Source organism: Rhodococcus cerastii (genome assembly GCF_033042195.1).
Taxonomy (GTDB): Bacteria; Actinomycetota; Actinomycetes; order Mycobacteriales; family Mycobacteriaceae; genus Rhodococcoides.
The window spans coordinates 1-57671 of sequence record NZ_JAWLKF010000018.1 but is presented as its reverse complement, the minus strand read 5'-3'; the positions used below and the strand labels follow the sequence as shown (position 1 = coordinate 57671).

Genomic DNA, 57671 nt, shown 5'->3' with positions numbered 1-57671 from the left:
CGTTACTCTCGCCCACCGACAGTTGTGCCATCCTCGGCTTTCGTGGCAATTCGAAGGATGTCCCGAAGGGCGTCACCCGGGTTGGCGCTGAGGTGCACGAATTGAGGGCGGATGCGAGGCCAGCCGTGCCCAGACAGTGCCTCCGATTGACGCGTGCGACTGCTCACGGGCCCGAGGGCTGACGTATCTGATGGTTCTGCGGCATTATTCGTTTACGTGGTGCCATGACACCAAAATCGAGGTGGGGCGATGGAAACTCTCGCGGATCAGGACCGCAGGCTGATGGAGCTCCTAACCGATCGGGTGCGCGCGACGTTCGTTGAGGCACGGGCCGCGGGCGTCCCCGCCGAGGTGTTCGGGGACGTCGAGGCGATCGCTACCGCGATGGTCGCCGCGCTGCCCACCAGCCACCCCTACGACCGGTTGGTGGGACCGTTCTACGACACCGCCGGCCTCACAAAATGGCTGGGAGTGAGCCATCAACAAGAGTATCGGCGTGAGCACCACGATCGCATGCAAGCTCGATGACGGACAGTGGGTGTACCCCACCTGGCATTTCACCTCCGCCCGCACCGTGCACCCGCACCTGACCACATTGTGGAAGACACTCCGCGCCGCCGCGGACCCATGGACCTGCGCGGTTTGGCTTCGCACCGCACAATCCACACTCGGAGACCGCAACGCCGTCGACTGGGTCACGGGCGGCCGGTCCGTCGAGGAGCCCCTCGCACTCGCGCGTCCCGACGTCGAACGGTGGTCGATGTGACCCGCGATGCGGTCGCAATCCTCCGCGCAGCCACGGTCGCTGGCCCAGTCCGACCTCCTGGTTGACTGTCCACGAACGTGATTCGGACCATCGACGGTTCTCCATCCCACGTCGTCGGTCCAGTCCACCTACCGATCGTTGGTCACATTCCGCTTCGCAGGAGATTGAGGATGTTGTCGACCGCGATCGCTGTGAGGGTGCCATCGGTCAGCTCATCGAGCGGCGAGCGGCCGTCGAGGAGGTCGGTAGTGGTGAGCCACCAACTGGCCACACCGTAGGGGTCGCGGTCAGCCCGGAGTGCGCGGTTGGCCTGCGCTGCGATGGGGTGTACTCGGTGCAATTCCGTGTCGATTTGGAAGGAGGGGTACTCGTAGGCGCCCGCAGGGCTGGGGAATCCGATGAGTCGCCCAGCGGTACGCAGTTCGTCGACAGTCAGCGCAAGGCGTGCGGCGCCGTGCCCGAGGATTTCGGCGACGTCATCGTGGGACAGCAGGTTCAGGGCGTCGCGAATGTACTGCATGGAACGGGTGAGCAGCAGTTCCGAGGCGGCCCCACGAGGCGCTGCTCCGTGAGGCTGGTGCTCGTCGTTGGAAATGGCCCGGTTGGAGTCGGGCTCACCATCACGTGTCGACACTCACGACCCACTTCGCGCTTCTTACCCGCAATCCCGGCCCTATCTAGTCACCCATATTTCTATGGATGTTGACAACGTAAATTGCATTTTCCGCACCGTCTGACGCAAAACAGCAGTTCAACACAGTTTTGCTCTGCGAATGTGTCGGTGACCTGCGCTACGCTGCTGGTATGGACTTTCGGTCAGGCCGAACACCTGTGGTGACCCCTTCCGCAGGCATCCCCGGCACTGGCAGGCCGGTGGCTGTCGAGCCGCACATCCCACCCGCCGTCGCGAGACGGATCGCCAGCGCCGTGCACTCCTCCCGGTCCGAGGGAACCCGCAAGACCTACGCCGCGGCGTGGAGACGCTTCACCACCTGGTGCGAGACGAATGGTCACGTGACGCTACCGGCGCACCCGATCACCGTCGCCGCTTACCTCGTTGACGCCTCCGACACCCGCACCGTAACGGGGGAGCGGGCGTACGCCGTCGCCACCTTCGGTACCTGGATCGCGGCCATCAACCACCAACACCGCACCACGGGACACCTCTCGCCGTCCGCGCACGAACTCGTCACCGCCACCCTGTCCGGCATCCGGCGGGAGTACGCCGCAGCGGGGGACCGACCCCGCACCCCGCGAGACCCGTTATTGGTGGATGACGTCAAACTGCTTGTCGAAACGGCGCGGAACCGATGTCGGGGCTGGGCGGACGAGGTCCTCGAACGCCGCGACTCCGCCATCCTGTTGCTTGGGTTCGCCGGCGCGTACCGCCGTAGCGAGTTGTCGGAGATGACATGTGGGGATGTCTCGGTGCATCGGCACGACGGCCTTCACATCCGGTTACGGAAGTCGAAGACCGACCAGGAGGGCAGGGGAGCGGTCAAGGGACTGCCGTACACCGACTCCCACGAGACCTGTCCGCCCTGCGCGTACGTCCGCTGGGTTCAGGTAGTCGCCGCATTCGATGCGGGCGAACGACCGTCGGTAATCCGACTGCTCCGCAAGCGGCAACCGTTCAACGCGCACGTGTGCCGTGGGGGAGTACCCCGGACCGCCGCCCGTGCACCGCTGTTTCGCGCGATTGCAAAGAACGGCAACCTTGGCTCAACGGCACTGTCCGGCGCGGCGGTCCACCAAACTATCCGCCGCCGCGCCGAGCACGCCGGTTTCGATCCCACCGCTGTGGCCAAGCTAGGTGGCCATTCCCTCCGCGCCGGCTTCGTCACCCAAGGCACCCGCAATGGCGCAGACGGTTCCGCTATCGCCCGGCAGACCGGACACGCCAGTCTCGATTCCGTCGAGGTGTACCGCCGCGAACACGCACCATTGGTAGGAAACGCCGTTGCCGACATTGGGTTGTAGCGACATCTTGGGTGTAGTGCACGCACCGGAGCAACAGGCCGCAGAAGGTGAGATCGTTGCTCGTCGCGGTGAACTTGTGCGGGGCAGAATCTGATAGACCGCCTCAGCGCGGTCGTTGTGACGGCCACTACCGCAGCCTTAGGCAACTCCGCGACCCCGCCAACTGCTCAAAGGAAAAATGCGGAGTCTCAATTCGACCTCTGGAGATGCTCGGGCCATTCCGCAGGCGATTTCGTCGGTCGTAACGCTTTTGAACAAACTGGACGTGCAGTCCTGTCCGAGTTTCTGTGCCCGCAGGCGTTTGCTTCGGTCTTAACTTCGTCCGAAGACCCGTACTACTCAGAGGGTGGGCTTCTGTGCCCGCAGGCGTTTGCTTCGGTCGTAACAGATTCGCTAACGCGACGCTTCATCGACAGTAAGTTTCTGTGCCCGCAGGCGTTTGCTTCGGTCGTAACGGTCGATCATCGTGACAGGAGATCCCGTTGCCAAGTATCTGTGCCCGCAGGCGTTTGCTTCGGTCGAAACCCTACCCGGTTTTCGGCTGCTCTGAACTGCATCTTCCCGAGAGTGTTTCACGCACCCCCGTGCGTGAACCGCACAGTCCGGTCACCGCTACGGCACATACGGCGTAACCTGCGGCTACGAGTGCATGCACCTTCCAGGTCGGATTCCCCACGAGAATGTGGGGGACTGTCTGATTAACAGTGGATCCGGTCCTTGGTTCGACACGCCGAGCTGAGCTTGGCGGGAAGGATCGACGATGACCGAAACACTGGATCCCATGGCGGATGAGGTGGATCAGAAGCAGTTGGCCGAACAGCTCCTGGCTCAGGCCAAGGAACAAGGAATCGAGTTGATGGGCCCGAACGGGCTTCTCAATCAGCTCACCAAGAACGTCCTCGAAACCGCGTTGGACGCGGAAATGACCGAGCACCTCGGCTACGACAAGCACGACGCCGACGGCCGGGGCAGCGGAAACTCCCGAAACGGCACCCGATGGAAGACGGTGCTCACCGAGATCGGACCGGCGGAGATCGACGTTCCACGCGACACCGACTCCTCCTTCGCGCCGCAGATAGTCAAGAAGCGACAACGACGCCTGACAGGTATCGACGAGATCGTATTATCCTTGACGGCAAAGGGTTTGACGACCGGCGAGGTGTCCGCGCACTGCCTTCGGTATCTATGGAGCAACGATATGGAAGGACACGATCTCGCGGATCACCGACAAGGTCGTCGGGGAGATGACCGAGTGGCAGAACCGGCCACTTGAGCGGGTGTACCCGGTGATGTTCATCGACGCCGTACACGTCAAGTCCGAGACGGCCAAGTGACGCACAGGCCGATGTATGTCGCGATCGGTGTCACCGTCAACGGTGAACGCGACATTCTCGGAATCTGCGCCGGCGACGGCGGGTGAAGGCGCGAAATTCTGGCTCTCGGTGCCCACCGAGATCAAGACCCGGGGTGTCGGAGACGTCTGTATCGTGGTCTGCGATGGACTGAAGGGCCTACCGGATGCGATCAACACCGTGTGGGAGTTGGCAGTGGTCCAGACATGCATTATTCACTTGATACGCAACACCTTTCGGTTCGCGTCCCGCAAGTACTGGGACGAGATGTCGCGTGATCTGCGTCCGGTCTACACCGCTCCGTCGGAGTCTGCTGCGAGGGAACGGTTCACCGAGTTCACCACGAAATGGGGTCAGCAGTACCCGGCGATCATCAAGATGTGGGACAACGCGTGGAGCGAGTTCGTGCCGTTCCTGGACTACGACGTCGAGATCAGGCGGGTGATCTGCTCGACGAATGCGATCGAGTCCGTCAACGCCCGCTACAGGCGCGCCGTGCGCGCTCGTGGGCACTTCCCGACAGAGCAAGCGGCCCTCAAGTGCCTGTACCTCGCCACGCGGGCACTGGACCCCACAGGGAAAGGTAAGGCACGATGGGCAATCAGGTGGAAGCCGGCGCTCAATGCGTTCGCGATCACCTTCGAAGGACGCATCAACCCGAACGGTAACTAACCGACACCGAGGTCGGACCCACCATTAATCGGACACTCCCGGTGCATGCACCCATAGCCGCAGGTCACGCCGTATGTGCCGTAGCGGTGACCGGACTGTGCGGTTCACGCACGGGGGTGCGTGAAACACTCTCGGGAAGATGCAGTTCAGAGCAGCCGAAAACCGGGTAGGGTTTCGACCGAAGCAAACGCCTGCGGGCACAGAAACTTCTCGCTGACGACGAGTGCACAAATTGTTTGCGCGGTTACGACCGAAGCAAACGCCCGCGGGCACAGAAACAATAGCCATCGCAGCTGAGAAAACCTGTCATTGCGTTACGACCGAAGCAAACGCCTGCGGGCACAAAAACTCGTTGTCAGCCATTTCTGCCATGCCCATCTTGTCGGTTACGACCGAAGCAAACGCCTGCGGGCACAGAAACCTTGTCCACATCAGCCGATTTGGAGCCACATGTTGTTACGACCTAAGCAAATGTCTACGGGCACGAAATACTTGAGCCTCTGAACACGTGACCGTAGTTTCGAATTTGTGTCGAGAGGGTGATGGTGTCGGGTACTGCTGTAGTGACGGTGGGTTCGAGTCCGGTACCGCTGGTGTTGTCGATTCGTGCGACATCTCCATCTCGGGTGGTATTGGTGTCCTCGCATCGCACACGGGTCGAGGCCGGTCGTGTTGCAGCGCTGATCGCGTCCTCCGGTGTGCAGATAGATATCGTCGAGTGCGGGTCGGGTACTGACTTCGTCGACTCGTACGCTGCGATGTGGGAGGGGTTGGCTCGTCTCGGGGTCGGTGCTCCGTTCCTTCTCGATTACACCGGTGGTACTTCGGCGATGGTCGCGATCGCCGTCGCAATTCATCAGAGACTCCACATCGACGCTGGTGCCGATAGACCGGATCTGCGCCTGTACCAGAACGAGTCCGAAGGATCACTGCAGTCCGACAGTGGTAGGAAATTCGGCCTCGGTGCCGAGATGACCATCGCCGAGATGGCCAACGTGCATGGTTTCGGTGTCGATACTGCCTTACGCTCCCCGTCTCCGGCGGTGGTGTGGGATCGACCTGCGTTGTGGAAGAACGCGTTTCTGCAGCGTAGTCATCAGTCCGACTCCGAAAGCGAACCGACGGTCGAGCTTCGCCTCGCGCTCGCGAAAATGTTCGAGTTGGTCTCGGATCCGGGCTGCGGGAGACCTACAGGCGGCGGAAAGCTGGGGGTGCCGGAGCAGGTGTGGTCAACCAAGGCTGATGCCGACGGTAGCGACCGAGCGGGCAAAACGATGGAACTGGCGGTGCTTGCGGTCTTGCTCGGCCGGCGGTGGGACGAGGTTGCCTTCTCGTGCGAAATCCGTTCACTGGGAGGCGAATCCAGTAATCCTGTCACCGAGTTCGATATCATCGTCCGACGCGGCCATCAGATCGTCGTGGTGGAGGTCAAGAGCTCACTCGGCGGAGTCGCCGAGTCTGCGGGGCGGCGGCTCGCGTCTGCACGGGCGGTGTTCGGCGGGGCGACACGGGTCCTGTCGATCAGCCCACGCATCAGGCGCGACAACGACCCAGAAGGAATCGGCGGCCTGGAAGATATTGCGGGTCAATGGGAACCAGCATTGGAGTCGTTGGGCCGCTGGCGCAGGGTGGTGCTCGAACACGGGAACGCGATCGAGGGCCTGCGGCAGGCGGGTTCGATGGCTGCAGGAGTGTTGTCGACATCGACGAGTGCTCTCGACTTTACCTGGCCTGCCGCGCCATCCGACGCGAGCACGACGTCGACCGCACTTGCGGCGCCATCGGCCGACCGGTCCGATACGGAGCCGGACGCGGTGCGCGAGCGGCCGCTGGTGACGGCGGTCGGGGGAAGTCCTCTGGCGGTCGATTCGGTCATGGCGGTGACAACCTCCGAGGCACTGTTGATCGGTAGGTCTGATGCTTTGCGCGCGTACGCTTCTCGCAGGGATGAGCAGAGCGCACGGCCTGTATCGGTGCTTCGTGTCGCCGGTGTGGACGCACGCTCCATCGATGCAGCGTGCGGGCAACTGCGCCCGGCGACGTTGGCGATCACACCTGCCACGAAATCGGTGACTGCTGGGATGACCGCGGTCGCTGCACTGGGTGACCATGATTTGCTGCATGTCGATATCGCGAGTGGATACGCCCATTCGTGGCGGCATGGACGGTGGCCGCATCGGCATCGGGTGCAGTGGGAATCGACATCGAACCCGAGGTACGAATTGGCCGTCGACCGATCGTGGTGGCGGCGACTCGATGCGGCCGGGCACGTCGATGTTGCTGCCCTGGAAATTCTTCTGCGCAAGCTCCGTCTACCGCCAGGTGCGCAGGTGCGTTACAGTCCGATACCCGACGTGTCGTGGTTGGTGCCGATCCTGATCACCGGTTCGTGGCGGGCGCTCGGCGTGACAGTGCCGAAAGGCACCGCACTGTATGATCGGTCGAGGGTCATGGGATGCGATCAACATCTGGCGAGCATGGTCGGTGACGTGGGCAGGCTGCTCATCGCCGCCCCATCCGGCACGTCGGTCGCGGAGCAGTCCCGATCGTGGGCGCAGCTACTCCGGCAGAATCCCCCTCCGATGTTCGCCTTCTGGCGCGACCGAAATCCCCGTACCGTGGAGTTCGACGGCACCGCAATCATCGACTGGCTGCACTGACATCATCGTCAGCGGCTGGTTGCAACACCGCACGTGCTCTTGACAGCCGGCTATCGGTATGTGACTCTTCTATTCCGCTTCGGCTCTGATGCTGTGGTGGTCAATTGAATTCAGGACTCGGCGAATGTGCGGCCATGGGCTGCTAACCGAGCAGTCATGGAAGTGGAGCGCGCACCCTTGCACGGGGCGTCCTCGGCGCTGACGTGAGGAGTCCTGATGTCCGCAATTGTCTCCATTTGTGTCGTCGATGCCGAGCGTGAAGGCCTGTACGATGCGTGCGCACGTGTTGGTCGGCGAATGTTCTACGTCGAGCAGGACCGTGAATCCTATGCCGACCGTGCGTATCGACTGTGTGTTCTGAGCTGCCCGTGCGCGAAGCATCAGGCTTTGGCGTGGCCGGATGAGGACAGTGACGATTTCGTTGCCGGTCCGTCCGCTCGCGCTCGTATGACCAAGGTCCTTGCCGCCGCGACCGAGGCGGGGGAGTTTCGGTGGGACGAGCTGGTTCAGCGGCGAGTCTCCGACGTCATCCGAGATGCACTCGGTGATTTTGCGCGGCGTCGAGCCGCGGGGACCTCGTTCACGGGTCGACCCGAGCGCCCACTGGCAAAACTGCCGATGTCGGTCGGTGCGAAAGAAGTCATGACGCGGCTGATCCGCGGTGCGACCGGCCGCCGGGACAACGCTCCGCTGGCATTCTTCACCGGTCGGTGCGACGTTGCTACCGCCGCGGCGTATGTCGCGGATTCGATTCGCTCGTCTCGCCGGACCGCGGCCGCTGGGCCGCACCCGCTTGCGGCTCTGACAGTGGCCCAGCTTGCCGAGTTCGTCCGAGAAGGCCGGGCGACCATCATCGCGGTCGCTCCGGACAGATGGGCAACGTTGATCGAGGAGTGCCAGGGGCGGTCGGACATGTCCCTCGAGTCGGTCGTCGCGGACGGTGACGATCTCGGTCGTCACCGCTTCCGTCGATTCGACGGAGACGCGGGGTTCAGCGATCCCGCCGACCTCGTGTCCGCATCGGAGGGCGAGACGTTGGCGCGGCCGTTGGCACTGGTGGAAGAGGCACCGACTCACGCCACTCTCGAGCACCTGGTTGCCGCTGTCGACAAGGGATGCACTGAGGTGACCGCGTGGCTGGCCGGCCCCTCCGATGCACCACCGACCGAGCAGGTCGTCGGATGGCTCGATGTGACGCGGGGTGGGCGGAAGCGCTCGGCGGCGTTCGTTGCGCTCCGTGCTCTGCCCAGGGAAGAGTTGGCGGGGATGCTTGAGGATGCTCGACGGTGCCTTCAGATGTATCACGCACCGTATTGGGAGCTGTTAGTTCGCCGGGCACGCCGCCGACTGGGGTGACCGGCAGTCCCGGGGTCGCGTCGACGTCGACGCGACCCAACCGATTGGGGTTCAATTGGCCGGTGAGCGCACTGATCTGCACGGTCGGATTGAATCCCACGCCTGTTGCCCTCGCGGTATTGACGAGCACGCCAATCCCGAACGACGTTCTGCTGGTCTGCAGCACTGCATCGCAAACGGTGGGGGATCGGTTGATCGATGTTATCGGGGCGCTGTTGCCGCACACAGTGTTTCGCACTCTGCAGGTCGGGTCGGGTGTGTCGTGGAGGGCGACCTATGCCGCGATGGCGGACACGATGCCCGATTCGCCGTATCGCCTCGACTACACCGGTGGAACGACGTCGATGACGATGGCGGCAGTGAAGATCCACCTGGAAGAGCATCACTCGGCGGTGGACGGGGGTGCGTCATTGCGGTCGTACATCGACGAGCAATCCGGTGAACAGGTCTACGATTCGGGCACGGCCACTGCGGTCGACACTGCCGTGCTCACGATCGCAGTGCTGGCGTCACTACACGACGTCGACGTATCTCTCGGTGCCGTGCTGCGAACGTCGGATTTCGTGCACGTACGAGACAAGCAACCAGCTGCGTCGTTCGTCGAGGCGACTCGTTCGGCAGTCCAGGCGCAGACAATCACAGAACAGTGGACAGCTGCGTGGAGCAGTATCGGGCTTGGTGAGGTATTCGCGCGACTGCGACCACCGCCGGACGCGAAGAAGAGCACACGTGAAGGCACTTTCGTTGAGTTGGTGTCGCTGGCCGCGGCAATCGCATCCGGTTGCTGCGACGAGATCGCCTTCGACGTCCACGCCTCCGACGACGCTCAGTTCGACGTGATCGTCCGATCGGGCCACAGGGTGGTGTGTATCGAGAGCAAGAAGGGGTACCTCGACGCCCGGGACGATCTGGGCCACCGAATGAATTCGGCGCTGCACGTGTTCGGAAGCGCGGCGCGAGTTCAGATCCATGTACTGGCGAATGCAGACAAGAGACCGTTCCTTGCTGCGTACGACGTGGAGATCGACTCATGGAAGCGCTCCATGCCCGAACTCGATCGCGTGCATCTGATCCACACTTTCTCCGCGCCGTCGTCGGCCGGGAATCGGCGTATCCCGGCATCGCGGTCTGCGATGCGTCAGACCGATCCCCGGGCTCGAGGGAACGAGTCGAATGCTGATCCCTTCGGCGCAATGATCGAACGATTGCGCCTCGATCTGCCTGCTCCGTCCTCTGCGATCGGACGTGGGCCCGCGCTCGATCGCGCTTCGCCCCCACCTGTACAACCGGTATTCGGCACGGTGATGATTGCGATAGGGGGGTCCCCGATCCTGACCGGCCTCATTCTCGACAACGAGACCCGCACTCTGCAAGTGGTGGGGCCGCGGCAGACCGTCAGACGCGTAACGACAGGTAGCGCAGTCGAACTGGTCGACACCGAGAACTTGTCGGCTCGCGCGGTGTGGCGAGCAGCCTGGGCGAAGCAGCCCGAGGCCGTCCTGCCGACGCCGTCCAAGAAGTCGGCCGCTGCGGGACTGTTGCGCTACGCCCACGAATCCGGTGCCGCGATCGAACACCTGCTTCCCCGAGGAGTAAGAGAATTCGGCAACGGCAGCATCGCCTCGTTGAACGTGCCTCCGCGGTGGCAGCATCTGCTGACCGAATCCGAACGAGGCCGCGGCGCACCGGGGCTCCCTGGTCCATATCAGCCGTACTCCGGTGACCAAACGTACTGGCAGGGAACGGATTCGCTGATCGAATGCGATGTCCTGCTGGATCTTGCTGCCCGGTGGAGCGATGTCGACGGCGTCGAGGTGTTCGTCTCGACCGATATCGGCATGCGCGCCGTGGCCCCGGTGATCATCACTCACCACTTCGCCGCGTTCGCCGTCGGATCCCCGTTCCGGGGCAAGGATGTCAAGTGGCCCCTGGCCCGGAGTCTGACGGCAATCCAGGCCACAGTGCTCAACAACAGGTTCGGACCTTCCGTCCGAACCTGGGTCGCGGTGACAGACCGCGCCCAGGGCACCTCCGATGCCGGTCAACGCGTCAAGTGGAACGCACTGTGGGCCCGACTGCACGTGCTCTCGGGTATCGACGAGAACCACGCCCCGATCGCGCCGTGGACTGCTGCGGACCTGGACGAAGACATCGCTCGATTTCTCGGATCTGCGCGACCCGTACGAACCTGATGTCCTGTCCTTGAGTGTGCCGGAACCACCCCGACACCCTTCGAGGAGCGCACGTGAAATTATCCGACCTCCCATTGTCCCACCGACGATCCACCCGCGATCGGTCGATGTCATCGGTGCCCACCGGTGTGCCGGAACCGTCGATCGAGACTGCACGCCTGTCCGCCGAACTGCTCACCGCGGTAGGGACGGTGTCGATTCCGACACGCTGGGATCGGCTGCGTGCCATCATCACCGGCTATCGCGATGGCCGCCACGGGCTGCTTCCGGACCCGGACTGCGGTCACACCCAGCACACCGCACGTATCGCAAACGAGTTCGGATCGACAGTCGACAGTGAACGGTTGACTCTGTCTCGGGTGCTCAGCGCCATCGACGAACTCACCGGCCGGCTCACCGTCGAAGCGACACAACGTCGGGCCTCGGTACAGTCCGCCGAGGAACAGACTCTCACCGCGCGCGAGCCGAACGCACTGGTCGCCAAAGACCTCGACGAGCGCCGCCGCGTGCGAGATCTGGCTGCCAGACAGGCCCGCCAGCAGAGCTCGATCGCCGCGGAGCGGACGCGGCTCGACGTGATCGAGCGTGATCTGGCCGCACTGGGGGTGCTGCGCGCGTACCAGATCGAGACCGCGGAACATCGCATCGATCGCGCCCGAGTGACCAGACAGCAGATCGTCGACGTCTATTGGCGGTGGTTCGTCCGCACACATCCGGAGGAGTCCGCGGTCCGTGCCGGCTACCCCATTCCCTCGGCCGCCCGGCCGGCGGTCACCTCAGCAGCTCTGGACCATCGTTGTTCTACCTCGAAAGGACTCTGACATGAGCCTGTTCACCCTTCGCCGTCAGAGCGCGCGCACCACATCCGTTCGCCGCATCGACATCTCGATGAGCGCAGCGCTACCCACCCTCGGCGTCCCCACCCCCGCCGAGCTTCGGGCCACCGTCGAGGAATGGATCGACGGCTACATCGAACGCGGCAGCATCGACGACGGGGGAGGCCACGTTCTCGACGAGTGGCTACGGACATGCGAAGCCGACGCGCAGACCGCACTGCAGGAGCTGATCGATCAGCAACGGCAGGTCGATGACACCCTCGTTGATCGAGCAAGAAAGGACGCCGACCGCGCCCAGGTACGGGTCGAGCGGATCCAGTCGCGCGCACAGCGCTACACCGACACCGCATCGGAGTGCCGGGCACGCGCACTCGGCGTGATGCCGGCGGCTCCAGCAGATCCGATGGCGGAACTGATGCGCGACACAGCGCTCTGACCGCATGCTGAATGCGCAGTGACTGTGTGGACCGGGAGATCCCGGCCCACACGGTCACCGCCCGAACATCGGCGTCAGTTCCGACAACGGTTTCGGAATTTTCTTGAGTCGATGGTCGGCCAGGGGCATCTCGGCGGTCAGGTCCTCGGGCAGTCGGTTTCGCCACTGCGCAACCGTGAAGACCTCGGCGATCGAGCGCGGCCAGCTACGGCCGTCAGGTCCGGTGGTCCATTGCCGACTGTCGGGCTCGGCTTGTTCGAGAGCGACGCGAAACGCCTGCATGTATTCGCCGACTTCGGCGTTGGTTGCTGTGTGCCACATCGGCGCGTCCCATCGGGTGTAGCGGTCGGGGTGATCGAGATACACCGTGGGGGAGAGGTGGATCGAACCCAATCCCAGTGGGCGCCCACCGCCGACCAGATGGGCATACACCGGGTTACCAGCGGTGTTGTCCTGCAGGGTGTTTCCCAGCAGCAGCGCCTGCAGCAGCGCGCCGAGCTCGGCTGCGGTGAGATTGGTGAACCGGATGCTGGCGGTGAACGTCGTGTCCGGGGCCACGGGCGTGATCGCCCGGCCCACAGCGTTGTCCGCGTTCCCGGGATTACGGCGCTGCTTTGCAATTGCCGTCCAGGTCTCGTCGATGTCGGTGACATCCTTCGGCCACCGGTGCATGTACATTTCCCGACCCCGGTAGGTCGCATCGTCACTGTTGTAGGTGATCGGAGCGTGGGTCGTAGGGTTCGAGGACTGCTTCAGTCGCCGATACCACGCTTCGATTTTCGGTCCGAGGAGCACGATGTCGGATTGCGTGGACAAACGCGGAGCGTTCGACTGAGCGACCGCTGTCCCGAACGACACTCGCCCTTTCCTGGCCGCTACCTCGTCGGAGTCGCCGAACAAGGACTGGACCAGATCGGGTGCTTGCGCATCGAACCCGGCATCCCGAAATTGTTTGTCGATGGTGGCGAGGAACGGCTTTTTGGCCCGAACCCGAAACCCACCGCCACGCCCCAGGCGCACCAGAATTTCTCTGTTACGCCGCATGGCGGTGTCGAAGAAGACCGGCACACCATCGGCCGTCAGCAGCTCGTCGATGTCGGGCAGAGAACGTTGATAGTCGGTCAATTGCTGGCGATCGTCGCGTAGGGCGGCGTCGACGAATTCGGGAGTGATGTCCCACTCGCCGACGTTTCTCATGGCGTGATCGCCGCTGTTCGCGATCCATGTGGTGGTCTGGGATTTGCGTAGCGGGAACAGGTAGGCGTTTCTCTCGTCGTTGCTGACGGTGTTGCGGTCGCCGTCTCGAGATGACGTGAGTCCCGTTGCGTGCAGCACCATCACCTGGGGTGAGGGCTCGTCGTCCTGCCCGTCGTGACGGTTGCCCGCATCGTCGAGAAAAGACAGGAATTCAGCGGCCACGACGTTCTTCGGAACCGAATCTCGTACACCGTTGTTCTTCAGGCGTCGACGGGCCGCTGCATCCATCGCGTTCTGTGCTGTGGTGCCGACCGCGAAGACGACCCGGCGAATGGACCTCTGTCCCCTGGCCGGTGTGGTGTCCACCGCCGCCCACACCACGAAGACCCGTCGATCGTTGTGGGACCTGAGCATGTCGTCGTCGATGTCGCGAGTGAGCGACAGGTCTCGAGCGAGAATGCGCCACGTCACCTTGGGAACCATCGAGTAGTAGAACGCCTGGTTGGGCGGCTGGAGGCGTAGCTGGACGCATTCGGTGACCCGGTAGGTACCCTCGGTGGTTCGAGTGAGCAGTCCGATCCGTTGGCGTCCTGGTTCGGCGGACTGCCCTCGAACGGCGACGTACTGGTGGTGCAGGGCCGTCAGAGTCGGAGAGTCGTTGTCGCCAACAGGATTGCGGTACCAGATGATGCGATCGGCCTGTGGTCCGAGCGTCGAGCCGGTCATCGCAGCCAGGTACGAACGGGCCATGCCTTTGAGGGCCGAACCGGGGATCACCGGAACGGAGTTCAGTGTTGTCGTGGTTCCGGCTGCGTGGTCGACCGAGCCGATGAACAAGGGCGAGAGGGTGGTGATGGTGAGATCGATCCGGCCACTGACCCGGCCGACGACGGGGCGATCGTGGACTGCCGAGTTGTCCTGCGCGAAGTGATGACCGGGCATCGGGGTGCGGAATCCGACGAATGTGTACGGTGCGGTCATCGTGAACTCCTCGACAGTTCTTGTTTATCAACGGGTTTGGTCCTGCATGGGCATCCGAGACTCATGACAGGGGCCTGTCCGATGGCTGGAGTTCGCCGTCGATCAGCGCATCCGATGCACCGCCTCGGTAGCGGTCCCAGCACACGGCCGCGACACGTATCGCTCCGGTGTCCTGGTCGCGTGAGAAGTGTTCGCGCACAACGAGTGCGACGGGCATTGTGCCGCGTCGTGGTTCGGGTATCACGGCGGTGAGCCCGGTCGCTGGATCGCGTACCACGGGGAAGACCGCCGGCGTTCGGAGAGCAGCAGCGGTCCTTTCGATGCGCAGTGTGCGGGTGTTGGGTTGTCCTGCGGCGCTGGCGGTGTCGGTGAGTACGCGGCTGGTTCCGGCGATGTGGTCGCGGTCGCGGTAGAGGATCAGTTCGCGTCCGGGTCGAAAGACTCGGATCTGTATCCAGGAGGGATCGAGTGCGTTCACGGCCCGACCGTCTGGGCCCGCCAACGTCCAGCCACCGGCGATGTGGCGGCCGACGAGGTAGCCGTAGCCGAGTTCGGCGTGCAGCCACCACACCGGGCCGGTGTCCTCGGGTGACCACCCGGCACCGCCGGCGCTCAGGGAGTCGATGAGGTCGGCGATCTCGCCGGGTGTCAGCGGCGCGGTGTCCAGTCCGTCGATGGGAGGCTGCAGCGCCGAAGCATGGGTGTCGGTCATGAGAGTCCCTCGGCGATCGCAGTGTCGAGTGCGCGGTGGGCGGCCTCGCGCAACGCGGTACCGCTGCCGAAGTAGCTACTGAGGGACTCCGCATGCCATCCATCAGGGTGACCGTCGTACAGGTCCGCCGGGATGTCGAACTCCGCTGCGATCAGTACGCGTCGTCCGTGTCCGTTGGTGGTCGCGGCACCCATCGCGGGGCCGGCCCCGTGGGTGAGGTCGCGCAGGATCCAGTCCAGTAGTCCCAGGTCGGGCAGTGATGCCCGAGCGATGGTGATGGTGAGGGTGGAGGTACCGCCGACGAGGACGTCTTCGAAGAAGAGATGGCCATCGACGGCTCCTTGAGTGAGGGGGTTGAGCCGCACGTGCGGGAGCTGCGCTGCCGTCGCCGCGTGGATGGGGGATTCGGTGACGGTGACCCGTGAGGATCGCAGTCGCCGCGGAGTTCGGTTGCCGCGAGTGGAGGAGCCGAACAGGTCGTCGGTGATCGCGTCTGCATGTGCTGCGGCGTCGGGGCTGTCGACGCGGTTGGCGAGAGCATGCAGGATCCACCGGCCGTGGCGTTTGAGCATCGAATGGACAGCGCTGCCGGAGTCGATCGGCGATTCTGCGCCGACGCGACCGGTGGGGCGAGTCAGCGGTGATCGGGCGAGCGGCCCTCGATCGCCGTCGTCGTCGCCGCCGGTTCCTTGCACCATCGTCGCCGGCCGAGTGGTCTCGCTCGGTGCGTGGGCGTCGGTGCCGACGAGAACGGTCTCGGCGACGGCGAGGGATGCGGTGACGACGATACGAGTCCGTCGGTCGATGGCCCGCAGAGCAGCTACCCGGTCTGCGACCCCGGGCAGGACGATACCGAGGCGCGCGGCGAGATCGTCACCACTGTCGATCTTTTCGTCCGGTGTGGGCCAGCGTGGGGTGCGTTCGCGCGTGTACCAGGCTTCGAATCCGGTGGCGGTGCCGAGTTCGTGTAGGTCGATCTGCCAGTGCGAGGCCCGCGTTTCTCCTCGGCCTTTCCCCGCGCGTGCGCCGAGCCGGATGCTGTCGTCGTCGAAACCGTCGACGGCGCGGACGAGCGCCGCAGTGAGGTCGGTCAGCTGGGCCGATGGAGCGTGCAGGGACCAGTCGACGAGAAACACCGTTCCGGCGGGGAGCACTTCGTCGGTGAACACTGCTCCGGGGTCCACGATGCCGGTGGCGGTGTCGATACGGTTTCCGGTGCGCAGTGAGGTGGTGGGGTAACCGCCGTCGGTTCGGTAGGCGAGCGCGTCGGTGGTGCGCACGGCGCTATCGGTGTCGCCGGTGCCGAAGATTGTGGCGGCGTGGGTGTCGCCGAGGACGGCGGCGAGGTGGTGGCGTAGCGCTCCGGCCTGGCCTGTTCCAGCCCACAGGGGCCGACCGGTTTCGGTGTCGCGTGCGATGCGGGTGTCGGCACTGTGGTCGCTGGTGGAGGATCCGAGGGTGGTGTCCGTGCACAGGTGGATGCGTCCGCGGATTCGGAGCACGGTGGACGCTGCGGGTGTTGCCGCGTTGTTAGTCGCGGTGCCGGCGCGGTGTTCGGTGGTGGTGGTCACGACTGTGCCTTTCCGTTGCGCAGTGCATGCAGCACGTTCACCAGCACAGCGTGTCGCAGTTCGACGTTGTGCTCCCCGATCCAGGACTCTGCGTCGCGCAGGCGATCATCGGTGCTGGAGGTGATGAGGCTGTGGTCGCTCAATGCCGCCGGCAGGGCAAGCCTGGCGTGCGGATCGACGTGCGGATCCGCTGACCGCACGATGATCGAGGTGGACCGGTCGTAGGGTTCTGCCGACATCTCGGACAGGAAGTCGAACAATGTCCACGATCGGTCGATGTTCCAGTGGATTCGGCAGCGTGCGAGGGCAATTGCCGCGGGGCGCTGGTCGGGGGTGTCGTCGGTTCGGTAGCCCTCGATGTGTCGCTGCACGGCGGCGAGATCTGCCGATGCCGCCTCCCGGTTCCGGCTCGGCGAGGGCAGTAGTGCGCTGACCCTGGCCAGGGTGCTGTTCGCTGGAATCGAGGTGGCGCCGCGGGCGAGCCACACGGCGAGGTCGGACACCGCGGTGGGGACTGCGTTGTGGAACAGTGCCGTGCGCAATGCTGCGACGTCGGCATCGTGGTGATCGACGGTGGGAGCGGCAGTTCCGACGCGTAGCCGAGCAAAGGGAGGCGATGTTTCCTCTGCTGTCGGTATCGAGTGGAGTTCGGCACCGACTTCGTTCCATTCGACGGTCTCCGGCGTGCGACGCAGAAGACCGAAGCCGTCGGCGGTGCGTTCGCCGATCCGCTCCGACAGAGCTCGATCCCACAGGTCGGCTGCAATGGGTGTGTCGGCGGTGACGGTGACCACCGATCCTGCTGCGGCGGCCCATGATTCGGGTCTAAGTCCCCGGTAGCCGCGGTCGAAGCCGCCGATTCGTGTCGCTGCGATCGAGGGCGGCAGACCGTCGGCGATTGCGACGGTCACCGGCCGGTCGAGCGCGGTGTCGAACGTGCGCGTCAGGGCGGTGATCACGGCCAGGGGGAGCGCTCCGGGGTCGTGTTCACCGGTGTGGATGTTGCGGACGAGCGCTGGGGTGACCAATGCGAGATGGACGGGCTCGTCTGCTGCGGTATCGGTGGGAGCATCGGACCACGGCTCGTTCTCGGTGTAGGTGAACGAGACCAGCGCGAGGTCGCCTCCATAGGCTGCGTTGGCGGAGGATCCGATCCGTAGACCTGGCCGGGAGAGGACGGATTCGAGTGTGTCCACGACTTTTTCGGGGTCGTCGACGTGGTCGGCGATCCGGAACCGGATCTCGAAGACGGTCCCGGGTTCGAGGACCGTTTCGGTGAACGGTCCACCTGGTGCGCCGGGTGCGCGTCGTTGCAGACGCTGGTGGGTGCTCGTCGGGGCCGCGACTTGTCGCGCTTCGACGTCCTCGACGATCAATCCGGTGACCGGACCGATCTTCGTAGCCGGGTCGTTGTTCTGCACGGTCCGGGCGTCATCGAGGTCGTAGTAGCCTTTGCCCTCGTCGACGCTGACGATGGTGCGGGCGGCGGGGTATGCGACGGTGAGGCCGCGGCGGAAGATCTCGGGCTTTTCCGGTTCTTCGAGCACGGGCAGGCCCGGACCGCACGATATCGACTCGGTCGCGATGAGCAGGTCGAGTTCGGCGGGCGAGCACATCGAGGCGAGCATGCCGCGGATCGCCCGGCCCGGAAGGTGGTCGAGTGTGCGAGGGGACACCGCGGGGGTGTCGGTGATCAGCGCACGGTCACGCAGGGCGACAACGACGACGGCGAACAGTGCGGTCACGTCTGGCTCCTGCCGAATGCGAGGTCGCGGGTGTGCTCGAGGTCGCCGTCGAGGCTGGCTTCGATCTGTCCGAGGCCGCGGGAGCTGCCGCTTCCGATCTGTTCGAGCGCGACACACATCAGTGCGAGAGCGCGGCGGTGGTCGGCACCGACCGTACCTCGGCGGAAGGCCACGGGAGCGGCGAACACGGTACCTGCGCGGATCGCACGGATCCGGCGGAACGTCCCCGGTATCGGGGCACCGTCGTCGTCGCGGGCTGTCGAGGCGAGTACCTCGGTGTAGGCGGCGCGGATCCGCGCCGCGAGCGGTCGTGGGATATCTGAATCGACGGTGCTCGCTGCCTCGCTGAGTACCGCGTGCGCCGCCGCAGCCTGTACCGACCGTGGGAGTTCCCCGTGCCCGACATGGAGCATCCGTGTTCCGGTGAGCCGCCGTGAGGATCCGAGCAGATCGTGGAAGGCACCGGCCATGTCCGGGAACGCCACTGCCACATCGTCGGCGGCATCGCGCAGCCGCGCAGCGAGCCGATGACGGGGTAGGTAGGGCAACCCGAGCGCGTCGGCGGTGACCTCGAGGTCGACATCGAGGGGGTCGCTACTGGCCACCCCGACCACGGCCGGTGAGAGCAGCTTGATTCGAAGGAAACTCGGCACCACGGTCTCGCCGCTCATGACGGGTTCACCGCTGCGGTCAGGTCGAGGTGATCATCGAGCAGATCGATCACGTCGACGATCATGTTCGCGCGGTCGGTCGGGCTCCAGGTCCTGTCGTCGATGTTCCATTCGGCCATCGGGGCACCCGTCAACAACTTCTCGCGTTCGTTCTTCGCCGCCAACACTTCCGACACAGCGTTGGGTTTCGGACTGCGGGCGGCGGCGAGGAGATCGGTCTTGACCCAGCTGCGACGGCTGGCCCATCCGTGGCTCTTCTCCTCGACCGTGGGGCCGCGCAAACTCCCGGGAGCGTCGGCATCGAGCAGGGCCACCACATCGCTCCACGTCGGTGCCGATGCGCGCGAGTCGCCGGACGCCGGATCCGGCGCGTAGCGGTACGGTCTCGAACCCGAACGAACGTCGCTTCGTGCTCGGTGCGCGAGGACGTCGGCGATGGAGGACGGTCCCCGATGCCAGTCCAGGACGTGCCCGTGCCAGCTGTGCTCGCGTCGGTGCTTCTTCGCGTTCTTGCACAACCCGGCGGCCAGATCGTGGGCGGCGGCCAACGAGTATCCGACGGGAACCACTGCGATTCCGATACCGACAGTCAACGTCAGACAGCTTTGGCTCCCGAACGTGGGACCGAGAGCGGCCAGATCCGCGCGGGCTCCGGTCTGGGCGGGTGCGCCGATCCAATTCATGGCAGCAGTCGCCAGATCCCACGCCAGTCTCGATTCGCAGACCAGGACCAAGTCGTCTCCGGCGATGACCCACGGCCGCACCGGAAGTGACCACCTCGTCGGGGACACTGCCTGCTCTGCGTCGCTTGCCGAGTCTCGAGTGGAGGTGCCTTCGGCCGAATCGGCTGCGGCATCGGGTTCCTCTGCTCGCGGCGCGGCGGGGGCCGGGTGCAGTGGAAAGGACAAGGCCGCCGGCGACCCGGCGAGGGCTGGGACGCCGTCGATGACCTCGATCGCCGAGCACACCCGGTGCACCAGATGCTCGGCGAGCTCGTCCGCCAATCCTCGCAGGTGATCGGCCACCGCCGAGCGGGTGCGCAGGGTGTCCGAGGGCAGGCTCCGCAGCGCTGCGCCGAGATCGTTGACGTCGATGACCACAACGGCGACGTGGCTGGTGACGCCCTCGGTGCGTCCGAGATGGTCGATTTGCACTGGAAGGTCGACCGAGATCGCGTCCGGCAGCGGTGCCGTCGCCAGGATCTTGTGCTGTTGCGCTGTGTGCCACTGCCGGCCGCGCCGGCGAGCGGTCAGTGCTTCCATCGCTACAGGGATCTCGCGTGTCGGGGGCAGAAAATCGGTCGCAGGGGCGCCCGTCAACGCGCAGCGCAGCACTCCCGGCGGCAGGGCAGTGCCCACGCCTGGGATCCGTGTGTGTCGAGCCCAGCGGAGCAGGTCTCCTGCCGCGGCGTGAGCGTGCTGTTCTTCGCCGCTGCGCACGTACTGGATCGCGACGACCGGGGTGAAAGCATCGGACAGGTCGTAGAGCCACCGGGTGTAGGCCGAGACTGCGTCGGTGACCCGGGGCGGCGGCTGAGAGGGATGGTCGGATTCGGTGGCGGCGGTGGTCAGGATCAATGCGCCGGCTGCACCGAACTCGATGTCGATTCCGTCGGGAAGGACGTCGGCCGCGATCAGTGCGGCACGGTCGGTCGCGTCTTCGACCTGCGCGGCTCGCCCGATGGCGTCGAGCAAGGTGCGTGAGGAGAAGACGTAGCGTTGAATTCCGGCGAGATCGACATGAATCCACCACTGTGCCATCGAGTACGCCCCTCCTGAATGCCGGAATCTAGACAATAGAGCCGGACAGGCGTTCGTGGGTTCCGGCACGAACACCTGTCCGTCGAACGAATGACTACACCGCTGCTCGGTGCCAGCTCGCGCCCTTGTTGCGTACCGCCGACTCCCACACCGCCTGCACCGAATCGGACTGGGTCGGTGTCAACGCCGAGGTCCCTGCCGCGACACCGGCCGCAGTGATCGACCAGCCGGGCATGTCCGGTAACTGCGCCGCCAGCGCAGCGGCGATGTCGGAGCGTTGGGCGTCGGAGTCGAGGGCGGTGGTGACCATGTTCAGGCCCACGTTGTGGACCAGGTCCGAGATCACCAGCATCGTCACCGGCGCGCCGTTGGCGAGTTTGCCTGCCTGCCGAAATGCGCCGGTGACGTCGGTGGCCGCATCGTTGCCGTTGGCCGTGACGCACTGATTCAGTGCCGTGACCTGCTGCAGGAGGAGAGGGAGCTTCTCATCCGTGATCTCGGCCGCGGTCCCGGCAGGATTGTCGGGTGAGGCGGTGAGATCGAGCAGGTCGATCGCCGGGACCGTGCACGCTTCACCGCTGGAGTTGCTGGTGATGGGGACCACCTGCACCGACGCGCAACCCTGATCGAGCACGAAGCTCGACAGCAGTTGTGTCGCGCGCGCCGTCACCGAGGAGGCACTGACGCTCAGATCGGGCACGAACGCGCAGGACGAGGTCCTCGGTGCTACCGCCTCCTCGCTGCCGCACGCGGCGGACAGAAGAAGAGCAGCGCCGGCCGCGGTGACGGCGACCAGCCGCGTCGGGAAGGTGGACTCGGGCACGGTGACCTCCAGGGGTCGAAGGGGAATGGGTGCTGCTGCACTCAGGGACGGGACTTCTCGATCGCTGCGATGTCGGCCGGGGAGGGCACGATGTTCGTCGTCGCGTCCGGGGACCCGAGTCGCTGCGCGAGGTACACCCGTGCATGCGCGCGGGCGTTGTCGAATCGCTGCGTCACCGCGGCCCGGTGGTTCTGGGCGAGCTCGCTGCGGTCTTCACGCATCGCCACGCGGGTACGGAGCGCATCCTGGGCGGCGTTGCGGGCCGTATCCGCCCTGCCGGCCTTGGCAATCCATCGATCGGCGCGGGCCTGGACCGCTGCGATGTTCCACGCCCGCATCACCAGGTGCATACCGAGTCCGACTGCGACCGAGACCGCACCGAGCAACACCATGACGCCGGTGACGAACCAGAAATCGCTCCACCATGCACTCTGGTACGCCTGATCTCGGATCGCGTCGAGGTCGGCAGTCGGTGCAGTCTGAGCACCGAGCAGGTCGGCACCGGCCTGCGCTTTCGCGACCGTTGCCGCGGCCGCACGATCGGCGAGGACATCTGCTCGACGCCATGCCATGAAAATCAATGCACTGACCGCGACGAGGAGAAACAGTGCTCCGACCGGTCCGAATGCGCGCCACCCCGATGACTTCTCTGTGCCGTCGTCGGTCGCTTCCTTCGCCACCGCCAGCCGATGCCCGACCACCGAACACAGCACCGAGTAGGCGACCAGCATTCCTACCGCGATCATCATCAGCAACCGAGACGGCTGGTCGGGCAGGATGTGATCGAGGCTCGACCGCAGGAACGCGTACTCACCGATCGTGGCCACGGCTTGCACCGTCACCAACCCCGCTGCGAGCGCAGACAGCATCCACAGTGGTTGAGCGATCAAACCGGCCAGTGAATCCATACGACGGCGGCGTGACCTCAACCGGGTACCGGACCTACCGTCGATCAGCTGATCGAACGGTTCCGGAGCAGGGGAATTGACGGGACTGGACATGGATACGACTCCTCGCACGGCGGGGGCAGATCAGGACGACGATCCACTCAAGGACCGAGCCGGCGACCCTGTCCTTGAAGTGCACACCATGCCCGCCAGCACCCAGCCCGCGTCCCACTCCTCGACACCCGACGACACCGAGACCGAGACCGAGACCGAGACCGAGACCGAGACCGAGACCGGACGGGATACAGCCACGCCGACCTCCGGCATCGAGCTGATCAATCTCACCGAACATGCGATCGTTCTCGTCGGTAGTCACCGACACCTGAGCATCCCCGCCTGCGGCCAAGTCGCCCGGATACACCACCGCGCCGTCCACATCACCGGCTACCACAACGGAGTCCCTGTCTTGATCGAGCAGAACCCGAAAGTGCTGGGACTACCCGCATCTCGACGCGGCACTGCGTTTATCGTCTCGCGACTGGTCCTCGACGTCGCCTCGGATCGATCGGATCTGCTCTGCCCCGGTCACCTCGTCCGTGACGAGGACGGCAGGGTCATCGCTGCCGAGGCACTGATCACCAGATCTCCCACTCCGGCACAACAGCGTGCGGGAGGTCGCTCAGCCGGCGTACCTGCTCGATGTCGACTTGCCCCAGACCCGATGTCGTCCGTGTCGCGACACCCGACCACACCGCGAACCGCATCAGCGTCTGGAACCACAGCAGCGTCGTGATCGAATCGGCTGCGCACCGAACCACAGCGTCGACCTCGACCGACGGTCTCGTGCGCGGCTGCCTCCGCTTGGGGTCGAACGCCAGCTGCTGCTCGCTGACGGACAGGCGCGACACACTCACCGCAGAAGTACATTCGGCGAGTTCGTCGATAACCTCCTGCGGCACCGACTCCTCGGTGGTCATACCGCGATCGTCCGGGGTCGAATCCGGTCGCCACACCAGCATTTCGTTCCAACGACGCGCCAGGCGCGACACCGACCGACCGGCGTGAAACTCGGTGGCAGGGTCGCCGGTAGCGAACACCCACGGGGATGCGCTGCGCATGCGGAATTCGACGACCGGGTCCACGATGCTGCCGACGGGATCCGGCAACCACGGATCCGAGAACACCTCACCCAGCAAAGCGCGTTGCTCCACGTCCGTAATCAAATCTACTGCCGCGCAGCGCAACGAGATACCACCGAACTCGAACCGACGGCCCACCAACGATGCTGGGTCAACCGGCGAGGGATAGCTGTCGGCGAGCCAGCACACCGTCGCGGTCATCGTCGATGTCTTCCCGTCGACCACGATCGAGCGGACTGTATGCGGTTTGACCAACCTGTGGTGAGCTCCTTCGAACTCACCGACAATGCTCAGTCCGACCGGGAGGTACTGCGACCACCGCAGCCGCGGCGGCAACACCACCTTTTCACCACTGAATTTCACCACCCACCGCTGCACATCGACACAATAACCGGCACTCCGCGTGCATCGATACAAAAGATCTGGGCAGGTGTGAGCCGTCGCCGAACTCGCCCGTCACGTGGGGCGCTGTGGTCTCAGACGCGCGCCCCGTGTGTGCCCGCAGGCGATTTTTCGGTCGCAAATCCTGCTACGGGGATCTTGAGCAACACGGCACACCGACTCTGTGCCCGTAGGCGTTTCCTTCGGTCGAAACGGACGAAATGACCATCGCTGATGCGAGCAAGATGTTTCTGTGCCCGTAGGCGTTTGCTTCGGTCGTAACGGCATTCGCAATCGCAAGAGAACTCTGTGGTCAATCGTTTCTGTGCCCGTAGGCGCTTGCTTCGGTCGTAAACCCTACCCGGTTCTCGGCTGGTCTGAGCTGCATTTTTCGTAAGTTTGCGTACGCCCCCATCTCGTACATACCCAGGTGGACGACCATAGTGGGCGTGCAAAACCTGGGAGATTCCGACGCCGCAATTGTCATATGACCGCTTCGGCTACAGGCCGAGGTGGGGGGAGCCGTCGTCCTGCTCCCCCCACCAGCTCAGAGATCAGACGGCTACTTGGATTGCTTGGTCTCCAGTGCCTTCCGGCGCTGCTCAGCGGCAAGGTTGCGTTTGCGCTCCTCGTCGGCACGCTTACGCAGCTTCAGCTGCTCCTTCGCGTAGCGCACTTCGCTGACGTTCGGCACCAACGGCGGCTGATCCATCATTGGACGGTCCCCTTTCAACGGGATTGTTTTGCGGACACCCGGTAACTCAGGGACACAGAAGTTGCTGCAGCTGACCGGTCAGGGGCGATGCAACTTCGTGCCCATGCGCCTTGTTGCTCTGAGATGGGCTGTCCCTGAGGTTGCTGCTGTCCCCGACAGCTGGAGTGCAACGTGTACGACAATGACAGTGCCAACGAAGGTTCGTGCGAACGCATTACCACCGAGCTCAGTGCCCTGCGGCGACTCTCCGAAGCCGAGAGCACCCGTATGCGCCTCGAATTGCCGGTGCGGCTCGGCGCGCTGCTGACCGAAGCTGGCGGTGACAGCGCTCTCGAGCTGACGATGATGAGCGACGACGGCGCGATGGTCACCACCACTCTGGCTGCTGTGGCTCGTGACATCAATGATGCGACCGAGATCGCTGTTGCGATGACCGATCTGGTCGCACCGATCGCTCAACTCTGCGACGTCCGGGCCGTGGAACAGCAGACGGTCACTGAATGGGCTTTAACAGTCGACTCACACGGGGAAGGTTTCGGGTTCGGCATCGATCCAACCCAGTCATCGCGAATCGTCTTCCCCGGGGGCACACTTCCCTCGCTCGACTCCTTGCTCACCGAGCTTTCCCGAACCCCGCACACCGGAGTTCGCACCACGCTTCGCCGGGCCGGCGAGGGGTTCGAGTGGCGATTGAGCATTCTTACTCGTAGTGGATACCCACCGTTGGGTGTGCGCGCCGTTGTGCGGCAACGATTTCCCGGGCTGAGGGTCGTCAGGACCGCCGGACCTGGATCGTGGATCGGTGTCGGTGTCGGTGATCTGGATCGGGTTCTGCCGATTCCGGTTGCCGGGCGCCAACCGGTCCCTGGCACGTTCACCGGCCCTGCCGCTCCCATCCCCGCGTCGAGGCAGCAGGTCGTTGACGCCGCCGAAGGCGGCATACGCATCGGGCACGCGAAAACCGTGTCGGGACAGATGGTCCCCGTGGAACTTTCCCTGCAAGAGCGTGTCCGTCACCTACACTTCCTGGGGCGGACAGGAACGGGAAAAAGTTCCGCACTGGCGGCGCTGATCAACCAGCTCGCCGCAGCGGGCACGGAGGGTGCGCTCGTCCTCGACCCCCACGGGCATCTCATCGAGCGTGTGCTCGCCGAACTACCCTCGGATGCTATCGCCCGCACGTGGGTGATCCGGTGCGGTGATGTCAGCAATCCGGTGCCATTGTCGCCGCTCGCCGAAGCAGACCCGGTGCGCCGCGATATCGCTATCGACGCGACCTGCTCGATCTTTCAGGAGCTGTTCGACAGGAAGGACAGCGGCGTCGTCGGACCACGCTTCCGGGAGCGGGTAGCGATGGGAATGCGCGCGCTCTTTTTACTTCACGGTGTGGAAGCGTCGTTTCTCGATGTACCGGCCGTACTCGCGCGTCCGGCACTGATGGACGACCTCACCGCCTCGACGTCGGATGATCGATTGCGTGAATGGTGGGCCAATGAGAAGTTGTCGCGGCGGTCCGCCGAACACGGTGAAGTCGTGTCCTGGGTCAATTCCAAGTTCGAGGCGTTCGCTTCGACCGCCGCTGTTCGAGGGGCCCTCGGATCCGGACGAGACGCGATCGACTTCGCTGCCGCGATGGACGAGGGACGGATCATTCTCGTCGATCTGTCCAAAGCCCATCTCGGGGAGCAGGCGTCGCGACTCCTCGGGTACCTATATCTGAACCGTGCATGGGAAGGTGCGCTGCGGCGCCGGCGCACACAGCAGCCGTTCACTGTGGTCGTCGACGAGGCCCAGACGCTGATCGCCGGCGCGCTCACAACCATGCTTTCGGAAGGTCGCAAGTTCGGGCTGTCGGTGGTATTGGCACACCAATACCTCGGCCAGCTCGATGCTGGGTTGCGGCCGGCAATCGACGGTAATGTCGCGACCACGTTGGCATTTCGCAGTGCGGTCGCCGACACCGCCGAGCTGTTCACACGGTTCGGTGGGCAAGTCGACCCCGCGGTGTTGACGACACTTCCGAACCTTGCGGCAATCACGTTGCGTACCGCCGGCGATGTCGGAGTCTCGCCGCACACGGTGATGATCGACCACAATGACCGGCGTGTAGCCCGCAGCGCCCAGGATGTCGAGTCGGTGACTCAGCTGGTCCATGACGCGACCGTCGCTGCCCTGGTCGAGCCGCACAGAACCCTCACCACCGCTGCGGCGGCCGGAAAGTCTCGTGTGGCCGCCGCTGGATCGGGTCTACACGCGCGACGCGAACCTCAGCGGCAAGAACGGTCGTTTCTCGACGAATGGCTCGCCAACCGACACTCGGCGACACCGTCTCCTAAGCCCCCGCAACAACCGCGAGAACTCAACGCAGATCCGCCCAGCGCGACAGCAGCTACCACCCGCAAGTCACCCACGGGTACACAGCCCGGTGGCCAGTGACATCTGGCGTCGACTCTCGATGGGCCGGCCCGCGGTCAGTATCGACCGTTGAGGTCACCTTGCCTATGGCGGGACTGTGATGACACCGGCGGCGAATCGAGGTATCGCGGATCACCGGAAAACCCCTCTATTCAGGGACACTCACGCGTATTCGAGACCGTTGGGGACTGCCGTAAGCACTCGGATGTGCTGCTTTGTTGATGCCCGATGCGCCACCTGGGCATTGGTGTCGCGCCGAACGGGAGGCGCGCCCTTGAGCGATGTAGTGGCCACGCGGCACACTGGCGGCAACGATATCGAACAAGATTTGATCACACCTAGGCACGAATGGCCGGCGCAAACTGGCGTAGTCCCAAGGTCCGCGTCGATGACGCTGTCGATTGTTTGAATGACTCCAGCCGACCGTTGTTAGATCGTTCGAATGAACGGACTGACAGTGTTCGGCTGTGTATTCGCGGTGGGCACCGGTTCATGACGCGCTCTACGAGGGCAACGAAGCCACGACTTCTGAGCACACCACCGACCGAGCGCTACTTGTTCTGCTGGGTGTCCTGCACTTGCGACGCAGTTCGGCGGCGATGTTGCGTCGGCGCTCCTCGTCCGCCCGCCAACGCCGACTCAGGGACAAAGCCTGTAGGCCGGCTCGGGCACGATGATCCAATTGCCGGCAGGACGTGGGTGAGCCCGAGCGCTGATGGCGACCGCCGGTTTGAACCCACCGCTGATTCAGCTGTCCGCTTTAGTCTGAGTCGAGGTCCGTGCCGGTGGTGGTATCAACCGGGCCAATCGCCGAAGCACATCGGACACAGACCGCACTCGGCAACATTCACAAAGCCGCCGACCACTGGACTCGGGGCACAGGGTGCATGCAGCCAAAACTGCAGTTCAGACGAGTGCGGCATCGCTGCGACCGGGCGGTGCACATCACCCGCAGGGGTGCGTGCATGACCCTCGGAAACATGCAGGTCACACCAGCCGAAAACCGAGTAGGGTTACGACCGAAGCAAACGCCTGCGGGCACAGAAACGTTGCCCTGCTGGGTAAATCACTGTCTTTGGGGTGTAGTTACGACCGAAGGAAATGCCTGCGGGCACAGAAACAAGTTGCTGTTGGTCTGACCCGGAACAATGTCGTTACGACCGAAACAAGCGCCTGCGGGCACAGAAACGTGTATGCATCCAGCACGGACCAGACGTTGCCGTCTTGGGTTCCGATTGGAGGAAACGCCTGCGGGCACAGAAACAAGCCGGTCGTGTAGCTCGCCAAAGCGACATCGGTTACAACCGAAGGAAATGCCTGCGGGTACAGAGACACGAAGCAGCTGGCAAAGTCGCCGATTCTTTGAAGGTTGCGACCGACAGAAACGTCCGCGGGCACGGCATCATATAAGCACCCGCAGCCTTGACCGGATCGGTCACCGCATAGCCCCAGAGATGATTTCGGGATAGGCAAGAGGGGAGCGCCGACACCTCAACGATGGAGGCAAGCACGGTTGTGCGCCAGGTCGTGGTGGACCCGCGATTAAGGTTCTGTGAGCGGTACCGTCGCACCTGTGGGACCGAGACGGGGCAACACGGTGAGTAGTTGCAGCTACCAGTGGGCGTTGTTTGTCGACTGGTGCTCCGCGGCCGATGTCGAGGCGTTACCCGCATCGCCGATCACGCTGTCGGAGTTTCTGGCCGAGAATCCTGCGGGCGACGCAGTTCAGCGGCGCCGGGTTTCCGCGATCAATCGCGCTCACCTCGACGCTGGCCAGCCCGCTCCCGGGCGAGCCACGTCGGTTCGGATCGCACTGGACTCGGCCCGCAGCGACCGAACGCTACGTCGTGCCGAGCAGTACCAGGTGATCTCGGCCGGACTGCCGACCTTCGGATCAACGGCTGCACTGTTCGGCCGCCGCGACGCAGTTCTTCTCGTTCTCGCCGGAGCGGGCCTGTCCCACAGGGCTATTGCCGGGCTCGACCGCACAGACATCACCATCGGCGGCGACAGTGTGTGGATCGAGGGCCGCCACCGAATCCGCATCGTCCCCAACTGCGCCACTGATTTCGAGCCGGCCACGATATGGCACCGGTGGCACACGGTCCTGCAGTTCTCCGAGCGCTACCCATCGACGACACTGCTGGCGGAACATCTGCAGCGCAACACCTTTCCCGATATGTCCGGGTTGCCGCAGCGCCGCGGTCCGGTCGCGGTGCCGATCGACCGGTGGGGCCACCTGCCCTTGCCGGTCACGGCGATGACCGCCGCCGAGGTCGGAGCGGTGACCGCCCGGCACCGCACGGGCGTTTCTCCGCTGCACACTCCACGTCGCCTGATCGTCAGACCATCCGACGGTTTTGAGCCCAGTGGCCCGATCGCCGCTCCGGAGCCGACATCTACGGAGCTCGACTCCGGGTACTACCGCTCGGGTGTCGAGGCACGTCGCCGCGCCCACACGGCACTGGCCGATGTGCCGGACATGGTGGACGACGTCGAGGATCGCATCGAGCAACTCCTCGAACGCACCCTCCAACTCCTCGACTCATCCGCCAGCGGTGGTAGCACCTGACACGTTGGGCTCGGGATGTAGCGCACCGAGACCCCACCGTCGTACACCTCATCGAGCACAGAAGCCGGACACCACCTTCGTTGCCGCAACGTGGGTTGGCACCTGAATTCATGACGGCGGGGAATGACGTGTGGCCTGCAGGCCCAGCTCTGGAATCCCCCGCACACTGTCAACATTTCTTGACGGTACGAAAGACACTTACCGCCCATCCGCCGACAGTGACACCGCAAAGGCGTCGCAGCACTTGCTTCCGCGCCGGGTGCGGCTTGTCGACGTAGTGCGCCTGGATTTGCGCCGAGCCGTTCGCCATATCAGATTGTATACGCAAATATAAGATCTGATCTAATACATATGCATACGATCCGATAGTCTGAGTGCATGGAGTACGGACTGAACCCCTTCACACCCGGGTCTGGCACCCGACCACCCGAACTCGTCGGACGCACCGCCGAACTCGAACGATTCGACTTGTTGATCGCACGGGCGAAACAGCGCCGCTACGACCGCGGGCTCATGCTCCAGGGACTCCGCGGGGTAGGCAAGACGACACTGTTGGCGACCATGGCGGACCAAGCTCGCCGCCACAACTGGGTGGTGGTCGAGGTCGAAGCTCAGACCAGTGTGGAAGGTGCCGAGGCCCTGCGGAGGCGTATCGCGAAAGATATCTCTCGCGCTGTACGCCGTCGTCAGTTCTCCGGCCCGGTAGCGAACAAGATCCGGCAGTTGACCGAAGAGTTCTCGGTGTCCGCCACAGCATTCGGTGTCGGAGTCGAGCTCGCTCGCTCCGCCAGTGCCGAGAAGCCGACCCTGGGGGTCGAATTCGAGGACCTCGTCGAAGATCTCACCGAGGAACTCCGCAAGGACGGCACCGCGCTGGGGCTGTTCATCGACGAGATGCAGGAACTCGAGCCGGCGCTCCTGCAGGTGATCCTGGCAACCCAGCACCGTGCGGCCCAGCGTGAGTGGCCGTTTTTCGTATGTGGCGCAGGCCTGCCCAACCTCGCGCAAGCATTGGCAGACGCACGCTCGTACGCCGAGCGTCAGTTCGACTACAGGACCATCGGTCCGCTCGCCGACGATCAGGCTCGCGATGCGCTCGTCACCCCCATCACCCGGTTGAACCAGGACATCGATACCGAGGCAACCGACTACGTCGTCGCGGCGAGCGACGGTTACCCGTATTTCCTTCAGGTGTTCGGTCACGAGCTCTGGCAGGCAGCCCAACAGTCCCCGTTTACACTGGCCGACGCAGAGGACGCCGTCGACACAGGTCATGCCTCGCTCGATTCCGGTTTCTACAGCTCGAGGTGGCTACGGGCCACCGAAGCCGAAAAACGTTATCTGGTTGCCATTGCACGCAGCGGAACCGATACTCCGCGGACGGCAGCCCTCGCCGAGGCCCTAGGGTCGAACCCGCAATCGATGGCACCGCACCGTGACTCCTGCATACGCAAAGGACTCATCTGGTCTCCCGCCCGCGGCCTGGTTGCCTTCACCGTCCCCGGGATGGCGGACTTCATCCGCCGTCAACCCAACGCACCGGTCATCTGATCTCATACAGAACGTCTTCTGGGCCGAAGTCGAGCACGTAGACGGGTCGTGCAGCACCGGCAGCACACAGCGACGCCGGTGTACGAAGCCAGTTCGGTCCACCATTCCAGCGTGCGGTCCGCGCTGTGGGCGGGCGAGAGCGAGCGACGCGAAAAAGCCCGGCGCTCACGGTCTGCCGTAGATGGGTGACCGTGACACAAATGCGTTAGAACGGGTCTGGCGGGCCGGTGTTCATCACGGCGAGAATGTAGTCGTGGTCGGGTGGAGCGGCCGGGTGATTGTCAGCAATCGCGAACAATGACCGATCGGGCTCGGGCGGGGTGCGTGCCTCCTCCCGAGCTGCGAGCCATTCTCTCCAGACGATGCGTTCGGCGCGGTGGCGCACGATGCGGGCACGGACGGCCGACGTGAGACCGTGACGATGGCCGATGTCGTCGAGATCGACCGGCCCGACACCGATGTGGGTGTTCTCGACCGTGAGCAGACCGGCGACACGCAGATCCAACAGAGCCTCGTACCCACTGCTCCGTCCGACCCCGACGACGGTGAACAACTCATCCGGGGTCAAAGGTTCTGCTGCGGCGGCCACTGCGTCGTAGAGGATGCGGTGACGCCATCCGATGACACTCCACACCGGGTGTACCGACTCCACCTCTGCTGCCCCTGTCACGGTGTCCATCACCCCCGCCCGACCCGCGTGTGTGGACACCAGCGCGTACCGATCAGGGTTCTGACCCACCCCACGCTCGATCAGCAACAGTGGAGAGCCTTCCATGTCCCGCAGCCGCTCCAGAACTGACCACACCGTCGATTCGGGGAGCATGCCGGCGGCGATGGACAGTGACCGCCCACCGACACCGACAGTGGGAACACCTTCAACTATCTGCCCTGACACTGCGGCAGCCCACGCCAGTGCCTGAACGACTGCATGGGTAGTCCATCGATCCCGACGATGATGAAACTCGGAGGCGACCCAGGTTTGAGCGTGGGTAAGCCATAAACGAAGTACCGGATCGTAGGTACCCCCTGTGTGCTTTTGCTTGTGCCCGGTATCCCGGACTGGGTCGGGGAGTGTCGATGCAGCCCAGTCGAGTGCGCGGGCAGTGTCGCGGCGGATGGCGCGTTCGGGTTCGGCGTAGCGGGCGTATGCGGCACGCACACCCGCCCATGCAGGCTCAGTAACGCGGGTCAGGATGTCGGTGGCGCTGGCACCGGCGAGGACTGCGTGGGTGATGACGGATTGGCGTGCTTCCGAGCGTGAGGGCCAGCGGCGGGTGTCGATGCGGCCGGTGCTGGCGAAGTCGAGGACGCAGCGAGGCGGCGGGGCGGAACGGCAGAAACGTGGGTGCAACCGGGCGTCATCGCTGCTGCCGAGGACGCGTTCAGTGGACGTCTCGGCGCGGATGTGGGTGTCGATCGGGCTGGTGACCGTGCGGCCCGTTCCTCCGAGCAGGGCTTCGAGGCGCTGGAGTGTGCCGGCATCGGACCCGACGGTCAGGATGTCGGCCGCTGTAGCCGGGTCGAGGTCGACGAGGGTGCGGTAGCCACCTTCTTTGCACTGCGAGCCCGGCACCGTGATGCACCCGGTTTTGTGGTTGGTCATCGGTGTGATGTCCAACGTGGGAAGTCGCGCTGCAAGAAGACGTAGCAGTGGCCGTACTTCGCCGGCGGTGACTGTTCTTCCCGGTGCCAGCGGTATCAGCACGTGTCGGCCGCCGCTGGTCGATTGGTCGACGACGGCGCGGCCACCGCATTCGGTCAACCAGGCCAGCAGACGCGTCACGTCGGCCGCAACGGCGGCGTGACCGTGGTGTTTGGTGTCGAAGTCCAGGGCAACGATGCAGGCGCGCTCGCGTGAGAACAGCGGAACAGCGGAAGGCAGTGCCGGCCTTTTGACCGTCAGCGGCCCCGCGGACACGTATTTACGTGTCGTCGGGTCGTAGAGACGCATCGATCGGCGCGCAGCAATGGCCGGTGCGAATCGACGCCACAGCCGGTCCGCAGTCGCATCCGGGTGGACGACACGAGCATTCAATCTTGTACCTACTTCAGGGCACGATGTACCCTGAGACATGTCCGCCAAGACAGTCCCTTCGGGGAAAGCAACACAGAACGAGTCGCGAGCTAGTCACTCGCTTCTCTGACTTCAGAAGCCCTCGGCCCGCACGCCGGGGGTTTTTGTCATCTCAAGGTGCTGCGTAGATTTAGTTGGACTAAGACCCGAATGTCGATTCAGGTCGAGACGGCTACGCAGTCAAGGGCAGTACCCCCTGTTCATGCGCGCGATTCAGTTCGCGCGCAAGATCTTCGCGGTCGCTGGCAATCGCGATCAGATCAGCGACGTACTGACTCAGAGATGTCGCACCAGCCGAGCTTCGCTGCGCCTTGAGCGTGTCAATCAGCTCCGACGGCAGTCGGACAGTCAGTGACGTCCGGTCACCCTTACTGGGCATCGGCATGGCACGGCCTCCTTCGTCTACTTCCGCGGTCCCAACCGGTGTCTATCCTGAACCAGAATCATTTTCGAAGCGTTGAGACACGCCGAGGAAGTCACCAGGAATTACACCTCTGTCATTCAAACGGTCTTCACGCGCTGCCGGTCCACTCTCGCAGCTGCGTCACATAATGGCCGTCGACCAAAGTCTGTGGACGTGGTGGACACTATCTGGCATGGAGATCGCCCAAACCATCTCGAAGACTCTGCCTCATCCGCGCTACCGGTTGCCGTTTGCCGGAGACATCGTTGGCCTCGATACTGCCAAGCCGGTTCAGAAAGAGATGGCAATGGCCACCGAGCTAGGGGGGATCTACGAACGCAAGATTTTCGGCCACCGACTCGTGGTCGTCTCGGAACCGGAGCTTGTCGCGGAAGTGAACGACGAGAAGTACTGGGCAAAATTTCTCGCCCTGCCACATCGCAAGCTACGCGCCATCGGCGAAGACGGTCTGTTCACCGCGTTCAACTCGGAGCCGAACTGGCATAGCGCGCATGCTGTTTTAGGGCCGGCGTTCAGCAAAGGGGCCATGCGCGGTTACCACGAAGCCATGCAGGAATCAGTCAACGAACTTCTGACCTCGTGGGATAGCGGATCTGGTCCGGTAGACGCCTACGACGAGTGCTCAAAGCTGACCTTCGACGTGATCGGGCGTTGCGCCCTGTCGCATGATTTTGGCTCGTTTCGCCAGGCCGTACCCTTTGCGGACGCCATCGCTCGCGTCCTTCACTATGTGAACAAGTCATCGAACGATGTGCCGATCATCCGCTCTGTCTTAGGACGAAGGGCGACGAGGCAGCACGATGAGGACCTCCAGTTCATACGCCACACTGTCGACTCCCTGATCGAACAGCGAATGGCCCAGCCTGACTCCAGCAAAACATCTCCGGATCTGCTCGAACATATGCTCAGCACGCCAGACCCCGATACGGGCGACAGACTGGCCCTGGAGAACATCCGCAATCAGATCATCACTTTTTTGATCGCGGGGAACGAGACAACAGCATCGACCATCGCCTTTGCGTTGCATTTCCTGAGCACGCGGCCCGATGAGATGCAGCGGATACGGGCCGAAGTTGACGCCGTCGCTCCTGATGGCACCGACATCGAGTTCGAGAATGTACCCAAGCTGCGACGGACACGACATGTAGTCGACGAAACTCTCCGCTTGTGGCCCGCTGCACCCGGCTACTTCCGCAAGGCTCGTGAGCGCGGAGCAACTTCGCTGGGCGGGTACGAGGTACCGGAGGGTTGGGTGTTTGTTCTCCTTCCACAGCTGCATCGCTCACCGGAGTGGGGGCCAGAGGCAGACAAGTTCAACCCCGACCGGTTCGCCACAGGCCAGGCCAGCGACACCAACCGCCGCATCTACAAGCCTTGGGGCACTGGTCTGCGAGCGTGTATCGGCCGCCAATTCGCCTTACACGAGGCGGTGCTTGCGTTGGCGTCCATCGCTCGTCGGTACGAGATTCGGGCAGACCCCGGTTACCAGCTCGATGTGCGCGAAGCAGTGACAATGAGGCCACACGGCGTCAGACTTTCTGTTTCGCGGCGGCTGTGACTGTACCGTCGTCGGTCTAAGTCGATCAGGAGGGGGAACCTGTGGACACCGTGAACAGCTGGCACCTGGTGGAAACTCTGGTGCCGGGACAGATGACAGTCATCAGTACTGGGGGGAAGGTCCGAGATTGGACCAAAATCGATCGCTTGTCACCTGGGCCTGAGTTCGATCTACCTGGTTTTCTGGAACTCACGCGCAGTTCTCGCGCCCAGCAAGATGTGCTCTTCAAAGGCCGTCGGCGTGAAGCTCGCATACGCGCAGTACCAGTTCTGGGGCCGTCAGGGGAAACCCACGGCATACAGGTCTGGGTGGGGGACCCGGAGGTCGAACCCGATCCTGTGCGCATAGTTTCCGGAATAGCCTGGCTACTCGAACGCACCGTCATCGAGCAGACAGTCGAGGCTTCCGCGATGTCCGGCGTCTCTGCTGCTGATCACGTACCAGAACGAACCCCGGCTGAGTACAACGCCAAGGCTGTCAAATTCGATGGGTCCGAGGAGTTGTTCGCCCAGGCGTTGGTTCCTACACACGGTCAGAAGTGGGAGGGCCCGATGTCCGTTCTCCACGCAGATGGCCGAATCATGCGTTGGCATTGCTGGGGGAGGGGGAGAACTGACCCTCCCAACGTCGGCCTCAGGCTGCTATGGCACGACGTGACAGACACAACGGAACCCGACAAACCGACATTGGCTGAGCTGGGAATGCCGAGCGGCCTCGAGAGCGGTGGAACACGCATCGCTGTATTCGACGGCCGAACCGGGATTTTGACAATGTGGTTACCGGAAGCTCCAACCTGGGTGAAATGGCGTGACCTCACAAGCGGCTGTGGCGTGTTGCACGACGACGACCGAGCGACACTGTCAGACGCTCTGGAAAAGTGGACTCACGATACGTCACCTGTGTCAGCTGATGTACGCGTCCGTGCAATCGACGGCGGCGACGCGACCGGCTGGAAGTGGCAGCAAACCCGACTCGAACTAAGGCCCTACCCTGGACAGCTTGGTGACCGGCTGGTCCTTGCGGTGCTCCCCGCGCTACAACCTTCCGAGCAGGTGCTCGAGGTTCCCACTCCCTAACTGATCGTGATAGCTTCGCCCTCGGCACCTTCCGCTCTCCCGAAGAGTTGAAGATTTCCTGTCGGCCGCATGGCCCTCAGACGCAGCCTTTGAGCACCACGTGGAACATATTTCACGTGGCTAACAAGCACGCGTCTTGGAGCCAGAATGTCGATCCAGAGTCAGGTCCCTACTCAGGCCGGTTCGCCCCGTGGCCGCTTCCGCACACGCTCGTATGCCTCGCTGACCCGTTGCGCCGGGTACCCCAACGCTTCCGCTATCTGGCGGGCGGCCGGCGCGCTCAGTTTGCTCTGCCCGCGCTCGAGCGCCCCGATGTACTGGCTACTGACGCCGATTTCGCTCGCGAGCATCCCCTGGGTCAGCCCCCTGGATATTCGCAGATCACCGAGGTATTCCTCGTCCTCCGGCACTGAGACGAAATCGCTGATCTCGCACCCGAATTCCTTAGCGCATCGAGCAAGAGTGTCTATACGGGGATGGGACTGGCCTCGCTCCCATTGTGAGTACGTCGTCAAAGCCACTCCGAGAACGCGCGCAACCTCGGCACCACTCAGCTTGAGTTCAATTCGTCGTGCCCGCAGCTTGTCAGGTGCGAAACCACGCAACCGACGCCTCACCGATGGAACCTCACGAGAGGACACGATGCCACTTGTCCCAATTCGGTAGCACATAAAGCATGTTTTGATGCTAGTGTATAGATACAGTTGTTTAGACGATGCAACTGAGGTTCACCCCCGGGGCGTCGGCAGAGCAAGATTCGGCTTACAGACGCACACCGCATCAACCACAGCGTCTACGCATCACTGATGCGCCAAAGAAAGCGAGAAGCCGACTGGCTCAGAGTAACTCGAATTAGCAGACTCCAGATGCGCCGTGATTGGTCGTCCCGAAACGCATCCGGAGTCCCCTCCACCTACAGAACAAAGCCCCAATATCGGGCCCAACTTGTATCCGCAGGGGCTCTCCCAGCCTATGCGGATCTAGCAGAACCGCAATCGGATCGGAGACACCTATGACATCTGTCGCGCAACCGCGAACGTTACATCCGGGCTCCACCTGCAATCCCGGCATCGCCCTCTGCCCCTCGGTCAACGACCGTGTTGCGGGCCTGGCCGTGTGTTCGCTCCCAGCCGTGCCCCACCACAGCCACCACAGGCTGATCTGCGAAGAGACGGGCGCGGTGATTGGTGAATGGACTGACGCCAATGCGACGTTCCTGGAACCACTCCCACGGTCTCCGCTCTTCAGCCACGTGGCCTAGTACCCCCAATCTCGACTGACGCCTGAAGAGGCGATCAGTCGCGAGGGTCTACGCGGCGAACGCACTGCACTGAGGCTCCCGTGTAGCCCCTCAATTGGTGGACCGGCGCGAGGGTCGCATGGTGACGCTTCGACCTCATCGTGTGCCGAACTGCGCTACCCCGCCGGGACATCGAACACATTCCACAACTCCTTACTAACAGAAAGGAATACGCCCGATGCCTTGGATCTTCTCGCAGCTCTGGTTCTGGCTCGGCCTACTGGGCTGAGTGCTCGTGGATGCCAGCGTGCAACGGACGCCCGCTGGCATCCACTCCCAAGGCATCACCCGTCGTCCGCGCTGAGGGTTCACCCGAAGGCTGACCCTCGTTTTCGGTCGTTCCCCAGCGCGGACGGTGGTGGTTCCACCATCAACCACTCCTGTCACACATCACCCAATACCGCTGCATCACAGCGGCTTACGAAAGGCACAGCCACACAATGTCTCCTCAGCAAGGAATTGGTGGGCGTCACCGCCGCCGCAGGGACCGGGCTCTCGTTCTCACTGCCGTTCCCGTGGCCGTCGCCCTCGCGTGGGGCACCGCGACCGCACACGCAGCACCGCAGGACTTCGTCACCGCACCCGACACCGCCCAGTCCGGAACCACCGACACCACTCCCGTCGCGCCGCCGCCGGCCCCGACCCAGGAACGCCAGTTCCTGCCCGGCTACCAGGCCTCACCCCAGGTGCAGCAGACCGAATGGCGTAGCTACGACGACTACCGGTCCGGCAATCAGCAGTCGTCGTACCAGAACACCTACTACGAGACCACTCCCGCGCCGCAGGCCGCGCCGACCGACGCACCGCCCGCCCTGCAAGCGGCCCCGCCGCCCCCGCCGCCGGTGCCGACCGTGCAGCGCAAGGTCATTGCGCCGATCGACGCACCCGAGGGCTACGTCCTCGTCGGAGGCGAGCTCGTGCCGTACGACCCGAACCTGCTCGATCCGAACCTGGTGGAACAGTTCAACAACACCGGAGCCGCCATTCAGGCCGACGGCGGAAACTGGCTCGTGGACAACGGATTCGCCGACGCATCCCGCGCGGACCGTATCGCTGCGGGCACCATCACCGGCGTCGTCGCCGGTGGCGCTGTCGGCCTCGCCGCATCCGCCGTCCCGGCCGCAGTCATCACCGGTACCGCCGCTGCGATCGGCGGCGGACTCGGCGTCGCTGCCACTACCGGCACAGGTGCGATTGTCTGGGGCGGACCGGTTGGCTGGGTCTTCATTCCCGGCGCAGCGGCACTCGCCGGAGCAGGCGTGGGCGCTGCCCTGTCGGCACCGATCGTTCTCGGTCTGACCGGTGCAGGCGCTGCGATCGGCGGCGTCCTCGGTGCCACCGTCCTCGGCGGTGAGCAGCAGATCATCGAAGAGCCCGCCCCGCTCCCGGCAGCCGAAGCCGTACCGGCACCCCCGGCCGCGCCGGTCACCGCCGCGCCGCTAGCACTGGATGCCCCCAGCGTTCAGAGCGCCATCGACGCCCCGGTGTGGACCGAACCGGCCTTCGAGCAGGCCACGCAGTTCACCTCGACAGTGCTCGAGCAGCCCGCTGTGGCTGACACCGTCACTGCGGTGAACACCGCCGTCGCACCGGTTCTCGACCAGGCGAACGCTGCCCTGGCAAGCCTGAACCTCGCGATCTGATCTCCGGGTACAGCCCGACCGTACCGGTGGGCGGGCTGTATCCGAAGGTTCGATCCCGTTCCTGCACTTCGACACTCGGAAAGGCCCTGTTGTGGCACCTCGAGAGACCCCCGACGACAGCTCCGATGATTGGTTCGCCGACCCTATCGTCGCCGACACAGAGACTGTCGCTGCAGCGTCCGAGCGCAGACTGACCGTCCTGACCGACCAGAACCATACCGACGATCACGACGACGACTGGTTCGCAGGCGACTCTGCGAACGACATGGGCTCCGCCCGGCCAGCGGACGGATACAGCTCCTTCGACGAACGGACCTCTCTACTTCGCACTGGAGGCCCCTACACCGCGCAGACGCCGCCCCCACGGTCGTGGTGGCGTCGCCACCGCTCCACTGTCGCCGTCACGACTGCCCTCACGGTCTTGGTTGGAGGAGGCTTGGGAGCAGCTCTGGTCCTCACCGGCGTCGATGACGAACCGCAGGCCCCTGCCGCACTGCTGCCAGACGAGATCCTCACCACCACAACCGTTCCCACTTCGGCAGCTCCCGCTGCCGCCGGAGCCGCCGCAGCCGATGTCACCTGGTGCCGGGGGCAAGCCGACGGCGAACCGGTCACCGAAGACAGCGACGACCCCGGCGCGGTGGCGATCTGGCGGTTCGAGAAGGCCTTCTACTTCGACCGCGACGGTGCCGCAGCCCGCGCAGCAGGTGCACCGGATGCGGTGATGGCGTCCGCGCAGAGACTCCAGCAGGGGATCGACCAGCTCGAACCCGACATCGAGTTCTGTGTCCTGGCCGACCCGATCGACGCCGGGATCTACGACGTCACCGTCGTCGAACGCGGACCCGGGATCGACGGCCGGATGAGCCGCCAACGGATCACCACCACCAAGGCGCAGGACGGCGCAACGCTCATCTCCGCCATCGTCCCGCGCTGACCCCCTATGACCAGGCACATCCGCTGGATCCCACCGAAGAAGAGAGAAACCGTGCACACATCCATCGACCAGGTTCGCCGCCTTACCCCGCGCCTGCTCGCCGCCACCGCAGCGATGACGGTCGCGGTCTCCGCCAGCGGCGTCGCGGCCGCGCAGCCCTCCGCCACACCCACACCGTCCGGATCGGCGACCACCAGCCAATCCAGCACCGACGGCAACTGCCCGGTACTGCATCTCGTCGTCGTCCCCGGTACCACCGAGATCGACGAGAACTCCTCACCCGACACCGATTCCGGCTTCTTCTCCCGACTGACCGTTCCCGCGATGCGTGATGCGAACTCCGGCGACGGACCCGCTCTCGAACGCAGCTACGTCCCGTACCCGGCATCGTTCGGCGGCAAGCCAGGAGACCGCAGCTCCGTTCCCTACGCCCAGTCCGTCGACATCGGCGTCGAGAACACCACCAAGATGATCTCCGACATCGCCGCACGCTGCCCCGGCACCAAAGTCTTCCTCTCCGGCTACTCCCAGGGCGGCGAGGTCGCCTCCCAAGTCACCCGCGACATCGGGGCAGGAACCGGACCCGTCGACGCCGACCACTTCGCCGGCGCTGCACTGTTCTCCGACCCCACCCGCGCCGAAGGCGAAGACGTCATCGCCGGCGGCGGCTCCGCCCCCGCCCCGGCACCAGGAACCGACGGTGCAGCAGTGGACACCGTCCAACTCGCCCCGGCCGTCGCCGCAGCCGCCCCCGCAGGCGGCGGTATCGCACCGACACCGAAGATCGCCGGATTCGGCGCAGTCTCGGACCGGGTCGCCTCGTACTGCACCGCAGGCGATCTCGCGTGCGACACCCCCATCGACGCCCCCGCCGCCAAGCTCGTCGCCTCCATCGCCGGACAGTCCTCGATGGACACCCGCGACCCCGTCCGGATCCTCACCGACGTCTCCACCGCCGTCGGACGGACCGCGCTGATGACCGGTGCGTCGGTGATCAACGACAACATCGACTTCGACTCCAAGGCAGGCCGATTCGAGGTCACCTCGTCCTCCGAGACCGTGCTGTCGAAAATGGCGAAGTACTCCGACCCCTCCGCCACCTCGACCGACGAGATGATCGACGAAGCGGTCGGTGCGGTCACCAAGATCGCCGGCATGGCCATCGGGGCGGCAATCACCGTCGCCAAGGACGTCATCACCCCCGAGACCATCGGTCAGCTCGCCACCGTCGGCCTGACCAACCCACCCGCAGCCCTCGGCATACTCGCCACCAAAGTGCTGTCCTCGGCGGTCAAGCTCGTGCCCCCGGCCACGATCGACTCGGCCGTCGACGTCGCGTTCGAGGAAGTATCGAACACCATCGACGAGAACGCCGGCCTCGCGCAGCTCGTCACCGACACCTCGTACTGGAACACCGCCACCAAACATGGTTCCTACGACAGTGTTCCGGTCGGATCCCAAGGTGAGACCCCCGTCGAGCTGACCGTCCGGTGGATCGTCGCACTCGCCGCTGACCTGACCGGCGATCAGTCTCTCGCCGACAAGGTCGGGGCAGTAATCAAACAGGGTGCGTCGCTGTTCGCCACCACCGACACCGTCCGCAGTGCCGGGAGCATCCTCGCCGCCCACGCCACCATCGGGTCCACCGGCACCGCCACGACGACCACCACGGCCACCATGACAACCCCCTCTGTTTCTGCCGCTGTGCCGACCACCGTCTCACCAACCACCACTCGGTGACCGAGAACGCCGGAGAAGGAGGTGCGCCCGAGATGGCCGCACAACCAGCTGAGCACCATGACTACTACCGAGACGACGACGTGTCGGTCACCCCGGCAGGGCTGCGGATACCGCCACCCGAACGCCGAGCGCCGATTCACGACGCCCCGGTCGCAGTCCACGGTCGCCCGCCCGTGATGTGGCTCCTCGCCGCTCACGGGCGCTCCGGCGCAGGCACACTCGCCCAGATCTGGGCCCCGGCGGGCGATGCCCGCCGGGGCTGGCCCGCCGCCGACCGGCACCGCAACGTCGTCGTCGTCTGCCGCACCGACCGCGCCGGCCTCGACGCTGCCCACGACCTTCTCCTGCAAGCTCAGGCCGGCCTCGTCGGCGACTGCACTCTCCTCGGATTGGTGCTGGTACCCGACGCCCCCGGCCCACTCCCCAAGACCCTGCGCCGATGGGCGGACGTCGTCGCCTCCGCAGCACCAGCGGTGTGGCGAGTCCCGTACGTCGAAGATCTGCGCACCCACAGACAGAACGAACTCGCGATATGGACCCCCACCGAACCAGACCCACCCCCACCAGGGCGGATGCGCGCCCCCGCCCCCTCTACGACCAGCCCACACCACGAACTCGCCGCGATCGGTCGGGAAATCTTCACCGCCTCCCGCATCGCAGCGGGCCACTGAACCGCACCCTCTCAACCAACACCCAAGGAGAACACCATGATTGCCAGCCTCACCGCATCGACGACCACGTTCCTCGCGCAGAACATCGGCGACGTCAGCCCCCAAGCACCGGACGGCCCCACCGGGGACAAGATCTTGACCCTGCTGTCCTGGCTGATGTGGGGCTGCATCATCGCGGCCGTCGCCGGAATCATGATCTGCGGCGCGATGCTCGCCTACGAGAAAATCTCCGGCGGAGGCCAAGGCGGCAATGCCACCGGCAAACTCGTCGGCGGACTGTTCGGGTCCATCGTCATCGGTGGTGCCGCAGGCCTGGTCAACATGCTCGTCCTATGACCATCCTCAACTGGACTCTGTGGGGTCTGATCATCGCCTCGGTCATCGGAATCATGGCCGGCAGCGGCGAGCTTGCGTACGAGAAGTTCAGGGGTTGCGGTTGTGCGCCCAACCAGCGGGCCATCGGACTGCTGTATGTGTCGATTCTGCTCGGATTTGTTGCTGGAGTGGCGAATACGGTGGTCACGGCGGCGATGACATGAACACCGTCGTGCTCGCGCAACCACCGACCTCACCGGTCGAGTGGCCCGACGAGGTGTGGCAGCCGATCATGACGGGCCTGTCGTGGCTGCTCTGGTTCGCCATCGTCACCTGCATCGCAGCACTGTTCGTGTGCGGGGCGGTGTTCGTCAATCAACGTAAATCCACCGGCACGCAGATGGTCGAGGACGCCACTCTGGCCCGGATCCTGATCTGTGCCGCCATCATCGGATCCGCATCCGGAATCGCCCAAGCCGTACTCGCCTGAGAACCCCGACATTCCCTGCGCCCGAACTGCATCGACCCGAAAGGCATTCTCCTGATGACCGTCTCCCGCACACTCCGGATCGCCGCGACAGCGGCGACCGTCCTCGCACTCGCTGCGTGCGGATCCGGCAACGACGACACACCCGCCGCTGCCCCGGATCCGGCACCGGATCTGCGTTCCGCTCCGGCCGAGCTGACCTGGCGCGAGGTCGCAGGGGTATCGGTGCCCACCTCGCGGGTCGACGGGCCCTTCGCCGGAACATCGGTGAACCGCAGCGGATATGCACAGACCCCACAAGGTGCTGTCCTGGCCGCGATCAACGGGCAGACCGCACTTGCCGTCGCCGACGACCGCGCGTGGCCGGAAGTGGTCAACACCGTGACCGCACCCGGACCCGGACGTGACGAGTTCGCGGCCGCACGCGCCGCCGTCACCGTCTCCGGATCGGTCCCGGCCGACGCGGCACCGAAGTTCGTCGGGTTCGAGGTCACCGACTACTCCAGTGATCCGCTGTCGGCGGGGGTGTCGGTGGCACAAACCATCGGAACTGCCGACCAGATCTATTCCTATCCCGTTGCACTGCAATGGATCGCTGACGACTGGCGCATCGTCCTACCGACCGCGCAAGAGAACATCGACGCCGTCGAACTGAACTCCCTCGACGGCTACACCACTTTGGAGCGCACCCCATGAACCGTCGGCTACGTACCGTCCTGATCACCGTTGCTGCGATCGTCGTCATCGCCATCGTCGGCGCGATCGTGTTCATCATCCCGAACATGAACGACGACGACACCCCGACGACCACCGCTGGCCCACCGCCGACGACAGCAGCACCTACCACCGGTGACTCCGAACTCGACACCGGCGCGGAAGGCTTCGGTGTTCCCGACGCGGACCTGTCCGGGCGCACGGTGATGGTCCCGAACAACCCTGCTGGCCAACCATTACCGCAGCGTGAGCCGACGGGGCCGCGAGTCGAATGCACGAACGACGGCCGACCGGTGACGTCCCCGGAGTCGATGATGATCCAACGCAACTTCGGTGTCTCGACCCTCTACTCCGAAACGGACGGTCCGTCGTACATCGACGGCCTGGTCCTCGCCGGCTACACCCGCACCCCGCAAGGCGCGGCACTGGCCGCCGCAAACTTCCTACCCCGCGGACTCGCGGGCGGACCTGTGGCTGTCGAATCCACGGAGAAGCTCACCCTGATACCCGACGAGAAGATCGGTACCCAGGAGAAGAAAGAAGCAGAACTCGCGAAACCGGTCAACACCGAGACTGTGGCATTGCGGGCACCCATGGCGTTCAAGATTCTCTCCTGCACAGATAGTTTCGCCGTCGTCGAGCTCGCTCAGATCCGCGATGTCGATGACGCCGGTAGACGGATGCAGAACCCGACCTACACAGGACTGCGCCTGAATATGGCGTGGGATGGTGGCACCTGGAAGGTCAGCAAACTCGACGGTGCCACTACTGGCGGTCCGTACAGCTCGCTCGATGGTTTCACCCGGTGGGCACTGTGACCCGCACAGCGGCCTTGGCCGCCCGCGCTGTCGTCATTGCACTGCTCTCACTGATCGCGGTCGTCGGGGCCAGCGGACTCGCACACGCCCAAGATCCGACACCGGCACCCGCACCGAATCTGACCGAGCAGATCAACCCCGACGCCGACGGCAACGACTTCCAGCAACAACGCCGCGAGTGCGTCGCCGAAGGCTCGCCGGTCCTCGGTGACGGTTGGCTCAACGATGCGCTCGAGGGAACCGCGGTCGGTGGCTTCATGGACGAGGCACTGTGCCTGGACAACGCGTTCAGTGATCACCCCGGTGACGCGTTCTCTACCGCTGTCGACTCCGCAGTCTCGACATTCTGGGGTGACCCGGTCGGGGACTTCGCCAAATCGGTGATGGAAGGCAACACCCAAGCATTCCGGTCGGTGATGACGTTCTGGATGTCCTCTGGCATACCCGGATTGGCCGCAGAAAACGCCATGTCGGGTCTGCGGAACCTCATCTCCGGGTTCACCGTCGTCGCCTTGTTCGCCTCCATCATCATTGCGATGATCAAGCTCGCGATCGCCCGCAAACAAGCGGTGATGGAGGGGGCAACCGAGACCGCGACCATGCTGGTCCGCACCGTCGTCACCGTGTCACTGCTGCCGATCCTGGTGTTGATGTTCCACCAAGGCGGAGACATCGCCTCGGCATACGCGCTGGAAAAGTTCGTCGGCGGCGATCTGAACGAAAGAATCACTGCCATCACGGCATTCGACGACAAGACCGGTCTCGGCCCGATCCTGGCGCTCGCGTGCGCTGGGTTCGCGTTCCTCGGGTCGGTCGCCCAATTGATCGCACTGTTGATCCGTGAGGCGGTGCTGTGTGTCGTCGTCGCCGTCATCCCGCTCGCTGCTGCCGCGTCGGCCACCGGCACCGGGCGCAGCTCCTACAAGTCGATGATCGCCTTCACTCTCGGCGCGTTGCTGTTCAAGCCGGTCGCGACGTTGCTGTACCTGTTCGCGTTCTGGGCGTCGTCGGCGTCGAGCTCGGACCAAATCGCGACGGTCATCATCGGCTCCGTCCTCCTGGCGATCATCGGGTTCTCCCTGCCGACCCTGATCAAGATCGTCGCTCCCGCAGCGGACACCATCTCCGCCGGTGGCCGCGAAGTCGGTCAGCTCGGCGCAGCAGGCGGGGCGGTGATGGGTGCCGGTGGGATGGCGGCATCCCGTGCCCTCGGCTCGGTCGCGAACTCCGTCGGCGGATCCTCGGGTGGCGGCAAGGGCGGGTCTTCGGGTGCGGCCGGTACCGGCGCACGTTCGTCTCCCGGTTTCCAGGGCCGCTACAACGGTGGATCGAGTCCCTCGCACGCGGGCGCATCGTCCGGGCCGATGGGCGCAGCCCGCAGAGTCGGAACGGCCGCTGCATCGGCCGGCCGCACCGGTACCTCGGCAACCCTGCGCGGCGCAGCAGGGGCACTCAAAGCCGCGGGCACCGTCGGCCGCACCGCAGGCTCGGTCTCGACCACTCTCGGCTCGGCCGCTGAAGACGCAGTCGGCAACTACCACGGACGGATTCAACGATGAGCGCGCAGCTCGAGGCCCCGTACGAGCCGCCGATCTATTCGGCAGGTAACCGGCCACAAAGCACGTTCGCGTTCGGCCTGCCGACGAAGGTCATTGCCTACGGTGCAGGGTTTTTCGCGGTCTCGTTCGCAGTCCTGATCTTCGTCCACGTCGTCGTCGGACTGGCTCTGATGGGTGTCGGTGCGCTCATCCTCACCCCTCTGGTCATCGCCCCGAACGGCCGAACCCTCTACGAGACAGGACAACTGAGAATGCAATGGATGCGGCGTAAGCACATCGACAAGTCCACGGAGTATCACGCCGGACCGCACTCGAGGATCCCCGGTGGCCGCTACAAGCTCCCCGGACTGCTCGCCCGCACCAAGGTCTACATGGGAATCGACCGTCACGGCAACGAGTTCGGGATGATCCACAACCCCGACGATCACCGCTACACCGTCGTATTCGATGCCCTCCCCGGCGGTGACGAAGCGATCGTCCAGCGCGACAAGGATCTCTACACCGCAGACTGGGGCGTCTACCTCGCCGACCTCGGACTACCCGGCGACATCGTCGGTGCCGTGGTGGTGGTGGAGAACATCCCCGCTACCGGACTGCGGCTGGCACGGCGCGCCGAACACGAACTCGTCCCCACCGCACCGCCGCTGGCTGCGTCGTTCGTCGAGCAGTCCGCCGTCCGGATGCCCTCGGGTCGCCACCGCACCCTGGCACGACTGTCGATCACCTTCCGCGCCACCACCCGCGAACGCCAGAAGGACCCCGAAGAGATGGCCACCGAACTGGCCCGCCGCCTACCGGATCTGTACGAGTCGCTCTCCGGTGCCGGAATCGATGCCCAGCCGATGACCGCCGCCGAAATCACCGCGGCCGTGCACCGCTCCTACAACCCCTCGACCGAGAACGACTTCGAGGAACTCGAGATCTCCGGCGAAGAGCACGGCGTCGACTGGGACGACGCCGGACCGGGACGCGCCAAGACCGAATGGGGACACTACCGCCACGACGGCGGAGTCTCGGTCGTCTGGGAAATGGCTGCACCACCGGAATCGGTGTTCACCGACACCGTCCTCAAACCGCTGCTGCAGCCGCACGACGACATCCCCCGTAAGCGATTGACGCTCGTCTACCGCCCCTACACCGCCGGGGATGCCGCGAAGAAGGTCGACAAGCAACACCGAGACGCTCTGCACGCGATCAACTCTCGCGGCAACAAGATCACCTCCGCCGGGTCGGAGAAGCGCCACGAGATCGCCGAGCAGGCCCGCCGCGAGATGGTCTCCGGAGCCGGATACGAACGCTATTCGGCACTGCTGACGATCACCGTCGGATCGGTCGAAGAAATTGCGAACGCGGCCGCCGTCACCGAATCCCTCGCCGCCCGCTCCCGCCTGCGACTGCGGCGTGCGTTCGCCTTCCAGGACGCCGCGTTCGCCGCCGGCCTCGGCGTCGGTGTCCTCCTGCCCGATCAGATCTCCACTTCGATCCTCGTGCGCCGCAGCTAGAACGCCGCCGACCGCATCCGGCCCACCCCTGCCCGAGAAAAGAGACGCTCACGATGACGACGACCGACCACCGCCCGCGCAGGGACTACGACCCTCGGTACGACGAGGCCAGGTCCGACGAGCCCGACCTGTACGAGACGTCAACGCCGCAGCCGTCGGCGGCGTTCGTGCGGTGGATCATCGGCGACACCGACTACGCCGAGCTCGCCGCCCTCATCGCCACCGGCGACGCCGAAGAGCCCTCCGCTCTTTCCCGGCGCGGCCTCGGGCTGACCCGGTGGCGCAACGACCACCCACGGGCCGAACAAGCCGTCCACGAGGCAGCGGGAGACCCCTGGTGGCGCGCAGCACTGTCGTCGAGCGCACGCGGCCTCAAAGGTGCCGGTGGTGGCCGGATGTCGACCGTCCCGGCCCCGATCGAGTACGAAGCGACCTCGGTGCAGATGTGCGGACTGAACCCGTGGGCGATCGGCGCGGCCGCGCCCTCGTCCGGGACCATCGTCGGTCAGCACGCCATCACCGGCAACGCGGTCTCGTGCGATCCGTTCGCGTATTTCCGCGACAAGCTCATCGGAAACCCGTCGATGTTCGTTCTGTCCCTGCCGGGCCTGGGGAAGTCGACGCTGATCCGCAAGATCCTCCTCGGGGCGTGCGGCTGGGGGCAGACCCCGATCGTGGCCGGCGACATCAAAGGCGAGTACGTCAAGCTCACACACCTGGTCGGTGGGCAGGTGATCACCCTCGGCCACGGCGGTGGACATCTCAACCCCCTCGCCGCCGGGGCCCTCGGGCAGGCCGTCGTCCGCGCGATCGCCGCCCGCGACGAGGCCACCGACCCCGATCGGATCGCCGAGCTCGACGAGCTGATCGACGTCGCGACCATCACCATCTCCACCCGTCAGATCAACGCCGTCTGCGCCCTGGTCGAGCTGATCCGCTACGACACGCACTCGGTGAAGGCCTTCGAGAATTCGCTGATCGGGATCGCGCTGCGTGAGCTGTACGCCGACGGCGGGTTCTCCTACACCCACCCACCGCTGCTCAAAGACCTCTACACCCGCATCGACGCCGGATCGGCGGACATGCTCCAAGCGGCCTACAAGACCGACCGCGACGGCTACCGCGAGGCGATCACCGAGCTGATGCAGGCCCTCGGCGCACTGACCTCAGGCCCACTCGGGGACATCTTCGCCGACCACACCACCGAACCGATCGACCTCGACGCACCGATGATCTGCATCGACGTCTCTTCCCTCGACCGCGGCGACACCACCCTCAAAGCGGCCGTGATGCTCTCCTGCTGGGCCGACGCCTACGGCACCGTGGAAGCTGCGCACCTGCTCGCCGACGCAGGACTGGACCGCCAACGCCTGTTCCTGATGGCCCTCGACGAGCTGTGGCAGGTCATCGGCGCAGGACCGGGCATGGTCGCCCGCGTCAACGAGATCACCCGCCTCAACCGCACCGACGCGACCGGGCTGCTGATGATCACCCACACCGGCCGCGACCTCGAAACCCTGCCCACCGAAGCCGATATCAAGACCGCGAAAGGGTTCATCGACCGCGCCGGCATGGTCGTGTGCGGGGGACTGCCGATCGGTGAGGTCGAGCGCCTGTCGGGGGAGCTGAAGTTCACCGACGCCGAAGCCGGGATGGTTACCTCCTGGTCGCGTGGGGCGGCGCTACGCGGGTCCGAACGGCGCACCGTCCGCAATCCGATCGGGCGCGGGAAGTTCCTGATCAAGGTCGCCAAGGACAACACCCCCGGCATCCCCATCCAGACGGTTCTCACCGACGTCGAATACGACACCGGGGTACACGACACCAACGCCCGCTTCGCCGAGTACTTCGCCGGCGGCCAGCACCACGCCGCTGATACCGACGACGCCCACTACGCGCACGGCACGGCACTGGTCGGAGCGCAGTGATGACCGCCGAGTACCCCCGCGCCGAGTACCCGGCGCAGACCCGCGCGTGGACGCTCGATCAATACGAGAAGTCTCGACACAACTATGCCTCCCGAGCCGAATGCGTTGCTGCCTTGGCTGTCTCGATCGGGGCGCATGAGAACACCGTGGCCCGGTGGATCAAGGACAAGTACGGCTCGTCGCGTCGCCCCGCAGCGGACGAGGTGGCTGCACGACTTCGTGCCGCTGAGGAGGAGATCACGCGACTGCGTTCGGAGAACCGTTCCCTCAGCGAGCGTTTGGCCGCCCTCGCCCACGCCCCGCGATCGATCGGCGCGGAGTCGATTTCGGCGGCCGCGTTGTGAAGAAGGGCGGTGCGATCGCTCTGACCGTCGTGCTCGCGCTGGCCCTGTTCGTGGTCCTGTTCGTCACCACCGGTGTGCGCGAGGAAGTGCCGACCGATTGCCTTCCCGGGAAGGGCATTTCCTCTGCTGCAGGCGGGGTTCCGGCCGGGTCGTTCGCCAAGCCCGTCAAGACCACCGAATCGACCGTGTCGAGTCCGTTCGGGACGCGGTGGGGCACCAACCACAACGGCATCGATCTCGCAGGTCCCGTCGGGACACCGATCTACGCCTACGCCGACGGCATCGTCTCGAAAGCCGGACCCGCCGACGGGTTCGGCATGTGGATCGTTCTCGATCACAACATCGACGGCCAGATCGTCTCGACGGTCTACGGCCACATGTTCCCCGACGGTGTCCTGGTCAAGCCAGGCGAACGTGTCACCGCGGGTCAGCACATCGCCGACATCGGCAACAACGGACAGTCGACCGGCGCACACCTGCACTTCGAGTACCACCCCGGCGGCTGGGCACCCGGCAACGCAATCGACCCCCAACCCTTCTACGACGCCGCCGCAGACCCCGGCACCGGACAGACAGGCCAGACTCCACAATCTCCGTCGACGACCGCCCCGATTGGTGGCAGTACCGCTGAGATGGCAGCGCTGCCCGCGAATGTGGGCTCCGAAGAGCACTTCCAGGTCGACACCGTCCGCGTCGCCCGCGCCGTGCACGCCAAGTTCCCGCAGATCACGCGCATCGGTGGGTGGCGCGCCGACGGTGGGGGATTCGACGATCACCCCTCCGGACGCGCAGCCGACATCATGATCGACAACTGGTCCTCCGAGGAAGGAAAAGCACTCGGCGACCAGGTCAAGGACTACCTGTGGGCGAACCGCGACTACCTCCAGATCGAATACATGATCTGGCGACAGGAATACATCCCCTCCCAAGGCGAACCGAACACCATGGAGGACAGAGGATCTCCCACCCAGAACCACTTCGACCACGTCCACGTCACCACCGTCGGCCACGGCGCACCGGCACCCGGCCAGACCTACGGGCCCGTCCCAGGCGGCGGCGGATCCGCACCGAAAGCCACCGGCAACTGCACCACCGCACCCGGCGCCGGACTCGGTGATCACGCGAACCTCGCCGCCGGCCAGATCCCTCCCGAGTTCGAGCCGTGGCTCGCCCTCTCGGCCACCCAGTGCCGCGAGCTCTCACCCGCGATCCTCGCCGCTCAGCTCAAACAGGAATCCGGCTTCACACCCGGCCTGACCAGCCCCGCCGGTGCCGAAGGATATGCGCAGTTCCTACCCGGCACGTGGGCGTCGTTCGGTTTCCCCGTCGATGACAAGGGCGTGGTCACCGGAGCTGCGGGGGAGGGCGATCCCAACGACATCGGCGACGCCGTCATGGCGCAGGGCCGCTACAACTGCTCGGTCGCAGACACCCTGCGGCCGGGGATCGAATCCGGCTCTATCACCGGCGATCCCGTGGAATTGATGCTCGCCGGATACAACGCCGGCCCCGGAGCGGTCCAACAGTTCGGCGGCATCCCGCCCTACTCGGAGACCCAGAACTACGTCACCACCATCACCGCCACCGCATCCGACTACGACCTGGCCCGATAGCCGCCACCGACCAATGCTCGACGGAAAGGCCCACTCATGAGCACCGCACCGACACGCACCGGCCACCACCTGACGTCCCACGATCGGCATCGAGCACTGACAGCCCTTGCTCTGACCTCGGTCATCGTATGGACGGTGTGGGCTGTTCCCGTCGCCCGATTGATCCTGGAGTCGATGATCACCACGATCGAGAACAGCGGCCGCGCCGCGGCGACCCGCGACGTTCTCGCGCATGGTTGGTGGGCCGTCATCGTCATCACCGCGGCGATGACCATAGGCAGCCTCATCGCTGTCGCCGACGCCTCTGCGCGAGCGCAGAACTGGACTGTCACTGTGCTCCGCAAAGCCATGCACTTGGCGGCGACCGCGCTCGTCATGTGGGCGATATGGACGGTGAGCGTTGTCGCCGCAGCAGGAGTCCCCACCGTCGGCTAGCGCGGCACACACCCACACATTTGTTGTCGGTGGCCACCAGGACACTGGCACCATCACAGACCAAGGAGCACAGACATGGCACAGATCCTCCACAACCGCCAGGCGGATGCACCGATCGTCGATTGGCTCGAAGTCATCGCCAAAGCCGCTGCGCTGGGCCAGATCTGCGACACCGACGCTGAATCAGCGAACGACTCCGACTCGCAGGAGACCACGAGATGAGCCGAAGAGCAGGCATCGTGTTCGCGTGTTTCGGCATCGTCGGGGTGGTCGCCATTGCCGCTCTGGTCGTGTTCGTGTTCCGCGGTTCGGACACAGCGCCACCACCGGGCACGGACGCCGGGATCGCCATCGACCCGTCCGCCACCGACCCGGTCGGTGTCGCGACGTCGGTGATGTCCGGTGTGTACACCTGGCAACCCGCAGTGCAGGATTCACCGTGGGATGCCCTGCACGCGCAACGCGACAACGTGACCGGATCGATGGCCACCGCCGCCGCCACGCCACCCGATCCAGCGCCGCAACCGATCCCGGAATGGCCGGCGTGGGCGCGCAGCGGAGACGTCGTCACCGCCGTCGCTCGACCGGACACCAGCGTCTACGCCGACGGCACAGCCGCCGAGATGGACGGTGACAACCAGGCCACCGTGGCTGTCGTCATCGACCGCGTCGTCCAACACCGCAGCGGTGAGATCACCCCGTTCACCGGCTACACCGGAGCCGTCGACCTCGAACGCACCGACGACGGCTGGAAAGTCGCGAACTACCGCCTCGTCAGCGCAAGCCTCTAGCCGACTGGCCACCGGCAACACCCTCACTGTCCACACGCCGCACGCACCGCAGAGAAGAAGGATCTATTGTCATGGGAAAAGTAGGAATCCTCACCGAAAAGCCCTCCGCAGCACGTAACTTCGCGACCGCTTTGGGCGGCATGAGTGGCACGTTCGGGGGCACGGAGTACGTCATCGTCCACGCTCGCGGCCACCTGCTGGAGTTGAAAGATCCTTCCGCGATGGTGCCCGCGCCTCTCACCGACAAGTACAAGAGCTGGGAGCTCGAGCATCTCCCGTGGAACGCCGACGACTTCCGCTGGGAGCGAGAGATCCGGCGCCGGGTGTCCGGCGGCAAGCTGATCACCGATCCGGACGCGAAAAGCCTGCTTCTTGAGCTGAAGACGACCCTCTCGGGCTGCGAGAGCATCTGCAATGCAGCCGATCTCGATCCGACCGGTGAAGGCTCCCTACTTGGTTGGGAGATCGTGGAGTACCTGGGCCTCGAGAACAAGAAGCTCGAACGCATGGAGTTCCTGGACGAGACACCGGCATCGCTGCGTAAGGCCTTCACAGCCCGTCGGCCGGTCACGGCGATCGCCGCCGAGGGCGACTACCGCAAGGCCGACTTCCGGTCGAAGTGGGACATGCTCTCGATGCAGTTCACCAGACTCGCGACCAAGACGACCGGGGCGAGCACGGTACTACGCAACGGCCGACTCAAGTCCGCAATGGTCGTCATCGTCGGTGACGGGCTCGACGCCCACAACGGATACCTCAAGAAGGCGTTCTACGAGAACCGGTTTCGGGACGAGAACGGCGTGACATACACCGACCCCGACGTCGATCGATTCGAGAACGAGAACGATGTTCCCGGCGGCCTTCAGTCGTCACCGGTCGTCCACGACGGGACCACACGCAAGAAAACAGGACCGCCGAAACTGATGGACCTGGCCGGACTGTCGTCACTGCTCGCGAAGAAAGGCTTCGGTGCCAAGAACGTCCTCGACACCTATCAGAAGATGTACGAGGCGCAGGTGGTGTCCTACCCACGCACCGAGGACAAATTCATCTCGATCGAGCAGTTCAACGAGCTGCTTCCATCGGTCGACGCGATCGCCGGCGTCGTCGGAGTGGACCCCGCGGCGCTGAGCCATCGCGGCCCACGCACGAGCCACATCAAGTCCGGTGGCGCGCACGGTGCCAACCGTCCGGGGCCCAACGTACCGCCGAGCCTCGCGGCAGTGGAGAAGGCCTACGGCGAGCTGGGTCGGGAGATCTACGAGCTCCTCGCGAAGAACTACCTGACCATGCTCGCCCCCGATTACGAGTACGACCAGCATCGCGGCCACGTCGAGAAATACCCGAGCTTCGTCGGCTCGCTGAATGTGCCCGCGGTGCTCGGATGGAAAGGTGTGTTCGTCGTCGAGGAGGAGGACGGCGGCGAGCGCGACGAGCAACCCACCGGTGTGACGGCGTTGGGAACTGTCGCGGACCCGTTCGTCCACGAGGGCTTCCCGCCGCGGCCGCCGCATCCGACGATGGAATGGTTGATGAAGCAGCTCGAGAAGCGGAGCGTGGGTACCGGCGCGACCCGGACGAGCACCTATGCCGAGGTGACGAACAACTCGGGCGGCAAGGCCTTGATGGTCGAGCAGCGCGGCAAGATCACTCTCAGCGCGATCGGTGAACTCAACCATCGGATCCTGCCGGGCACGCACATCGGGGATCTGACGATCACCGAGCAGGTCTTCGAGCAGATGGCGCAGATCGAGGCCGGAACCGGCGAGGCAGCCGACTATCTGTCCCTCGTGGCGGATCTGGTGCGCCGCGACCTCGAGACGATGAAGGCGAATGCGAGGATGCTGTCCGGCGAGCTCACGGCACGGATGGGCAAGGCCGGGGTGACCCGAGAAGCGGCGGAGATGATCGACCTGCCGCCGAAGCTGCATTTCACCCATGCAGGCACGGTCGTGACCCGCGCGAAGCGGGTCTTCGGTGGCCACCGGTTCACCGACACCGAAGTAGCGGCACTGCTCGCCGGCCGGGTCATCGAGATCGTCGCGACGAGCGCGAAGTCGGGAAAGACGTTCACCTGCACGGGAAAACTCGAACCAGGCGTGAGGGACAAGGACGGCAAGCAGTACCCACACGTGAGCTTCAACCCTCGATTCGAGGAGCGTGCACCTCGGACAGACCTGGTCAGCGGAGTGTGGAAAGGCAAGCCTGTCACGTTCAAAGGCCGAGGATGGGGTGCCAACGACCACTGGCCGGGTAAGGACTTCACCGAACAGGAACTCGAGAAGCTACTGGCCGGGGAGACCATCGAATTCGACGCCACAAGCAAGACAGGTAAGACATACCGAGCCCGAGGCGCACTGGCCGCGGGGACCTACCAGGGCAGCAAGACGTTCGGATTCAAGCTGAAGTTCGAGGACCGCAAATCCACCGCAGGCACCAAGAAACGCACCGTGCGTCGGTAAACGGGTGCCGCAGGACAGCAGCGGGGGTCGTACGCCTGCACCCGGCGGGTAACGGTTGGAGCGGCAGGTTCAGAAAAAGGCCAACTGCGCCTCGTCGACGCGGACACGTCCGGGCTGTGTCCGACGGGGTCGGCTCGGGGAAGAGTGCCGACCCTTCATAGCCGGTGCAGCGCTCCCGGGTGCGTCGAGTCCGGCAAATGCGCGGCGCGCCAACTCTTCTCGTACACGTGATCGTTCGGCCACGCGCGCACGTCCGATCGCCGTGCCTCGGGCGCTCCACTCCAACTCCCACGCAGCCGATCCCGGCGTCGGTGCTGCCACAGCGCGGTCAGTCACCCGATCGAGTAGTTGATCGATTCTGTCGATCACCACCTGCGCAAGCTCGTCGAGCACACGCTCAGGCACCGTGGCCACGAACTCGTTGTCGCTCACACCCGACACTGTAGAGCCGGGCACCGACGAATGTGCCGCAGGGCGACCTACCTCACGAAACTAGCTGTGGCACAGAGCATCCAAGTGCATATCGGTACCCGGCATATCAAGACTCTTCGTACGAGCTGGATTTCGTACCGACGCTCATCATCGACTGGGACATCACATATGCCCAGGAGCGTCCAACACGAGAACTGTGATGGATACAGGGCATGCCGGGATCCGCACGCGACGAATCCCCTGCCCGATGACGGCAGGGGATTCGTTGCACCGTCGGATCAGATTCCGGGGCTGACGGTGAGGGTGACAACCCGGTTGCGTATCGCGAGATCCTCGCGATACGCGCCACCGGGGGAGTTGTCGACGATCTGTCCTCCTGCGGTGGCTGCGCCCAGAATGTGGCTGGGGGCTCCGAGGTCGCGCAGTCGGGTCAGCACGGCCGCGGCGCGGGCGAGTTCGAGGTCAGTCCCCGGTTCGTCCTGGCCAGGAACGGTGGCGCTGTATCCGGTGGCGGTGATGACTGCGGTGGCGGGGCAAGCACGGAGACTATCCACTACCTGGTTGAGCTGAGGTCCGATGGCGGGAAGCAGATCCGCACTGTTCGGCGAGAAAGCAAGATTGCTGTCGATGTCGATCTGACCGACGCAATGCGTCGCGATCCGGTCGAGAGTGACGGTCGGCGACGCCACCGTCGTGGTGGGTTCGAAGGTGCCGACAGGGCCATCCACGATAGTGCAGCTCGCGGCGTTCATACGCTCGCACAGGCGCGTGTAGAGCGTGGTCAAGGCGTCCCTTGCCGCCGGTCCGGCGGCCTGCTGAGAACTGGTGACGGCGGGATAGCCGAGACCGGCGAAGGTGATGTTCTTGTCGGTCGCATCGGGCAAGTCCGCCTCGTCGACGGCGTCGGCGAGGGCGGTGGGCGCGGACATCCACGCACCGGCCGCGGTGAGGTCGAGGGGAGCGACGGTGGCGAATCCGCTGGTGGTGATGAGGACGGTGCCGCCGGGCTCGGTGCTCTGAAGAGCCTGGTCGAGGACACCTACGGGGTCGAGTCCGGGCATAGTGGCAGCGAGGTCACCTACGGTGTCGGCCAGCACGGCGCTCTTGTCGGCGATCATCGCATCGCGGCGAACCCCGGGATTGGCTTCGACCTCGCTTCCGCGCATAGGGGTCAGATCGATCGTCGTCCTGGTGCCCGGGGCAACGATGGTGACCATGCCGTCTTCGGGGTAGCGGGCGCTGTCGGCATGCTCGGTAATCAGTTCGGTGATCGGTCCGGTGCTCGGAGCCGGCTCGTTGATGGAGGCGGTGTACGCCAGAGTCAGTCCAGGCCGAGCGGGCAGGCTGCATCCCGTCAGTCCGCCAGCAACGATCGCTGCGATGACCGCGACAGCTACGGCAGGGACTGTCTGAATAACGGTTGATCCGGTCCTTGGTTCGACACGCCGAGCTCAGCTTGGTGGGAAGGATCGACGATG

Annotated in this window: 48 protein-coding genes and 1 pseudogene; 32 read left to right on the top strand and 17 right to left on the bottom strand. The window is 64.7% G+C overall.

Features of this window, described 5'->3' with window-relative positions; translation table 11 throughout:
• The first annotated feature begins 249 nt into the window (after nt 1-249).
• On the top strand, nt 250-528 hold the full coding sequence (locus R3P93_RS22565; protein WP_317534164.1) for a hypothetical protein: 279 nt from the start codon (nt 250-252) through the stop codon (nt 526-528).
• Nucleotides 497-766, top strand: coding sequence for a hypothetical protein (locus tag R3P93_RS22560; RefSeq protein WP_317534163.1), 270 nt, complete (start codon nt 497-499; stop codon nt 764-766). Before R3P93_RS22565 ends, R3P93_RS22560 begins: the two co-directional genes overlap by 32 nt.
• A gap of 142 nt (nt 767-908) precedes the next feature.
• On the opposite strand, the gene R3P93_RS22555 is transcribed toward R3P93_RS22560, so the two are convergent.
• Nucleotides 909-1400, bottom strand: a complete 492-nt coding sequence (locus R3P93_RS22555) for a hypothetical protein (protein WP_317534162.1) — start codon at nt 1398-1400, stop codon at nt 909-911.
• A gap of 170 nt (nt 1401-1570) precedes the next feature.
• Here R3P93_RS22555 and R3P93_RS22550 point away from each other — a divergent pair, with 170 nt between their 5' ends.
• The 7 genes and pseudogenes from R3P93_RS22550 to R3P93_RS22520 all read left to right on the top strand — a co-directional run bounded on the left by R3P93_RS22550 (nt 1571) and on the right by R3P93_RS22520 (nt 12250).
• Entirely contained in the window at nt 1571-2746 is a 1176-nt protein-coding gene (locus R3P93_RS22550; RefSeq protein ID WP_317534161.1) for a site-specific integrase, read from the top strand.
• 760 nt (nt 2747-3506) lie between these two features.
• A pseudogene (locus R3P93_RS22545) lies at nt 3507-4770 on the top strand (IS256 family transposase).
• 635 nt (nt 4771-5405) lie between these two features.
• The gene (locus R3P93_RS22540; protein ID WP_317534160.1) at nt 5406-7430 is read left to right on the top strand and encodes a hypothetical protein; all 2025 of its coding nucleotides are present in this window, start codon (nt 5406-5408) and stop codon (nt 7428-7430) included.
• 216 nt (nt 7431-7646) lie between these two features.
• Nucleotides 7647-8786, top strand: coding sequence for a hypothetical protein (locus R3P93_RS22535; protein ID WP_317534159.1), 1140 nt, complete (start codon nt 7647-7649; stop codon nt 8784-8786).
• 62 nt (nt 8787-8848) lie between these two features.
• The gene (locus R3P93_RS22530; protein ID WP_317534158.1) at nt 8849-10978 is read left to right on the top strand and encodes a hypothetical protein; all 2130 of its coding nucleotides are present in this window, start codon (nt 8849-8851) and stop codon (nt 10976-10978) included.
• A 53-nt stretch (nt 10979-11031) separates the two neighbouring features.
• Entirely contained in the window at nt 11032-11799 is a 768-nt protein-coding gene (locus R3P93_RS22525) for a hypothetical protein (protein ID WP_317534157.1), read from the top strand.
• A 1-nt stretch (nt 11800) separates the two neighbouring features.
• On the top strand, nt 11801-12250 hold the full coding sequence (locus R3P93_RS22520; protein WP_317534156.1) for a hypothetical protein: 450 nt from the start codon (nt 11801-11803) through the stop codon (nt 12248-12250).
• Nucleotides 12251-12304: 54 nt separating this feature from the next.
• Here R3P93_RS22520 and R3P93_RS22515 read toward each other — a convergent pair whose 3' ends face one another.
• The 11 genes from R3P93_RS22515 to R3P93_RS22465 all read right to left on the bottom strand — a co-directional run bounded on the left by R3P93_RS22515 (nt 12305) and on the right by R3P93_RS22465 (nt 24832).
• Nucleotides 12305-14428: an RAMP superfamily CRISPR-associated protein gene (locus tag R3P93_RS22515; protein ID WP_317534155.1), complete on the bottom strand. Its 2124-nt coding sequence runs from the start codon at nt 14426-14428 to the stop codon at nt 12305-12307.
• A gap of 61 nt (nt 14429-14489) precedes the next feature.
• Nucleotides 14490-15140 (bottom strand): hypothetical protein, encoded by a 651-nt coding sequence (locus tag R3P93_RS22510; protein ID WP_317534154.1) that lies wholly within the window; start codon nt 15138-15140, stop codon nt 14490-14492.
• Nucleotides 15137-16711 (bottom strand): RAMP superfamily CRISPR-associated protein, encoded by a 1575-nt coding sequence (locus tag R3P93_RS22505; RefSeq protein WP_317534153.1) that lies wholly within the window; start codon nt 16709-16711, stop codon nt 15137-15139. Before R3P93_RS22505 ends, R3P93_RS22510 begins: the two co-directional genes overlap by 4 nt.
• Complete coding sequence (locus R3P93_RS22500; RefSeq protein WP_317534152.1) at nt 16708-18456, bottom strand: hypothetical protein; 1749 nt, start codon at nt 18454-18456, stop codon at nt 16708-16710. The genes R3P93_RS22505 and R3P93_RS22500 overlap by 4 nt, the downstream gene beginning before the upstream one ends.
• Nucleotides 18453-19127 carry a hypothetical protein gene (locus R3P93_RS22495; RefSeq protein ID WP_317534151.1) on the bottom strand — a complete coding sequence of 225 codons (675 nt, stop codon included), beginning with the start codon at nt 19125-19127 and terminating at the stop codon, nt 18453-18455. Before R3P93_RS22495 ends, R3P93_RS22500 begins: the two co-directional genes overlap by 4 nt.
• Nucleotides 19124-20887, bottom strand: a complete 1764-nt coding sequence (locus R3P93_RS22490) for a hypothetical protein (RefSeq protein ID WP_317534150.1) — start codon at nt 20885-20887, stop codon at nt 19124-19126. The genes R3P93_RS22495 and R3P93_RS22490 overlap by 4 nt, the downstream gene beginning before the upstream one ends.
• Nucleotides 20888-20981: 94 nt before the next feature.
• Nucleotides 20982-21710, bottom strand: a complete 729-nt coding sequence (locus R3P93_RS22485) for a hypothetical protein (RefSeq protein ID WP_317534149.1) — start codon at nt 21708-21710, stop codon at nt 20982-20984.
• A gap of 41 nt (nt 21711-21751) precedes the next feature.
• Entirely contained in the window at nt 21752-22711 is a 960-nt protein-coding gene (locus R3P93_RS22480) for a hypothetical protein (RefSeq protein WP_317534148.1), read from the bottom strand.
• A gap of 30 nt (nt 22712-22741) precedes the next feature.
• Nucleotides 22742-22909, bottom strand: a complete 168-nt coding sequence (locus R3P93_RS22475) for a hypothetical protein (RefSeq protein WP_317534147.1) — start codon at nt 22907-22909, stop codon at nt 22742-22744.
• Between the two features lie 323 nt (nt 22910-23232).
• Nucleotides 23233-23961, bottom strand: a complete 729-nt coding sequence (locus tag R3P93_RS22470; protein ID WP_317534146.1) for a hypothetical protein — start codon at nt 23959-23961, stop codon at nt 23233-23235.
• A 718-nt stretch (nt 23962-24679) separates the two neighbouring features.
• Entirely contained in the window at nt 24680-24832 is a 153-nt protein-coding gene (locus tag R3P93_RS22465; protein ID WP_317534145.1) for a hypothetical protein, read from the bottom strand.
• Nucleotides 24833-25003: 171 nt separating this feature from the next.
• On the opposite strand from R3P93_RS22465, the gene R3P93_RS22460 reads away from it, so the two are divergent.
• The 3 genes from R3P93_RS22460 (at nt 25004) to R3P93_RS22450 (ending at nt 31370) form a co-directional block, all read left to right on the top strand.
• Nucleotides 25004-27268: a type IV secretory system conjugative DNA transfer family protein gene (locus tag R3P93_RS22460; RefSeq protein WP_317534144.1), complete on the top strand. Its 2265-nt coding sequence runs from the start codon at nt 25004-25006 to the stop codon at nt 27266-27268.
• A 1552-nt stretch (nt 27269-28820) separates the two neighbouring features.
• Nucleotides 28821-29819, top strand: a complete 999-nt coding sequence (locus tag R3P93_RS22455) for a hypothetical protein (RefSeq protein ID WP_317534143.1) — start codon at nt 28821-28823, stop codon at nt 29817-29819.
• Between the two features lie 378 nt (nt 29820-30197).
• Nucleotides 30198-31370, top strand: a complete 1173-nt coding sequence (locus R3P93_RS22450) for an ATP-binding protein (RefSeq protein WP_317534142.1) — start codon at nt 30198-30200, stop codon at nt 31368-31370.
• A 205-nt stretch (nt 31371-31575) separates the two neighbouring features.
• Here R3P93_RS22450 and R3P93_RS22445 read toward each other — a convergent pair whose 3' ends face one another.
• Nucleotides 31576-33405 carry a hypothetical protein gene (locus tag R3P93_RS22445; protein WP_317534141.1) on the bottom strand — a complete coding sequence of 610 codons (1830 nt, stop codon included), beginning with the start codon at nt 33403-33405 and terminating at the stop codon, nt 31576-31578.
• Between the two features lie 211 nt (nt 33406-33616).
• Complete coding sequence (locus R3P93_RS22440) at nt 33617-33829, bottom strand: hypothetical protein (protein WP_032370879.1); 213 nt, start codon at nt 33827-33829, stop codon at nt 33617-33619.
• A 211-nt stretch (nt 33830-34040) separates the two neighbouring features.
• On the opposite strand from R3P93_RS22440, the gene R3P93_RS22435 reads away from it, so the two are divergent.
• Nucleotides 34041-35426 (top strand): cytochrome P450, encoded by a 1386-nt coding sequence (locus tag R3P93_RS22435; RefSeq protein WP_032370878.1) that lies wholly within the window; start codon nt 34041-34043, stop codon nt 35424-35426.
• 41 nt (nt 35427-35467) lie between these two features.
• Nucleotides 35468-36502 carry a GAF domain-containing protein gene (locus tag R3P93_RS22430; protein ID WP_052057167.1) on the top strand — a complete coding sequence of 345 codons (1035 nt, stop codon included), beginning with the start codon at nt 35468-35470 and terminating at the stop codon, nt 36500-36502.
• 173 nt (nt 36503-36675) lie between these two features.
• Here the strand turns inward: R3P93_RS22430 and R3P93_RS22425 are convergent, their stop codons facing one another.
• Nucleotides 36676-37173 (bottom strand): helix-turn-helix transcriptional regulator, encoded by a 498-nt coding sequence (locus R3P93_RS22425; protein ID WP_080731984.1) that lies wholly within the window; start codon nt 37171-37173, stop codon nt 36676-36678.
• Nucleotides 37174-38242: 1069 nt separating this feature from the next.
• On the opposite strand from R3P93_RS22425, the gene R3P93_RS22420 reads away from it, so the two are divergent.
• From R3P93_RS22420 to R3P93_RS22335, 18 genes are all read left to right on the top strand, one after another.
• Entirely contained in the window at nt 38243-39445 is a 1203-nt protein-coding gene (locus R3P93_RS22420) for a hypothetical protein (protein ID WP_317534140.1), read from the top strand.
• Nucleotides 39446-39536: 91 nt separating this feature from the next.
• Entirely contained in the window at nt 39537-40382 is an 846-nt protein-coding gene (locus R3P93_RS22415) for a hypothetical protein (protein ID WP_317534139.1), read from the top strand.
• 51 nt (nt 40383-40433) lie between these two features.
• Nucleotides 40434-42122, top strand: coding sequence for a cutinase family protein (locus R3P93_RS22410; RefSeq protein WP_317534138.1), 1689 nt, complete (start codon nt 40434-40436; stop codon nt 42120-42122).
• A 32-nt stretch (nt 42123-42154) separates the two neighbouring features.
• Nucleotides 42155-42793: a DUF6668 family protein gene (locus R3P93_RS22405; RefSeq protein ID WP_317534137.1), complete on the top strand. Its 639-nt coding sequence runs from the start codon at nt 42155-42157 to the stop codon at nt 42791-42793.
• Between the two features lie 36 nt (nt 42794-42829).
• Nucleotides 42830-43129 carry a hypothetical protein gene (locus R3P93_RS22400; protein WP_051364808.1) on the top strand — a complete coding sequence of 100 codons (300 nt, stop codon included), beginning with the start codon at nt 42830-42832 and terminating at the stop codon, nt 43127-43129.
• The gene (locus R3P93_RS22395) at nt 43126-43332 is read left to right on the top strand and encodes a hypothetical protein (protein WP_317534136.1); all 207 of its coding nucleotides are present in this window, start codon (nt 43126-43128) and stop codon (nt 43330-43332) included. The genes R3P93_RS22400 and R3P93_RS22395 overlap by 4 nt, the downstream gene beginning before the upstream one ends.
• Complete coding sequence (locus tag R3P93_RS22390; protein ID WP_032386869.1) at nt 43329-43598, top strand: hypothetical protein; 270 nt, start codon at nt 43329-43331, stop codon at nt 43596-43598. Before R3P93_RS22395 ends, R3P93_RS22390 begins: the two co-directional genes overlap by 4 nt.
• Before the next feature lie 54 nt (nt 43599-43652).
• Nucleotides 43653-44291, top strand: a complete 639-nt coding sequence (locus R3P93_RS22385) for a hypothetical protein (protein WP_317534135.1) — start codon at nt 43653-43655, stop codon at nt 44289-44291.
• Nucleotides 44288-45127 (top strand): hypothetical protein, encoded by an 840-nt coding sequence (locus R3P93_RS22380; protein WP_032386867.1) that lies wholly within the window; start codon nt 44288-44290, stop codon nt 45125-45127. Before R3P93_RS22385 ends, R3P93_RS22380 begins: the two co-directional genes overlap by 4 nt.
• Nucleotides 45124-46686, top strand: coding sequence for a hypothetical protein (locus tag R3P93_RS22375; protein ID WP_317534134.1), 1563 nt, complete (start codon nt 45124-45126; stop codon nt 46684-46686). Before R3P93_RS22380 ends, R3P93_RS22375 begins: the two co-directional genes overlap by 4 nt.
• A complete protein-coding gene (locus tag R3P93_RS22370) occupies nt 46683-48188 on the top strand; it encodes an SCO6880 family protein (RefSeq protein WP_068426425.1) in 1506 nt (501 codons plus the stop codon). Before R3P93_RS22375 ends, R3P93_RS22370 begins: the two co-directional genes overlap by 4 nt.
• Before the next feature lie 53 nt (nt 48189-48241).
• On the top strand, nt 48242-50116 hold the full coding sequence (locus R3P93_RS22365; protein WP_317534133.1) for an ATP/GTP-binding protein: 1875 nt from the start codon (nt 48242-48244) through the stop codon (nt 50114-50116).
• Nucleotides 50116-50460: a transposase gene (locus tag R3P93_RS22360; protein ID WP_317534132.1), complete on the top strand. Its 345-nt coding sequence runs from the start codon at nt 50116-50118 to the stop codon at nt 50458-50460. Before R3P93_RS22365 ends, R3P93_RS22360 begins: the two co-directional genes overlap by 1 nt.
• A complete protein-coding gene (locus tag R3P93_RS22355; RefSeq protein ID WP_317534131.1) occupies nt 50457-52073 on the top strand; it encodes a peptidoglycan DD-metalloendopeptidase family protein in 1617 nt (538 codons plus the stop codon). Before R3P93_RS22360 ends, R3P93_RS22355 begins: the two co-directional genes overlap by 4 nt.
• A 36-nt stretch (nt 52074-52109) precedes the next feature.
• Nucleotides 52110-52508, top strand: a complete 399-nt coding sequence (locus tag R3P93_RS22350; protein WP_317534130.1) for a hypothetical protein — start codon at nt 52110-52112, stop codon at nt 52506-52508.
• Between the two features lie 75 nt (nt 52509-52583).
• Nucleotides 52584-52730: a hypothetical protein gene (locus R3P93_RS22345; RefSeq protein ID WP_155288950.1), complete on the top strand. Its 147-nt coding sequence runs from the start codon at nt 52584-52586 to the stop codon at nt 52728-52730.
• Complete coding sequence (locus R3P93_RS22340; RefSeq protein WP_317534129.1) at nt 52727-53299, top strand: hypothetical protein; 573 nt, start codon at nt 52727-52729, stop codon at nt 53297-53299. Before R3P93_RS22345 ends, R3P93_RS22340 begins: the two co-directional genes overlap by 4 nt.
• Nucleotides 53300-53370: 71 nt before the next feature.
• Nucleotides 53371-55761: a DNA topoisomerase III gene (locus R3P93_RS22335; protein ID WP_317534128.1), complete on the top strand. Its 2391-nt coding sequence runs from the start codon at nt 53371-53373 to the stop codon at nt 55759-55761.
• A gap of 69 nt (nt 55762-55830) precedes the next feature.
• Here the strand turns inward: R3P93_RS22335 and R3P93_RS22330 are convergent, their stop codons facing one another.
• The gene (locus R3P93_RS22330) at nt 55831-56193 is read right to left on the bottom strand and encodes a hypothetical protein (RefSeq protein ID WP_317534127.1); all 363 of its coding nucleotides are present in this window, start codon (nt 56191-56193) and stop codon (nt 55831-55833) included.
• 278 nt (nt 56194-56471) lie between these two features.
• A complete protein-coding gene (locus R3P93_RS22325; RefSeq protein ID WP_317534126.1) occupies nt 56472-57410 on the bottom strand; it encodes an OmpA family protein in 939 nt (312 codons plus the stop codon).
• Between the last annotated feature and the right edge of the window lie 261 nt (nt 57411-57671).

Coding starts and splice junctions, on each gene's coding strand:
- R3P93_RS22565 (WP_317534164.1), top strand. CDS start 250: ATGGAAACTCTCGCGGATCAGGACCGCAGGCTGATGGAGCTCCTAACC.
- R3P93_RS22550 (WP_317534161.1), top strand. CDS start 1,571: ATGGACTTTCGGTCAGGCCGAACACCTGTGGTGACCCCTTCCGCAGGC.
- R3P93_RS22535 (WP_317534159.1), top strand. CDS start 7,647: ATGTCCGCAATTGTCTCCATTTGTGTCGTCGATGCCGAGCGTGAAGGC.
- R3P93_RS22520 (WP_317534156.1), top strand. CDS start 11,801: ATGAGCCTGTTCACCCTTCGCCGTCAGAGCGCGCGCACCACATCCGTT.
- R3P93_RS22515 (WP_317534155.1), bottom strand. CDS start 14,428: ATGACCGCACCGTACACATTCGTCGGATTCCGCACCCCGATGCCCGGT.
- R3P93_RS22510 (WP_317534154.1), bottom strand. CDS start 15,140: ATGACCGACACCCATGCTTCGGCGCTGCAGCCTCCCATCGACGGACTG.
- R3P93_RS22495 (WP_317534151.1), bottom strand. CDS start 19,127: ATGAGCGGCGAGACCGTGGTGCCGAGTTTCCTTCGAATCAAGCTGCTC.
- R3P93_RS22490 (WP_317534150.1), bottom strand. CDS start 20,887: ATGGCACAGTGGTGGATTCATGTCGATCTCGCCGGAATTCAACGCTAC.
- R3P93_RS22480 (WP_317534148.1), bottom strand. CDS start 22,711: ATGTCCAGTCCCGTCAATTCCCCTGCTCCGGAACCGTTCGATCAGCTG.
- R3P93_RS22465 (WP_317534145.1), bottom strand. CDS start 24,832: ATGATGGATCAGCCGCCGTTGGTGCCGAACGTCAGCGAAGTGCGCTAC.
- R3P93_RS22450 (WP_317534142.1), top strand. CDS start 30,198: ATGGAGTACGGACTGAACCCCTTCACACCCGGGTCTGGCACCCGACCA.
- R3P93_RS22440 (WP_032370879.1), bottom strand. CDS start 33,829: ATGCCGATGCCCAGTAAGGGTGACCGGACGTCACTGACTGTCCGACTG.
- R3P93_RS22435 (WP_032370878.1), top strand. CDS start 34,041: ATGGAGATCGCCCAAACCATCTCGAAGACTCTGCCTCATCCGCGCTAC.
- R3P93_RS22425 (WP_080731984.1), bottom strand. CDS start 37,173: ATGTGCTACCGAATTGGGACAAGTGGCATCGTGTCCTCTCGTGAGGTT.
- R3P93_RS22420 (WP_317534140.1), top strand. CDS start 38,243: ATGTCTCCTCAGCAAGGAATTGGTGGGCGTCACCGCCGCCGCAGGGAC.
- R3P93_RS22405 (WP_317534137.1), top strand. CDS start 42,155: ATGGCCGCACAACCAGCTGAGCACCATGACTACTACCGAGACGACGAC.
- R3P93_RS22400 (WP_051364808.1), top strand. CDS start 42,830: ATGATTGCCAGCCTCACCGCATCGACGACCACGTTCCTCGCGCAGAAC.
- R3P93_RS22395 (WP_317534136.1), top strand. CDS start 43,126: ATGACCATCCTCAACTGGACTCTGTGGGGTCTGATCATCGCCTCGGTC.
- R3P93_RS22390 (WP_032386869.1), top strand. CDS start 43,329: ATGAACACCGTCGTGCTCGCGCAACCACCGACCTCACCGGTCGAGTGG.
- R3P93_RS22385 (WP_317534135.1), top strand. CDS start 43,653: ATGACCGTCTCCCGCACACTCCGGATCGCCGCGACAGCGGCGACCGTC.
- R3P93_RS22380 (WP_032386867.1), top strand. CDS start 44,288: ATGAACCGTCGGCTACGTACCGTCCTGATCACCGTTGCTGCGATCGTC.
- R3P93_RS22370 (WP_068426425.1), top strand. CDS start 46,683: ATGAGCGCGCAGCTCGAGGCCCCGTACGAGCCGCCGATCTATTCGGCA.
- R3P93_RS22365 (WP_317534133.1), top strand. CDS start 48,242: ATGACGACGACCGACCACCGCCCGCGCAGGGACTACGACCCTCGGTAC.
- R3P93_RS22360 (WP_317534132.1), top strand. CDS start 50,116: ATGACCGCCGAGTACCCCCGCGCCGAGTACCCGGCGCAGACCCGCGCG.
- R3P93_RS22350 (WP_317534130.1), top strand. CDS start 52,110: ATGAGCACCGCACCGACACGCACCGGCCACCACCTGACGTCCCACGAT.
- R3P93_RS22345 (WP_155288950.1), top strand. CDS start 52,584: ATGGCACAGATCCTCCACAACCGCCAGGCGGATGCACCGATCGTCGAT.
- R3P93_RS22340 (WP_317534129.1), top strand. CDS start 52,727: ATGAGCCGAAGAGCAGGCATCGTGTTCGCGTGTTTCGGCATCGTCGGG.
- R3P93_RS22335 (WP_317534128.1), top strand. CDS start 53,371: ATGGGAAAAGTAGGAATCCTCACCGAAAAGCCCTCCGCAGCACGTAAC.
- R3P93_RS22325 (WP_317534126.1), bottom strand. CDS start 57,410: ATGGTCACCATCGTTGCCCCGGGCACCAGGACGACGATCGATCTGACC.